55 protein-coding genes (2 of these 55 running past the window's edge) are annotated in these 56145 nt (G+C 70.8%); 38 read left to right on the top strand and 17 right to left on the bottom strand.

What is annotated here, in order from left to right:
* Both GAK38_RS03045 and mutY read left to right on the top strand, forming a co-directional pair.
* Window positions 1-1270, top strand: partial view of a dynamin family protein gene (locus GAK38_RS03045; RefSeq protein WP_325341329.1) — the 3' portion only. The gene continues 686 nt to the left of window position 1, outside the view; only the last 1270 of its 1956 coding nucleotides appear in the window; the start codon falls outside the window, past its left edge; it ends in the stop codon at window positions 1268-1270.
* Between the two features lie 8 nt (window positions 1271-1278).
* Complete coding sequence (gene mutY / locus GAK38_RS03050; protein WP_325341500.1) at window positions 1279-2322, top strand: A/G-specific adenine glycosylase; 1044 nt, start codon at window positions 1279-1281, stop codon at window positions 2320-2322.
* A gap of 27 nt (window positions 2323-2349) precedes the next feature.
* On the opposite strand, the gene rapZ is transcribed toward mutY, so the two are convergent.
* The 3 genes from rapZ to GAK38_RS03065 are packed head-to-tail and all read right to left on the bottom strand — an operon-like array spanning window position 2350 to window position 5862.
* The gene (gene rapZ / locus GAK38_RS03055; protein ID WP_325341331.1) at window positions 2350-3240 is read right to left on the bottom strand and encodes an RNase adapter RapZ; all 891 of its coding nucleotides are present in this window, start codon (window positions 3238-3240) and stop codon (window positions 2350-2352) included.
* A gap of 17 nt (window positions 3241-3257) precedes the next feature.
* Window positions 3258-4964: a DNA repair protein RecN gene (gene recN / locus GAK38_RS03060; protein WP_325341333.1), complete on the bottom strand. Its 1707-nt coding sequence runs from the start codon at window positions 4962-4964 to the stop codon at window positions 3258-3260.
* 1 nt (window position 4965) lies between these two features.
* On the bottom strand, window positions 4966-5862 hold the full coding sequence (locus GAK38_RS03065; RefSeq protein WP_325341335.1) for an NAD kinase: 897 nt from the start codon (window positions 5860-5862) through the stop codon (window positions 4966-4968).
* 528 nt (window positions 5863-6390) lie between these two features.
* Between GAK38_RS03065 and hrcA the strand changes: the two genes are divergently transcribed.
* Window positions 6391-7395, top strand: a complete 1005-nt coding sequence (gene hrcA, locus GAK38_RS03070; RefSeq protein WP_325341337.1) for a heat-inducible transcriptional repressor HrcA — start codon at window positions 6391-6393, stop codon at window positions 7393-7395.
* 9 nt (window positions 7396-7404) lie between these two features.
* On the opposite strand, the gene GAK38_RS03075 is transcribed toward hrcA, so the two are convergent.
* Window positions 7405-8082 carry a histidine phosphatase family protein gene (locus tag GAK38_RS03075; protein WP_325341339.1) on the bottom strand — a complete coding sequence of 226 codons (678 nt, stop codon included), beginning with the start codon at window positions 8080-8082 and terminating at the stop codon, window positions 7405-7407.
* A 103-nt stretch (window positions 8083-8185) separates the two neighbouring features.
* Between GAK38_RS03075 and GAK38_RS03080 the strand changes: the two genes are divergently transcribed.
* The 10 genes from GAK38_RS03080 (at window position 8186) to ntrC (ending at window position 18890) form a co-directional block, all read left to right on the top strand.
* Window positions 8186-8932, top strand: coding sequence for a 16S rRNA pseudouridine(516) synthase (locus tag GAK38_RS03080; RefSeq protein ID WP_325341341.1), 747 nt, complete (start codon window positions 8186-8188; stop codon window positions 8930-8932).
* 379 nt (window positions 8933-9311) lie between these two features.
* Window positions 9312-10307, top strand: a complete 996-nt coding sequence (locus tag GAK38_RS03085) for a YncE family protein (RefSeq protein WP_325341343.1) — start codon at window positions 9312-9314, stop codon at window positions 10305-10307.
* The gene (locus GAK38_RS03090) at window positions 10294-11193 is read left to right on the top strand and encodes a polysaccharide deacetylase family protein (RefSeq protein ID WP_443089147.1); all 900 of its coding nucleotides are present in this window, start codon (window positions 10294-10296) and stop codon (window positions 11191-11193) included. Before GAK38_RS03085 ends, GAK38_RS03090 begins: the two co-directional genes overlap by 14 nt.
* 19 nt (window positions 11194-11212) lie before the next feature.
* Window positions 11213-12202, top strand: coding sequence for a sterol desaturase family protein (locus tag GAK38_RS03095; protein ID WP_325341502.1), 990 nt, complete (start codon window positions 11213-11215; stop codon window positions 12200-12202).
* 36 nt (window positions 12203-12238) lie between these two features.
* Window positions 12239-13108: an EI24 domain-containing protein gene (locus GAK38_RS03100; protein WP_325341346.1), complete on the top strand. Its 870-nt coding sequence runs from the start codon at window positions 12239-12241 to the stop codon at window positions 13106-13108.
* 12 nt (window positions 13109-13120) lie between these two features.
* Entirely contained in the window at window positions 13121-13942 is an 822-nt protein-coding gene (locus tag GAK38_RS03105) for a competence/damage-inducible protein A (RefSeq protein ID WP_325341348.1), read from the top strand.
* A gap of 227 nt (window positions 13943-14169) precedes the next feature.
* A complete protein-coding gene (glnA, locus tag GAK38_RS03110) occupies window positions 14170-15585 on the top strand; it encodes a type I glutamate--ammonia ligase (protein WP_325341350.1) in 1416 nt (471 codons plus the stop codon).
* Between the two features lie 167 nt (window positions 15586-15752).
* Entirely contained in the window at window positions 15753-16256 is a 504-nt protein-coding gene (locus GAK38_RS03115) for a hypothetical protein (RefSeq protein ID WP_325341351.1), read from the top strand.
* Window positions 16253-17329, top strand: a complete 1077-nt coding sequence (glnL, locus tag GAK38_RS03120) for a nitrogen regulation protein NR(II) (protein WP_443089148.1) — start codon at window positions 16253-16255, stop codon at window positions 17327-17329. Before GAK38_RS03115 ends, glnL begins: the two co-directional genes overlap by 4 nt.
* 43 nt (window positions 17330-17372) lie before the next feature.
* Window positions 17373-18890 (top strand): nitrogen regulation protein NR(I), encoded by a 1518-nt coding sequence (gene ntrC / locus GAK38_RS03125; RefSeq protein WP_325341353.1) that lies wholly within the window; start codon window positions 17373-17375, stop codon window positions 18888-18890.
* 2 nt (window positions 18891-18892) lie between these two features.
* Here ntrC and xth read toward each other — a convergent pair whose 3' ends face one another.
* The 4 genes from xth to GAK38_RS03145 all read right to left on the bottom strand — a co-directional run bounded on the left by xth (window position 18893) and on the right by GAK38_RS03145 (window position 22101).
* Window positions 18893-19669, bottom strand: a complete 777-nt coding sequence (gene xth, locus GAK38_RS03130; RefSeq protein WP_325341354.1) for an exodeoxyribonuclease III — start codon at window positions 19667-19669, stop codon at window positions 18893-18895.
* Between the two features lie 76 nt (window positions 19670-19745).
* Window positions 19746-20720 carry an aliphatic sulfonate ABC transporter substrate-binding protein gene (locus GAK38_RS03135; protein ID WP_325341356.1) on the bottom strand — a complete coding sequence of 325 codons (975 nt, stop codon included), beginning with the start codon at window positions 20718-20720 and terminating at the stop codon, window positions 19746-19748.
* A 105-nt stretch (window positions 20721-20825) separates the two neighbouring features.
* Window positions 20826-21896 (bottom strand): HPP family protein, encoded by a 1071-nt coding sequence (locus GAK38_RS03140; RefSeq protein ID WP_325341506.1) that lies wholly within the window; start codon window positions 21894-21896, stop codon window positions 20826-20828.
* Window positions 21897-21957: 61 nt separating this feature from the next.
* Window positions 21958-22101 carry a hypothetical protein gene (locus tag GAK38_RS03145; RefSeq protein ID WP_325341358.1) on the bottom strand — a complete coding sequence of 48 codons (144 nt, stop codon included), beginning with the start codon at window positions 22099-22101 and terminating at the stop codon, window positions 21958-21960.
* A gap of 390 nt (window positions 22102-22491) precedes the next feature.
* On the opposite strand from GAK38_RS03145, the gene GAK38_RS03150 reads away from it, so the two are divergent.
* The 4 genes from GAK38_RS03150 (at window position 22492) to GAK38_RS03165 (ending at window position 27731) form a co-directional block, all read left to right on the top strand.
* Window positions 22492-22884, top strand: coding sequence for a hypothetical protein (locus GAK38_RS03150; protein WP_325341359.1), 393 nt, complete (start codon window positions 22492-22494; stop codon window positions 22882-22884).
* A gap of 512 nt (window positions 22885-23396) precedes the next feature.
* Window positions 23397-23756, top strand: a complete 360-nt coding sequence (locus GAK38_RS03155) for a hypothetical protein (protein WP_325341361.1) — start codon at window positions 23397-23399, stop codon at window positions 23754-23756.
* Entirely contained in the window at window positions 23753-26011 is a 2259-nt protein-coding gene (locus GAK38_RS03160; RefSeq protein ID WP_325341362.1) for a GAF domain-containing protein, read from the top strand. Before GAK38_RS03155 ends, GAK38_RS03160 begins: the two co-directional genes overlap by 4 nt.
* Before the next feature lie 205 nt (window positions 26012-26216).
* Complete coding sequence (locus tag GAK38_RS03165; RefSeq protein ID WP_325341364.1) at window positions 26217-27731, top strand: aldehyde dehydrogenase family protein; 1515 nt, start codon at window positions 26217-26219, stop codon at window positions 27729-27731.
* Between the two features lie 65 nt (window positions 27732-27796).
* Here GAK38_RS03165 and GAK38_RS03170 read toward each other — a convergent pair whose 3' ends face one another.
* From GAK38_RS03170 to GAK38_RS03185, 4 genes are all read right to left on the bottom strand, one after another.
* Window positions 27797-28654 (bottom strand): class I SAM-dependent methyltransferase, encoded by an 858-nt coding sequence (locus GAK38_RS03170; protein ID WP_443089150.1) that lies wholly within the window; start codon window positions 28652-28654, stop codon window positions 27797-27799.
* 2 nt (window positions 28655-28656) lie between these two features.
* Window positions 28657-29010, bottom strand: coding sequence for a VOC family protein (locus GAK38_RS03175; protein WP_325341368.1), 354 nt, complete (start codon window positions 29008-29010; stop codon window positions 28657-28659).
* Entirely contained in the window at window positions 29007-29201 is a 195-nt protein-coding gene (locus GAK38_RS03180; protein ID WP_325341370.1) for a CopG family transcriptional regulator, read from the bottom strand. Before GAK38_RS03180 ends, GAK38_RS03175 begins: the two co-directional genes overlap by 4 nt.
* A gap of 66 nt (window positions 29202-29267) precedes the next feature.
* Entirely contained in the window at window positions 29268-31229 is a 1962-nt protein-coding gene (locus GAK38_RS03185; protein ID WP_325341372.1) for a sigma-54-dependent Fis family transcriptional regulator, read from the bottom strand.
* 630 nt (window positions 31230-31859) lie between these two features.
* Here GAK38_RS03185 and GAK38_RS03190 point away from each other — a divergent pair.
* From GAK38_RS03190 to GAK38_RS03225, 7 genes are all read left to right on the top strand, one after another.
* On the top strand, window positions 31860-32231 hold the full coding sequence (locus GAK38_RS03190; RefSeq protein ID WP_325341374.1) for an ASCH domain-containing protein: 372 nt from the start codon (window positions 31860-31862) through the stop codon (window positions 32229-32231).
* A 579-nt stretch (window positions 32232-32810) separates the two neighbouring features.
* Complete coding sequence (gene pyrC / locus GAK38_RS03195; RefSeq protein WP_325341376.1) at window positions 32811-33863, top strand: dihydroorotase; 1053 nt, start codon at window positions 32811-32813, stop codon at window positions 33861-33863.
* A 303-nt stretch (window positions 33864-34166) separates the two neighbouring features.
* Window positions 34167-35159: an aliphatic sulfonate ABC transporter substrate-binding protein gene (locus GAK38_RS03205; RefSeq protein WP_325341378.1), complete on the top strand. Its 993-nt coding sequence runs from the start codon at window positions 34167-34169 to the stop codon at window positions 35157-35159.
* 5 nt (window positions 35160-35164) lie between these two features.
* Window positions 35165-36007 carry an ABC transporter permease gene (locus GAK38_RS03210; RefSeq protein ID WP_443089149.1) on the top strand — a complete coding sequence of 281 codons (843 nt, stop codon included), beginning with the start codon at window positions 35165-35167 and terminating at the stop codon, window positions 36005-36007.
* Complete coding sequence (locus GAK38_RS03215; protein WP_325341382.1) at window positions 36004-36759, top strand: ABC transporter ATP-binding protein; 756 nt, start codon at window positions 36004-36006, stop codon at window positions 36757-36759. The genes GAK38_RS03210 and GAK38_RS03215 overlap by 4 nt, the downstream gene beginning before the upstream one ends.
* A 278-nt stretch (window positions 36760-37037) precedes the next feature.
* On the top strand, window positions 37038-37910 hold the full coding sequence (gene htpX, locus GAK38_RS03220) for a protease HtpX (protein WP_325341384.1): 873 nt from the start codon (window positions 37038-37040) through the stop codon (window positions 37908-37910).
* Between the two features lie 161 nt (window positions 37911-38071).
* The gene (locus GAK38_RS03225; protein ID WP_325341386.1) at window positions 38072-38428 is read left to right on the top strand and encodes a hypothetical protein; all 357 of its coding nucleotides are present in this window, start codon (window positions 38072-38074) and stop codon (window positions 38426-38428) included.
* A gap of 17 nt (window positions 38429-38445) precedes the next feature.
* Here GAK38_RS03225 and GAK38_RS03230 read toward each other — a convergent pair whose 3' ends face one another.
* Window positions 38446-39198 (bottom strand): TetR/AcrR family transcriptional regulator, encoded by a 753-nt coding sequence (locus GAK38_RS03230; protein WP_325341388.1) that lies wholly within the window; start codon window positions 39196-39198, stop codon window positions 38446-38448.
* 211 nt (window positions 39199-39409) lie between these two features.
* Between GAK38_RS03230 and mhpA the strand changes: the two genes are divergently transcribed.
* From mhpA to GAK38_RS03280, 10 genes are all read left to right on the top strand, one after another.
* A complete protein-coding gene (gene mhpA / locus GAK38_RS03235; protein WP_325341390.1) occupies window positions 39410-41047 on the top strand; it encodes a bifunctional 3-(3-hydroxy-phenyl)propionate/3-hydroxycinnamic acid hydroxylase MhpA in 1638 nt (545 codons plus the stop codon).
* Between the two features lie 99 nt (window positions 41048-41146).
* The gene (locus tag GAK38_RS03240) at window positions 41147-42094 is read left to right on the top strand and encodes a SphA family protein (RefSeq protein ID WP_325341392.1); all 948 of its coding nucleotides are present in this window, start codon (window positions 41147-41149) and stop codon (window positions 42092-42094) included.
* Between the two features lie 16 nt (window positions 42095-42110).
* Entirely contained in the window at window positions 42111-43169 is a 1059-nt protein-coding gene (locus GAK38_RS03245; RefSeq protein WP_325341394.1) for a maleylacetate reductase, read from the top strand.
* Between the two features lie 44 nt (window positions 43170-43213).
* Window positions 43214-44467, top strand: a complete 1254-nt coding sequence (locus tag GAK38_RS03250) for an ABC transporter substrate-binding protein (protein ID WP_325341396.1) — start codon at window positions 43214-43216, stop codon at window positions 44465-44467.
* A 65-nt stretch (window positions 44468-44532) separates the two neighbouring features.
* Window positions 44533-45267: an ABC transporter ATP-binding protein gene (locus GAK38_RS03255; protein ID WP_325341398.1), complete on the top strand. Its 735-nt coding sequence runs from the start codon at window positions 44533-44535 to the stop codon at window positions 45265-45267.
* Window positions 45268-45326: 59 nt separating this feature from the next.
* Entirely contained in the window at window positions 45327-46046 is a 720-nt protein-coding gene (locus GAK38_RS03260) for an ABC transporter ATP-binding protein (RefSeq protein WP_325341400.1), read from the top strand.
* A complete protein-coding gene (locus tag GAK38_RS03265; protein ID WP_325341402.1) occupies window positions 46043-46906 on the top strand; it encodes a branched-chain amino acid ABC transporter permease in 864 nt (287 codons plus the stop codon). The genes GAK38_RS03260 and GAK38_RS03265 overlap by 4 nt, the downstream gene beginning before the upstream one ends.
* 10 nt (window positions 46907-46916) lie before the next feature.
* Window positions 46917-48017, top strand: a complete 1101-nt coding sequence (locus GAK38_RS03270) for a branched-chain amino acid ABC transporter permease (protein WP_325341404.1) — start codon at window positions 46917-46919, stop codon at window positions 48015-48017.
* Window positions 47998-48849, top strand: coding sequence for an intradiol ring-cleavage dioxygenase (locus GAK38_RS03275; RefSeq protein ID WP_325341406.1), 852 nt, complete (start codon window positions 47998-48000; stop codon window positions 48847-48849). Before GAK38_RS03270 ends, GAK38_RS03275 begins: the two co-directional genes overlap by 20 nt.
* A gap of 31 nt (window positions 48850-48880) precedes the next feature.
* Entirely contained in the window at window positions 48881-49186 is a 306-nt protein-coding gene (locus GAK38_RS03280) for a YciI family protein (protein WP_325341408.1), read from the top strand.
* Window positions 49187-49193: 7 nt separating this feature from the next.
* Here GAK38_RS03280 and GAK38_RS03285 read toward each other — a convergent pair whose 3' ends face one another.
* The gene (locus GAK38_RS03285) at window positions 49194-49820 is read right to left on the bottom strand and encodes a flavin reductase family protein (RefSeq protein WP_325341409.1); all 627 of its coding nucleotides are present in this window, start codon (window positions 49818-49820) and stop codon (window positions 49194-49196) included.
* A gap of 169 nt (window positions 49821-49989) precedes the next feature.
* On the opposite strand from GAK38_RS03285, the gene GAK38_RS03290 reads away from it, so the two are divergent.
* Together GAK38_RS03290 and GAK38_RS03295 are read left to right on the top strand one after the other, a co-directional pair.
* Window positions 49990-50589, top strand: coding sequence for an MCP four helix bundle domain-containing protein (locus GAK38_RS03290; protein ID WP_325341411.1), 600 nt, complete (start codon window positions 49990-49992; stop codon window positions 50587-50589).
* A 62-nt stretch (window positions 50590-50651) separates the two neighbouring features.
* Complete coding sequence (locus tag GAK38_RS03295; RefSeq protein WP_325341413.1) at window positions 50652-51512, top strand: methyl-accepting chemotaxis protein; 861 nt, start codon at window positions 50652-50654, stop codon at window positions 51510-51512.
* Window positions 51513-51573: 61 nt separating this feature from the next.
* Here the strand turns inward: GAK38_RS03295 and GAK38_RS03300 are convergent, their stop codons facing one another.
* Both GAK38_RS03300 and GAK38_RS03305 read right to left on the bottom strand, forming a co-directional pair.
* The gene (locus GAK38_RS03300) at window positions 51574-53250 is read right to left on the bottom strand and encodes an NAD(P)/FAD-dependent oxidoreductase (protein WP_325341415.1); all 1677 of its coding nucleotides are present in this window, start codon (window positions 53248-53250) and stop codon (window positions 51574-51576) included.
* Window positions 53251-53301: 51 nt separating this feature from the next.
* Window positions 53302-54198, bottom strand: a complete 897-nt coding sequence (locus GAK38_RS03305) for a DMT family transporter (protein WP_325341417.1) — start codon at window positions 54196-54198, stop codon at window positions 53302-53304.
* A 110-nt stretch (window positions 54199-54308) separates the two neighbouring features.
* Here GAK38_RS03305 and GAK38_RS03310 point away from each other — a divergent pair, with 110 nt between their 5' ends.
* Together GAK38_RS03310 and GAK38_RS03315 are read left to right on the top strand one after the other, a co-directional pair.
* Complete coding sequence (locus GAK38_RS03310; RefSeq protein WP_325341418.1) at window positions 54309-55136, top strand: AraC family transcriptional regulator; 828 nt, start codon at window positions 54309-54311, stop codon at window positions 55134-55136.
* Window positions 55137-55255: 119 nt separating this feature from the next.
* Window positions 55256-55753 (top strand): YbhB/YbcL family Raf kinase inhibitor-like protein, encoded by a 498-nt coding sequence (locus tag GAK38_RS03315; protein ID WP_325341420.1) that lies wholly within the window; start codon window positions 55256-55258, stop codon window positions 55751-55753.
* Between the two features lie 44 nt (window positions 55754-55797).
* Here GAK38_RS03315 and GAK38_RS03320 read toward each other — a convergent pair whose 3' ends face one another.
* Window positions 55798-56145 carry the 3' portion of a molecular chaperone DnaJ gene (locus GAK38_RS03320; protein WP_325341422.1) on the bottom strand. It continues 837 nt past the right edge of the window, so the window shows 348 of its 1185 coding nt (coding positions 838-1185); its start codon lies beyond the right edge, outside the window; its stop codon occupies window positions 55798-55800.

Genomic DNA, 56145 nt, shown 5'->3' on the forward strand with positions numbered 1-56145 from the left:
CCTGATCCCGCAGGCCCATGCGGTGGTCTTCATCCTGGGGGCGGACACCGGCGTGACCCGCTCCGACCTGGCGATCTGGCGCGAACACCTTGTGGTGCCGCCCGGCCACACCGAGGCGCGCCTCGTGGTACTCAACAAGATCGATACGCTCTGGGATGTGCTCAGCTCCGGCGCCCAAGTGCAGGCCCAGGTGGAGCGCCAGCGCAGGACATCGGCCGAAATGCTCGGCGTGCCTCCAGCCCAGGTGCTGCCGGTGTCGGCCCAGAAGGGCCTGGCCGCCAAGATCGCCGGCAACGCGGCGCTGCTCGACGCCAGCCGCCTGCCGCAGCTGGAGGAGGTGCTGGGCCGCGGCATCCTCGGCCAGCGCCAGGCCATCCTGCGCGCGGCCGTGGCCACAGGCATCGCCAGCCTGCGCACCGAGACCACGCGCCTGCTCAACATCCGCCGGCGCGACCTCGACGAGCAGATGCTGGAGCTGCGCAGCCTGCGCGGCAAGAACACCGCGGTGATCGAATCGATGCGCGGGCGCATCGAGCAGGAGCAGCGCGAGTTCGACCAGAGCACTTCCAAGATCCAGGCCGTGCGTGCGGTGCACCTCAAGCTGCTGCGCGAGGCCTTCCAGCAGCTCGGCGGCACGGCGCTCAAGGCCGAGATGGGCGAGCTGACCGGCCGGCTGCAGGAGCGCGGCCTCATCAAGCTCGGTGTGCGCCAGGTCTACCAGGACACCTTCGTGCGGCTGCGTGCCACGCTGGGCCGCACCCGCACCGCGGCCGACGAGCTGTACGAGATGCTCTCGGGCACCTTCCGCCAGCTCAATGCCGAATACGGCTTCTCGCTGCAGGCGCCCAGCGCGCCCGACCTGTCGCGCTTCGGCAAGGAGCTCGACGGCATCGAGCAGGGCCATCTGCAGTACCTGGGCGTGTCCAACGCGCTCAAGCTGGCGCAGCCCGAGTTCGCCGCGCGTCTGGTGCGCGCACTGGCCACGCGGCTGCGCACGGTGTTCGAGTCGGCCGCCAACGAACTGGAGCTGTGGAGCAAGTCGGCCACGGCCCAGCTCGACGCGCAGCTGCGCGAGCGGCGCCGCAGCTTCGTGCGCCGCATCGAGGCGGTGGACCGCATCCAGCAGGCGGCCGACGGGCTGGAGGAGCGCATCCGCGAGATCGAGGCCAGCGAAGACGTGATCGCGCTGCTCGACGCGCGCCTGCAGGAGCTGACCGGCCATCTGCTGGAGGAGCCTGCCGCGCCCGCCAGGACGGCGGCCGCGGCGTGAGCGCCGTGGTGCAGGACAAGCCGGCGGACGTGGCCGGCCGGGTAGTGCGCTGGCAGGCCGCGCACGGCCGCAACCACCTGCCGTGGCAGAACACCCACGACCCGTACCGCGTCTGGCTGTCGGAGATCATGCTCCAGCAGACCCAGGTCGCGACCGTGCTGGGCTACTACGACCGCTTCCTCGCGCGCTTCCCCGACGTGGCCGCGCTGGCCGCGGCTACAACCGACGAGGTGCTGGCGCTCTGGGCCGGGCTCGGCTACTACAGCCGCGCGCGCAACCTGCACCGCTGCGCGCAGCAGGTCGTGGCGCTGCACGGCGGCGCCTTTCCGCACACCGCGGCCGAGCTGGAGACGCTGCCGGGCATCGGCCGGTCCACGGCGGCGGCGATCGCCTCGTTCTGTTTCGGCGAGCGGGTCGCGATCCTCGATGCCAACGTGCGGCGCGTGCTCACGCGGGTGCTCGGCTTCGATGCCGACCTGGCGCAGGCGGCCAGCGAGCGCCGGCTCTGGGAGCGTGCCACCGCGCTGCTGCCGCAGGACGATCCGGCGAACGCGATGCCGCGCTACACCCAGGGCCTGATGGACCTGGGCGCCACCATCTGCCTGCCGCGCAAGCCGTCGTGCCTGCTGTGCCCGCTGCAGGAGGTCTGCGTCGCCGCGCGCCACGGCGACCCCGAACGCTATCCGGTGAAGACCCGCACGCTGCGCCGCACCAGCGAGTCCTGGTGGCTGCTCGTGGCGCGCGACGGCGCCGGGCGCCTCTGGCTGGAGCGCCGGCCCGACAGCGGCATCTGGGCCGGGCTCCACAGCCTGCCGGTGTTCGCCGACCGCGCGGCGCTGTCGGCGGCCGCAGGCGGCGGGGAGGGCGGCGACCTGCCGGTGTTCCTGCATGTGCTCACCCACAAGGACCTGCACCTGCATCCGGTGGTGGTTGATCTGCCGGCCGGTGCCGCGCCGGCGGGCGGGGGTGGCTGGTTCGGCGCTGCGGACTGGAAGGCGCTCGGCCTGCCGGCGCCGATCAAGAAGCTGCTGACAGCAATACCGGGAGTATAGGCCGCTGGCGCACAGATGGCGCCCGCATCACGTGTGTAGGGCGGGGGGTATGCGATCGCGGCCATCGAGCTCGCGGTGCCGCCGCAGTGTCACCCAGTCGCGCGCGAACGCTGCGGCCAGCCGCTCGACCAGGTAGACCGAGCGGTGCTGCCCGCCGGTGCAGCCGATGCCCACGGTGACGTAGCTGCGGTGGTCGCGCGCCAGCCGCTGCAGCCAGTGCGCAAGGAACTGCTCGATGTGCGCGGCCATCTGGCCGACTTCCTCGCTGCGCTGCAGGTAGTCGATCACCGGCGCGTCGCGGCCATCGAGCGTGCGCAGCGCCGGCTCGTAGTGCGGGTTGGGCAGCATGCGCACGTCGAACACGTAGTCGGCGTCGAGCGGGATACCGCGCTTGAAGGCGAAGGATTCGAACACCAGCGTGAGCGGGCCCGCGGGCGCCGCGATCAGGTCCTTGACCTGGCCCTGAAGCTGGGCCGCGCGGATCAGGCTGGTGTCGAGCACGTGCGCATGCTCGCGCAGGTCGGCCAGCAGTTCGCGCTCCAGCTCGATGGCCTGCACCAGCGCGCGCTGGTGGTCCGGCCCGTCCTCGCGCGACAGCGGATGGCGCCGCCGCGTTTCGGAAAAGCGCCGCACCAGCGCGTCGGTGGCCGCGTCGAGGAACAGCACCCGCACCGCGACGCCCTGGCCGCGCAGCGTGCGCAGCTGCTGCGGCATCAGCGGCAGCGCGGTGGCGCTGCGCACGTCCACCGCAATGCCCACGTGCCGGGCCGCCTGCTTGCTCTGCAGCTCCACGAAGGGCAGCAGCAGCTCGGGCGGCAGGTTGTCCACGCAGTAGTAGCCCGAGTCCTCCAGCGCATGCAGGGCGACCGACTTGCCGGAGCCCGACATGCCGGTGATGAGGACGATTTCCAGTGCCATGGCCGCTGTTCCTTTTCTCAACCTCTGGCGGTGCGGCGCCGCGGCGCGGGCACTGGCGGCTGCGCCCCGCCATCGAGCAGTTCGCGCGCATGGGCCAGCGTGGTGGCCGACAGCCGTTCGCCGCCCAGCATGCGGGCCAGCTCGGCCACGCGCAGCTCGCCCTCGACCGGCGCCACGCCGCTGGTCGTGCCGGCGGCGCTGCGCTGCTTGGCCACGACCAGGTGGTGGTCGGCGCAGGCGGCCACCTGCGGCAGGTGGGTCACGGCCAGCACCTGGCGGTCGCGGCCGAGCTGCTTCATCAGGCGACCCACGGTCTCGGCCACGGCGCCGCCGACGCCCGAGTCGACCTCGTCGAAGATCAGCGTCTGCGCCGGGCCCAGCGCGCTCGTCGTGACCGCGATGGCCAGCGCGATGCGCGAGAGCTCGCCGCCCGAGGCCACCTTGCCCACCGGCCGCGGCGTCGCGCCCGGATGGCCGGCCACGAGGAAGGCCACGTCCTCGGCGCCGTGCGAGGCCGGCTCGGCCGATTTCTGCAGCGCCACCTCGAACACGCCGCCCTGCATGCCCAGCCCTTGCATCGCCTGGGTGACCGCGCGCGCCAGCCGCGGCGCGGCCTGGGCGCGGGCCTGCGACAGCAGGCGCGCCGCCTGGGCATAGGCCTGGACGGCGGCCTGCTCGGCCGCTTCGAGCGCGCCGAGGTCGGCAGCCGCGTCGAGCGTGCGCAGCTCGGCGCGCCAGCCGGCCAGCAAAGCCGGCAGCTCGGCCGGCTGGCGCTTGTAGCGCCGCGACAGCGACAGCCATTGGCCGATGCGCTCGTCGAGCGTGGCGAGCCGCTCCGGGTCGGGATCGGCGCGGCGCAGCCAGGCGTGCAGCGAATGGGCCGCGTCCTCGGCCTGGGCCAGCGCACCGGCCAGCACGTCGGCCACGCTGCGAAATTCAGGTTCCAGCGCTTCCTGCGCCTGCAGCAGCTCCAGCGCGCGCGACAGCCGGGCCACGCCGCTGTCGCTGCTGCCGTCGTCCTCGCCGCCTTCGAGCGCGGCCAGCGCGCCGTGGCCGGCGTCCAGCAGCGACTGCGCGTTCGACAGCCGGGTGTGCTGGGCGTTGAGATCGTCCCACTCGTCCTCGGCCGGCGCGAGCTTGTCGACTTCGCCGATCTGCCACTGCAGCCGCTCGCGTTCGCGCTGCAGCGTGGCCTGCGCGCCGCGGGCATCGGCCAGCGCCTTCTGCGCGGCGCGCCAGGCGGCAAAGCGCTCGCGCACCGGCTGGGCCGAGGCGCCGGCATAGGCGTCGAGCAGGTCGCGCACCGCGTCGGCCCGCGTCAGGCTCTGCCAGGCATGCTGGCCGTGGATGTCGAGCAGGTGATCACCGGCCTCGCGCAACTGGCCCGCCGTGGCCGGACTGCCGTTGACCCAGGCGCGGCTCTTGCCCTGGGCATCGACCGTGCGGCGCAGCAGCAGCGTGTCGCCGCGTTCGAAGCCGGCCTCGTCGAGCCAGGGGGCGAGCGCCGCCGGGCTGTCGAACTCGGCGGCGATCTCGCTGCGTGCGGCGCCTTCGCGCACCACGCCCGCATCGGCCCGCGCGCCGAGCGCGAGCTGCAGCGCGTCGATCAGGATGGACTTGCCGGCGCCGGTCTCGCCGGTCAGCACAGTGAAGCCGGCCGACAGGTCCAGCTCCAGCGACTGCACGATCACGAAGTCGCGCAGGGCGATGCGCCGCAGTGCCACGTCAGGAGCCCCCTTCGTTCCAATGGAGTTTTTTCCGAAGCGTGTCGAAGTAGTTCCAGCCGCGCGGATGCAGGAAGCGCGCGCTGTGCTCGGAGCGGCGCACGCTGATGCGGTCGCCGTGCAGCAGCGAGGCCAGCGACTGCATGTCGAAATTGGCGTTCACGTCGCGGCCGCCGACGATCTCCAGCGTGATCTCGGCCGCGTCGGACAGCACGATCGGCCGGTTCGACAGCGTGTGCGGCGCGATCGGCACCAGCACCCAGGCATCCACGCTGGGCGGCAGCATCGGGCCGCCGGCCGACAGGGCATAGGCGGTCGAGCCCGTGGGCGTGGCGACTATCACGCCGTCGGCCCGCTGGTTGGCGACGAAGTGGCCACCGATCTCCACGCGCAGCTCGACCATGCCGGAGGTGCCGCCGCGGTTGACCACCACGTCGTTCATCGCCAGCGCGTCGAACACGCAGCGGCCGCCGCGGTGCACGCGGGCATGCATCAGCGGTCGCCGGTCTTCCTCGTACCCGCCGCGCAGCATGGGCGGCAGCGTGGCCTCGACCTCGGCCAGCGGTATGTCGGTGATGAAGCCGAGCCGGCCCTGGTTGATGCCGATCAGCGGCGTGCGGTGGCGCGCCAGCTGCCGGCCCACGCCAAGCATGGTGCCGTCGCCGCCGACCACCAGCGCCAGATCGCAGGACTGTCCGATGGCCTCCACGCCGAGCACCTCGTAGGAGGCGATGCCGAGCGAGTTGGCGGTCTCGGATTCGATAGAGACGTCGCAGCCCCGCCGGATCAGCAGCTGGGCGATGTCCTCGATGACGCGGCGCGATTCGCGCGCCGCCTCGCCGCTGGCCGGTGCGTTGTACTTGCCGATGAGGCCGACGTGCTGGAACTGCGTGCTCATCCTGCGCTGCCTGCGTGGACGCACCGGCGCGGCGCGCGGCTCGGGTCGCGGGTGGCGTTCATCGGGAAGGGCTCCGGATCGCATGGCAGAGAGGGCCGCATCCGCGGGATTCTATCTGCCGGCCCGGCGTCCGATGTGACGCCGCGGCCCTCTGGAGAAACCCTATTGCCGCACCAGCTCGACCCGCCGACGCTGGGCCTTGCCAGCCTCGCTCTCGTTGGGCGCGAGCGGCTGTGCGGCGCCGAAGCGGCCGATCGCCGAGCAGCTTCTTCACCTCCAGCGGCTTGCCCTCGTCGCCGCCTTAGCAGCAGCCTCGACCTGCCCGCGTGCCCTTGTCGTCGCGGTTGCGGGCCGCGCAGGCGCCATGGCATCCAGGAGAATCTATCGCTCCTGTCCGATCCGCTGGACGAGGCGATGGAACTGCTGCGCCGCACCGGCGCTGCCGAGGCCATCGCCACGCGCCGACGGCGTCCGCAGCGCGGCGGGAAGGGGGCAGGGGGAAGGGCGACACGCCCTAGAATCCCGTCCATGCTCGATGACCGCGCAAAGCTGCTCCTGAAGGCCCTGGTCGAACGCTACATCGCCGACGGCCAGCCGGTCGGCTCGCGCACGCTGTCGCGGGCGTCCGGGCTGGAGCTGTCGCCGGCGACGATCCGCAACGTGATGGCCGACCTGGAAGAACTCGGCCTGATCGCCAGCCCGCACACCTCGGCCGGCCGCATTCCCACGGCACGCGGCTACCGTCTCTTCGTCGACACCATGCTGACGGTGCAGCGCAAGGAACTGGCCGCGCCGCAGCTGGCGCCGGAGCAGCCGCAGAAGGTGATCGCCAATGCGGCCCAGCTGCTGTCGAACCTGTCGCAGTTCGTCGGCGTGGTGATGGCGCCGCGGCGCTCGTCGGTGTTCCGCCACATCGAGTTCCTGCGGCTGTCGGAGCGGCGGCTGCTGGTCATCATCGTCTCGCCCGACGGCGACGTGCAGAACCGCGTGATCTTCACCGAACTGGACTATTCGCAGAGCCAGCTCGCCGAGGTGGCCAACTTCCTCAACGCGCACTATGCCGGCCTCGCGATCGAGCAGGTGCGCGAGCGGCTGAAGACCGAGGTGGAGCAGCTGCGCAGCGAGATCGCAGCGCTGATGCAGGCCGCGGTGCAGGTCAGCTCCGACGTGATGACCGAGGCGCGGGACGAGGTTGTGATTTCGGGCGAGCGCAACCTGTTGGCGGTGAGCGACTTCTCCAGTGACATGGACAACCTGCGCCGCGCCTTCGAGGTGTTCGAGCAGAAGACCCAGATCCTGCGGCTGCTGGACATCTCCAGCCAGGCCGAAGGCGTGCGCATCTTCATCGGCGGCGAGAGCCAGGTCGTGCCGTTCGAGGAACTGTCGGTGGTCAGCGCGCCCTACGAGGTGGACGGCCAGGTGGTCGGCACGCTCGGCGTGATCGGGCCCACGCGCATGGCTTACGACCGGATGATCCAGATCGTTGACATCACCTCGCGGCTCGTGAGCAACGCCTTGAGTCACAAAGCCTGAGCCCGGCGATCAGGCAGTCGCCGCGGGCAGCGCCAGCGTCTGCTGGTCGTAGACCGGCTGCGGTCCCAGCCCTTCGAGATGGCGGGTATCGCCCCAGTCCAGCACGCGGAAGGCGCCGCCGTCCACCTGCACCCGGCTAATGCCGGCATTGGGAATGTGGCTCTGCCGCGGGCCGTCGAGCCCCTGGCCGCTGGCCGTGCGCCAGACCATGTCGAGCACGCCGCCGTGCGTGACCACCACCAGCTTCTGCTTCGGATAGGCTGCGGCGATGCGCTGGAGCGCCGCCGTCACCCGAGCGTGGAACTCGCGCGTGGTCTCGCCGCCGGGCATGCCCGAGTCGGCGCGGAACGCGCGCCAGCGCAGCCAGGCATCGGCATGGTCGCGCTCCACGTCCTGCGTGCGCAGGCCCTCGGCGATGCCGAAGTGCTGCTCGCGCAGCGCCGCGTCGGTCAGCGTGTCGATGGGCAGCTGCGGCAGCAGCGTGGCGAGCACCGGCAGGGCAGTCTGCCGCGTGCGGATCAGGTCGCTGGTGACGAGGTGGTCCGCCGCCTCGCCCGCCAGCCGCTCCGCCACCCGGCGCGCCTGTTCCAGGCCGGTGGCGTTGAGCGGCACGTCGAGCTGGCCCTGGAAGCGCAGTTCGCGGTTCCAGTCGGTTTCGCCGTGGCGGATGAGGATGAGTTCGGTCATCGCCGGATTATCCCGCCGGGCTTATTTCGGAAGCTTCTGAGCTATGGCGCCTTCGGCGTAAGCGAAAATGACGGGTTTTCCCCGCCACGACACCATAGCCGCCATGCTGATCCAGGACCTCCTCTATTCCCAGGGCTTCGGCACGCGCCGCATCTGCGCTGGGCTGGTTCAGCAGGGGCTGGTGGAGGTGTATATGCCGCAAGCTGGCGAGCTGCGCCCACATGTGGCACCTACCTCGGGAGAGTATAAGGTGGTCGATGGCCTGCGCTACCGGGTGCAGGGCGTGGAATGGGAATACCATGCGCTCGCCTACCTGATGCTGCACAAGCCCGCCGGCACCGAATGCTCGCAGAAGCCCTCGACCTGGCCCAGCATCTACACGCTGCTGCCGGCGCCGCTGCGCCAGCGCCCGGCCAAGGGCGCGGTGCAGGGCGTGCAGGCCATCGGCCGGCTCGACCAGGACACGACCGGGCTGCTGCTGCTCAGCGACGACGGCCAGTTCATCCACCGCATGAGCTCGCCGAAGAAGCATGTGCCCAAGGTCTACGACATCACGGCCAGGCATCCGGTGGATGCGAAGCAGGTCGAGCGCCTGCTGGCCGGCGTGGTGCTCGACGACGACCCGAAGCCGGTGCGTGCCGCCGCCTGTGAAATCGTGGACACGCACAGGTTGCGGCTGACGCTGACCGAGGGCAAGTACCACCAAGTCAAGCGCATGGTGGCCGCGGTCGGCAACCGGGTGGAGGCGCTGCGCCGCTCGCGCATCGGCGGCCTGGCGCTGCCGGCCGACCTGGCGCCGGGCCAGTGGCGCTGGCTGCGCGAGGACGACCTGGCGCTGCTGCGCGGCTGAAACGCCCCGGCCGAGGGGGCCGGCATCGAGACGAATATCGTCTCGATCGCGCTGCAAATCGGTATTTCACAGCCACGGGGCGGCACCCCAGAATGCCTGCACAACGCAGGAGACACACCCGTGCAGAGCATGAGAACCGCCACGCAGCGGCTGCTGCCGGCCGCCCGGCCGCAAGGGGGCCGCCGGAGGTGGAGAAGCAGTTTGAACTGTCGCTCGTCTGGCATGTGGAGGACCGCCGCCGGCTGGTCGCCGCCGACGTTGATGCGCTGGCGCAGGGTTCGGATCTCTTCGGCGCCCCGTCGCAGCGCTCGCCCGACGCTTGCCCCAACGCAATAACCCCGTGCGGGAGCGGCGGCTACACTTGCAGGTTCACTTCGAGATGGTGGCAGTTTTCGTGAAGTTCCTGCGCAACTCCTACGGCTTGGCCGTTCTCCTCGCATCCCTGTGGCAGACGGCGGTAGCCGCACCTCCCGCGCCGATCTTCGTGCTCAATTCGCTGGAGGCGAACGTGAGCGTGATCGACCCGGCAACCTGGACGGAGACCTCCCGCATCGCCACCGGCAAGGAACCGCACCATCTGTACCTGACGCCCGATGAGCATTCGCTCATCATTGCCAACGCGCTCGGCGATTCGCTGACCTTCGTGGACCCGCGCACGGCGCAGGTGCAGCGCACGGTGCGCGGCATCGTCGATCCGTACCAGCTGCAGTTCTCGCCGGACATGAAGTGGTTCATCACCGCGGCCAACCGGTTGAACCACGTCGACTTCTACCACTGGGACGGGACCGACCTCACGCTGGTCAAGCGCGTGCCCACGGGCAAGACGCCCAGCCACCTCTGGATCGACAGCAAGAGCAGCACCGTCTATTCGACGATGCAGGACAGCGACGAACTGGTCGCCATCGACATCGCCACCCAGACCATCCAGTGGCGCGTGAAGACCGGCGCGCTGCCGGCCGACATCTACGGCACGCCGGACGACCGGCTGCTGTTCGTCGGCCTGACCGGCGGCGAGGGCGTGGAGGTCTACGACGTGAGCGGCAAGGAAGGCCGACTCGTGCGCCTGATCAAGACCGGCAAGGGCGCCCATGCCTTCCGCAGCGCCGGCGACCGGCGCCACATCTACGTGAGCAACCGCGTGGCCAACACCATCAGCAAGATCGACATGCAGACGCAGGAGGCGGTGGCCCACTACCCGGCACCCGGCGGCCCGGACTGCATGGACGTGTCGGCCGACGGCCGCTTCATCTACGTGGGCTCGCGCTGGGCCCGCAAGCTCACGGTGATCGACACGGTCGAGAAGAAGGTCGTGCGGCAAATTCCGGTGGGCAAGTCGCCGCACGGCGTCTGGACGCTCGATCATGTCCGCAGATAACGGCAACAACCTCCCAAGCCGCTGCGCGGCCCCCCCCTTGCGCTGGCCGAAGGGGGACGGCGCTGGCACGGCGAGGCGGCCCTTGCGCGGCCTCCGCTGGCCTCGGTCCGGGGTGTGCGTAGCGCTCGCCCTTTCTTTGAGCGCACCGGCCAGCGGCTGGGCCGCGGCCGGCTGCACCAAGCCGCTCTACCTGACCTTCGACACCGGCCACATGGAGGTGGCCCCGCTGATCGCCGACGTGTTGAAGCGCGAGCAGGTCCAGGTCACCTTCTTCGCCGCGCAGGAGCGCACGAAGCAGGGCGACGGCTCGCTCGGCGAGCACTGGGCGCCCTGGTGGAAGGCGCGCGCCGCCGAAGGCCATGCGTTCGCGTCCCACACCTACGACCATGCCTACTGGCGGGCCGACCTGCCCGGGACGCCGCAGCGCTTTCGCATCCGTCCCTCGGCCGGCCCCGATGCCGGCAAGGACCAGGTGATGGATGCGGCGGGCTACTGCGAGGAACTTCGGCGCGCCTCCCGGCGTCTGCAGGAGGTGACCGGAGAGAAACCCCTGCCGCTGTTCCGCGCGCCCGGCGGCCGCACCTCGCCCAAGCTGCTGGCCTCGGCCAGGGCCTGCGGCTATGCGCACGTCGGCTGGGCGCCGGCCGGCTTCCTCGGCGACGAACTGCCGAGCGAGTCGTTCAGCAACGATGCGCTGCTGGACAAGGCGCTGCGCAACATCAAGAGCGGCGACATTCTGATGGCCCACCTGGGCATCTGGTCGCGCCGCGACCCGTGGGCCCCTGCCGTGCTGGAGCCGCTGCTCCGGGGGCTCAAGGCCCGCGGCTTCTGCTTCGAGACCCTGCGCGAGCATCCGGACTACCGGGCCTGGATCCAGGCACATTGACCACGGAGAGGAGGTGATGATGTTGTCCTGGTGGGAAAGCGTGTTCGACACCGTCCAGCAGTGGCTCTACGAGGCGGTGCTGCAGCCGGCGATGTTCGCCCTGGGCCTGGGCACCTTCTTCGAGGACGCCTACACGGCCATTGGCTGGCTGCTGGTGGGGCTGGTGCAGATCGCGGTGCTGGTGGCCGTCATCGGGCCGCTCCAGCGCTGGCGCCCGGCCGAGCCGGTGACCGACCGCCCGGCCATCCGCACCGACATCCTCTACACGCTGATCCACCGGCTCGGGCTGTTCCGCGTCGCGCTGTTCTTCTCGCTCGGCCCGCTGTTCGACGAACTGTTCGGCATGCTGCGCGCAGGCGGCCTCCAGACGCTGCACCTCGACGACGCCTGGCCCGGCATCACCGACCAGCCGGTGGTCAGCCTGCTGATCTACCTCGTGGTGTTCGACTTCGTCGACTACTGGATCCACCGCGGCCAGCACACCTGGCGCTGGTGGTGGGCGCTGCATGCGCTGCACCATTCGCAGCGGCAGATGACGATGTGGAGCGACAACCGCAACCACCTGCTCGACGACGTGATCCACGACTGCATCATCGTGGTCGTGGCCCAGCTTGTCGGCGTGGCGCCGGGGCAGTTCATCGCGATCGTCGCGATCACTCAGCTCAGCGAGAACTTCCAGCATGCCAACCTGCGGCTGTGGTTCGGCCGCGTGGGCGAGCGGCTGTGGATCAGCCCGCGCTTCCACCGCCGACACCACAGCATCGGCGTGGGCCATGAAAGCCCGGGCGCCGATGCGTCTGCGCCGAAGCGGCTCGGGGGCTGCAATTTCGGTGTGCTGCTGCCGTGGTGGGACATGCTGTTCGGCACGGCCGACTTCGTGCTGCGCTACGACCCGACAGGCATCCGCGACCAGGTCGAGCCCGGCGGGGACGGCCGCCTGCGCGACTACGGCCGCGGCTTCTGGGCCCAGCAGTGGCTGGGGCTCAAGCGGCTGGTGGGACGCGGCTGAGCGGCTGTCGCGCGGCTTCGCTATCCTCGGCGCCCTATGGGCCTGCTGTTCGATTCCTTCTGGCGCGCCGTCGCCTACTGCCTGCGGCCGCGGGTCGTGGCGCTGTCGTTCCTTCCGCTGCTCGTCATGGTCGCGCTGGCCTGGGGACTGGGCTATTTCTACTGGGACTGGGCGCTCGACCGGGTGCGGGTGCTGCTCGAATCGTCGGAACTGCTCGAGACCTTCTGGGGCTGGCTCCAGGGCGTGGGCGCCGGCGGGCTCAAGACGGTGGCGGCGCCGCTGGTCGTGATCTTCGCCGTCACGCCGGTCATCGTCGTCGTCTCGCTGCTGGTCGTCGCGATCGCGATGGCGCCGGCGCTGGCCGCGCTGGTGGCCGAGCGGCGCTTTCCGGCGCTGGAGAAGAAGCGCGGCGGCTCGCTCGCGGCCAGCCTGGTCTGGTCGCTGGGCTCCACGCTGCTGGCGCTGGTGGCGCTCGTCGTCTCGGTGCCGCTGTGGTTCGTGCCGCCGCTGATCCTGGTGTTGCCGCCGCTGATCTGGGGCTGGCTCACCTACCGCGTGATGGCCTACGACGCGCTGGCCGAGCATGCGAGCAAGGCCGAGCGGCAGGAAATCTTCCGGCGCCACCGCCTCTGGCTGCTGGTGATCGGCGTGGCCAGCGGCTACCTGGGCGCGGCGCCGAGCATCGTCTGGGCCTCGGGCGCGCTGTTCGCCGCAGCCTTCGTCATCCTGGTGCCGCTGGCGATCTGGATCTATACGCTGGTCTTCGCCTTCTCGTCGCTCTGGTTCTCGCACTACTGCCTGGCCGCGCTGGCCCAGCTGCGCGCCGGCCAGACGGTGCAACCGCCGGCCGCGCTGCTGGTGCAGCCGGACATCGTGCTGCCGGCCGATGAGCCATCCCGTTCATAAGGACCAACTCCCATGACCACTCCCACCTTCGGCCTCATCATCGTCGGCGACGAGATCCTCTCGGGCAAGCGGGCCGACAAGCACCTGCCCAAGGTGATCGAGATGCTCGGCGCGCGGGGCCTTTCTCTCGCTTGGGCTGAATACGTAGGCGACCATCCGGTCCGCATCACGGCCACGCTGGCGCGCGCCTTCGCCTCGGGCGACATCGTGTTCTCCACCGGCGGCATCGGCGCCACGCCGGACGACCACACCCGCCAGTGCGCTGCGAAGGCGCTGGGCGTGGAGCTCGCCCTGCATCCCGAGGCCCGCGCGCTGATCGAAGAGCGCATGCAGGACACGGCGCGCGAGCAGGGCGTGCCTTACGAGCCGGACCGCGCAGACAACGTGCACCGGCTCAATATGGGCGTGTTTCCGGTAGGCGCGCGCATCATTCCCAATCCGTACAACAAGATCCCGGGCTTCAGCGTCGATGGCGCCGCCGGTGGCGCCGTGCACTTCGTGCCGGGCTTCCCGGTCATGGCTTGGCCGATGATCGAAAGCGTGCTCGACCGGCAGTACGGCCACCTGTTCACCCGCGGCGCGCACGTGGAAAAGTCGGTGATCGTCTTCGGCGGCATGGAAGCCACACTGACCCCCCTGATGGAACGCATCGAGGCACAGCACCCCGATGTGCGCGTGTTCAGCCTGCCGAGCGTGGACCATCCGGAATATGGCCGCCACATCGAACTCGGCGTGAAGGGTGCGCCCGATGCGGTGCAGGCCGCCTACCCGCAGTTGCTGGCCGGCCTGCACGCCTTCGATCTCACACTGGGACCCGAATTGGTGCGTGATTGAGGCATCCCTTTGGTGCGTCGGTTCAGATTGCACCAAATATGTGCGTTCGATGCGGCTGGTGCATCCCGCCGGTGTCAAAGCGGTGCCAAACGCCGACGCAGGCCCGCCGGACGGCACAATGGCAGGTTGGGCCTCGACGGCCATGCACCAGCTTTGGCACGGAAACTGCATTTCCCTTCCGTCCATTTTTCAACCCACCAACTCTGCGTTCAAACCAGGAGAACCTGATGGCCAAGACCGTCGCCGACGTGCTCCAGCTCGTGAAGGAGAACGAAGTCAAGTTCGTCGACTTCCGCTTCACCGACACCCGCGGCAAGGAGCAGCACGTCACCGTGCCCGTTTCGCACTTCGACGAAGACAAGTTCACCTCGGGCCATGCGTTCGACGGCTCCTCCATCGCCGGCTGGAAGGGCATCGAAGCCTCCGACATGCTGCTGCTGCCGGACCCGAACACGGCCAACATCGACCCGTTCTTCGAAGAGTCGACCCTGATCCTGACCTGCGACGTGCTGGAGCCCAGCGACGGCAAGGCCTACGACCGCGACCCGCGCTCGATCGCCAAGCGCGCCGAGGCCTACCTGAAGGCATCGGGCCTGGGCGACAGCGCCTACTTCGGTCCGGAACCCGAATTCTTCATCTTCGACGGCGTGCGCTGGAACACCGACGCATCCGGCTCGTTCTTCAAGATCGACGAATACGAAGCGCCCTGGAACACCGGCGCCAAGATCGAAGGCGGCAACAAGGGCCACCGCCCGACCACCAAGGGCGGCTATTTCCCGGTGCCCCCGGTCGACAGCACGCAGGACCTGCGCGCCGAGATGGTACTGGTGCTCGAATCGCTGGGCATTCCGGTCGAAGTGTTCCACCACGAAGTCGCCGGTGCCGGCCAGAACGAGATCGGCACCCGCTTCAGCACGCTGGTGCAGCGCGCCGACTGGACCCAGCTGATGAAGTACGTCATCTGGAACGTGGCCCACTCCTACGGCAAGACGGCCACCTTCATGCCCAAGCCCATCGTGGGCGACAACGGCTCGGGCATGCACGTGCACCAGTCGGTCTGGAAGGACGGCAAGAACCTGTTCGCCGGCGACGGCTACGGCGGCCTGTCGGACTATGCCCTGTACTACATCGGCGGCATCATCAAGCATGCCCGCGCCCTGAACGCCATCACCAACCCCGGCACCAACAGCTACAAGCGCCTGGTCCCGGGCTACGAAGCTCCGGTGAAGCTGGCCTACTCGGCCAAGAACCGCTCGGCCTCGATCCGTATTCCGTACGTCGCCAACCCGAAGGGCCGCCGCATCGAAGCGCGCTTCCCCGATCCTTCGGCCAACCCGTATCTGGCCTTCTCGGCTCTGCTGCTGGCAGGCCTGGACGGTGTGGAGAACAAGATCCATCCGGGAGAAGCCGCTACGAAGGATCTGTACCACCTGCCGCCGGAAGAGGACAAGCTGATCCCGACCGTGGCCCACAGCCTCGACCAGGCGCTCGAAGCCCTCGACGCCGACCGCGCCTTCCTGACCAAGGGCGGCGTGTTCACCGACGGTTTCATCGATGCCTACATCGACCTGAAGTTCGGTGAGGTGACCCGCCTGCGCCAGGCGACGCACCCGATCGAGTTCGACATGTACTACTCGCTGTAACCGCCCGCGCGGTTGCGGACCCCAGGGCGGCCTCCAGGGCCGCCTTTTTCTTTTGGAGCAGAACCTGCACGGAGGCCCGGGGGGCTGTTCTTTGGCGAAGGCCGGTGGATGCGGGATACTTGGCCGGCCTTTCATCCATCCGCGCCGCCACGGCGTGGAGACCGGACATGCACCACGTTTCTTTCTCCACCGCGCTGCTGTGCGCTGCGGCGTTGCTGGGCGGCACGCTGTCGGCCGCCGCGCAGGACCGCATCTACCGCTGCGGCAACGAATACACCAACAACGCCAGCCAGGCCCAGGCGCGCGGCTGCAAGCTCGTCGAAGGGGCCAACGTGACAGTGGTGCCTGGCACGCGGCCATCGCCGGGCGACGCGCTGCGGGCTCCGTCCACGCCTGCAGCCGCGTCGCCGTTGGGCGCGCCGCGCGTGGACACGAACGACCAGCGCGCCCGCGACGCCGATGCCCGCGCCATCCTTGAAGCCGAGCTGCGCCGCGCCGAGGCACGCCAGGCCGAGCTGCTCAAGGAATACAACAACGGCGAGCCCGAGCGCCAGGGCGGCGAGCGCAACTACCAGAAGTACCTGGACCGCGTGGCCGCCATGAAGGCCAGCATCGCGCGCAACGAGAGCGACATCGCCGGCATCCGGCGCGAACTCGAGCGGCTGAAGTGACGACGGCGCCAGCCGCCCTGCGCAGTTCGCCCTACCAGGCGCTGGACCTGCTGGCCACGCTGGTGGCCGTGGTCCATGGCGACGGCACGGTGGTCTTCGCCAACGCGGCGCTGGAGGACGCGCTCGGCATCTCGCGCCGCTCCATCGCCGGCACGGCGCTCGGCGGCTTCTTCACCGAGCCCGCCCAGCTGCGCAACGCGCTCGGCGGCGCCGGCACCAACGCCTTCGCTGCGCTGCGCTACGACGCCTGGATCCGCCGTGCCGGCCACGATCCGCTGCCGGTCCACGTGATCGTGGCCCAGGCCGACCGGCCCGGCGAAATCATCGTCGAGCTGCTGCCGCTGGAGCAGCAGGCCCGACAGGAACGCGAGGAGCGCCTGATCGACCAGGCCCGGGCCAACAAGGAACTCGTCCGCAACCTCGCGCACGAGATCAAGAACCCGCTCGGCGGCATCCGCGGCGCCGCCCAGCTGCTGCAGATGGAAGTCGAGTCGCGCGACCTCATCGAGTACACGCAGGTCATCATCCACGAGGCCGACCGGCTGCAGACACTGGTGGACCGGCTGCTCGCGCCGCACCGCCGCCCGCACGTGGTGGGCGACGTCAACATCCACGAGGTCTGCGAGCGCGTGCGCTCGCTGATCCTGGCCGAGTTCCCGCGCGGGCTCGAGATCGTGCGCGACTACGACACCTCGATCCCCGAGTTCCGCGGCGACCGCGAGCAGCTCATCCAGGCTGTGCTCAACATCGCCCACAACGCGGCGCAGGCGCTGGCCGAACGCATCGCCGAGGGCGCCGCCCGCATCGCCTTCCGCACCCGCGTGCTGCGGCAGGTGACCTTCGGCAAGCAGCGCTATCGACTGGCACTGGAATTGCATGTCATCGACAACGGGCCCGGCGTGCCGGACTCGATCAAGGACCGCATCTTCTACCCGCTCGTGTCGGGCAGGGACGGCGGCTCCGGCCTGGGGCTCACGCTGGCGCAGACCTTCGTGCAGCAGCACCACGGCCTGATCGAGTGCGACAGCGTGCCCGGGAGGACGGATTTCAAGCTCCTGATTCCGCTGCCATGAAAAACGCCGGCGACATGCCGCAGACCTGAGGTGCCACAGCAACATGAAGCCGATCTGGATAGTGGATGACGACCAATCCATCCGCTTCGTGCTCGAAAAAGCGCTGGCGCGCGAAGAGTTGCCCACGCGCAGCTTCACCCACCCGCGCGAGGTGATCGCCGCGCTCGACGACCTCGGCGAGGACGATCCCGGCAACTGCGGCCCGCAGGTGCTGGTCAGCGACATCCGCATGCCCGGCGGCTCGGGGCTCGACCTCCTGGAAAAGGTCAAGGCCCGCCATCCCGGCCTGCCGGTCATCATCATGACCGCCTTTTCCGACCTCGACAGCGCTGTCTCGGCCTTTCAGGGCGGGGCGTTCGAATACCTGCCCAAGCCGTTCGACCTGCCCCGCGCGGTGGAGCTGATCCGCCGCGCGGTGGAGGAGAGCCAGCGCGAGGAAGTGGCCGAGGAGCGCATGGCCGCCGCGCCCGAGATGCTGGGCCAGGCACCGGCGATGCAGGACGTGTTCCGCGCCATCGGCCGCCTGTCGCAGAGCCACGTCACCGTGCTCATCACCGGCGAATCGGGCTCGGGCAAGGAACTGGTCGCGCGCGCGCTGCACAAGCATGCGCCGCGCGCCGGCGGCCCGTTCGTCGCGATCAACACGGCCGCGATTCCGAAGGACCTGCTGGAGAGCGAGCTCTTCGGCCACGAGCGCGGCGCATTCACCGGCGCCCAGACCATGCGCCGCGGCCGCTTCGAGCAGGCCGAGGGCGGCACGCTGTTCCTCGACGAGATCGGCGACATGCCGTTCGACCTGCAGACGCGGCTGCTGCGCGTGCTCAGCGACGGCCACTTCTACCGCGTCGGCGGCCACAGCGCGGTCAAGGCCAACGTGCGCGTGATCGCCGCGACCCACCAGGACCTGGAGCAGCGCGTGAAGGACGGCGTGTTCCGCGAGGACCTGTTCCACCGCTTGAACGTCATCCGCCTGCGTCTGCCGCCGCTGCGCGAGCGGCGCGAGGACATTCCCGCGCTCACGCGCCACTTCCTGCAGCAGAGCGCCACCGAGCTCGGCGTGGAGCCCAAGCGCATTGCCGACAGTGCGCTCGCGCGGCTGGCGGCCTTCCATTTCCCCGGCAACGTGCGCCAGCTCGAGAACGTCTGCCACTGGCTCACGGTGATGGCGCCGGCCCAGGTCATCGAGGCCAAGGACCTGCCGCCCGAGCTGCTGCCGCCCGTATCGCCCGTACCGGTGACGGACACCGGCGATGGCGCACCCATATACCCCCCGAGTAGTGTGCCTGCAGCGGGCCATTCCAGCGCGCCACAGACCTATACCCCCCCCGTGCAAGGCACTGCACCGTCGCTGGCCTGGGAGCAGGGCTTGGAGGCCGAGGTACAGCAGCTGCTGTCCACCGGGCGCCGCGACGTGTGGGACGTGCTCATCCGGCGCTTCGAATCGCGGCTGATCCTCACGGCGCTGGCCAACACCCGCGGACGCCGCATCGAGGCCGCGCAGAAGCTCGGCATCGGCCGCAACACCATCACCCGCAAGATCCAGGAACTCGGCCTGGAGTAGCCTCAGCCGATCTCGGCGACCACCGGTGCGTGGTCGCTCGGCTGCGGCTTCTTGCGCGGCGCGCGGTCGATGTAGCAGGCCCTCACGCGGGGCCTGAGCGCCTCGCTCACCAGGATGTGGTCGATGCGCAGACCGCGGTTCTTCTGGAAGCCGAGCTGGCGGTAGTCCCACCACGAGAAGGACTTCTCCGGCTGCTCGAACAGGCGGAACGCATCGGCCAGGCCCAGGTCCAGCAGGGCGCGGAAGTGCTGGCGTTCCTCGCTCGTGTGGTGGATGGTCTCGCGCAGGCCATCGGGGTCGAACGAATCACGGTCCTCGGGCGCGACGTTGAAGTCGCCCACCAGTGCCAGCTGCGGATGTACGGCCAGCTGCGCCCTGACCTGGGCGTTGAGCGCGTCGAGCCAGCGCATCTTGTAGGCGAACTTGTCGGTGTCCGGCGCCTGGCCGTTGACGAAGTAGCCGTTGATCACGCGCAGCGGGCCGTGGGCTGTCTCCACTGTGGCGGCGATCACGCGCGACTGCGGATCGTCGAAACCGGTGATGTTGCGCTCCACCTCGGCCAGCGGCGCCAGGCTCAGGATGGCCACGCCGTTGTAGGTCTTCTGGCCGAAGACGGCCGCGTGGTAGCCGGCCGCGCGCAGCACGTCGAGAGGGAACTTGTCGTCGGTGAGCTTGAGTTCCTGGAGGCAGAGCACGTCGACCGGGTTGGCGGCGAGCCATTCGAGCACCTGCGGCAGGCGCACGGCGAGGGAGTTGACGTTCCACAGCGCGATCTTCATGGCGGCAGGCGGTCAGGTGGTCGTGGTGGTTGCGCAGCCGCCTATTGTCGTGCGCCGCCGTCCGTGCGGCACGTCGTCAACCCAGCAGCGGCAACTCCAGGAAAGCATCCTGCACCTGGATCGGCTTGGGGATGAGCTTGATCTTCTCGAAGGCGTCGGCCAGCTGCTGCTGCTCCTGCGCGATCTCGCGGCTCAGCGGCACCACGCCGTAGGTGCGGCGCTGGGTGGCCAGCGCGAGCACCTTGGGATCGACCTTGAGCTGCGGCGCGAGCGTGTCGACCACCGTGCCCGGGTTGGCCTGGGCCCAGGCGTTGGTCTTGCGCAGCTCGGCGAAGACGGTGCGCAGCGTCTGCTGGTTGGCACGCGCCCAGGCGGGCCGGGCGAAGTGGTAGGTGCGGTTGCCTGTCAAGCCGGTTCCGTCGAACAGCAGGCGCGAATCGGTCGCCACCTGCGCGCCGGCCAGGAACGGGTCCCACAGGCCGATCGCGGCCACACTGCCGGCCTGGTAGGCGGCGACGGTGTCGGAGGCGGTGACGATGTAGACCGGCTCCACGTCCTCGTAGCGCAGCCCGGCGGCTTCGAGCGCGCGGATCAGCAGGTACTGCGTGTTGTAGCCGCGGCCGGTCGCCACCCTTTTGCCCTGGAGGTCGCGCACGCTGCGGATCGGCGAGTCCTTGGGCACGAGGAAGCCAACGCCGCCGGGATACGGGCTTTCGGCTGCGAGGTAGGCCAGGCCCTTGCCGCTGGCCTGCTGGAAGACGCCGATGCCGTCGGAGGCATGGCCGAAGTCGATGGCGCCCGCGGCCAGCGCCTCAGACAGCTGGCCGCCGCCGAGGAACTCGTGCCATTCGACCTGGACGCCGGCCGGCACCAGCGCCTTTTCGAGGCTGCCCGTGCCCTTGAGAATGTTGAGCGTGTTGAACTTCTGGTAGCCGATGCGCAGGGGCCTGGCAGCCTGGGCGCGCGCGGCCGTCCAGGTCAGCAGCGCGGTGCCGGCGGCGGCCAGCAGGGTGGCGCGGCGGGTGGCGGTGCGGGATGCGGATGCGGTCATGGCGGTCGGAATGGTCGTTCGGGGGAGGGCCGAACCTACCCAGCCGGCGCACCGCGGGCCACGAAGAAATCCGCATGTGGATATGCCGCGCCGCCGCGGCGAGGGTCAGCCCGGCGCCGCCGCGCGGTAGAGCGCCCGCACGAAGTCCGACTGGGTGATCACGCCCACCAGGCGCCGGTCTTTGTCGATCACCGGGATGTGGTGGTGGCCGTCGTCCGAGAACACCGGCACGAGCTCGCTCACGCGGCGCCCCGCGCTGGCCACGCGGACCGCGCGGGTCATGATCTGGCCGACCACCTCGGGCTTGTCGGCGTGCGGCAGGCCGCTGGGCCGCAGCAGGGCGCGCAGCCGGTCGGCCAGGCCTTCGCGGCGCGGCAGGCCGGCGTGGCGCAGGAAGTCCGCGCGGGTCACGATGCCGACCACCCGGCGGCTGGGGTCGATCACCGGCAGGGCCTTCACCTGGCGCGCCAGCATCAGGTCCCAGGCCTGTTGCAGCAACGTGCCGGACTGCACGGCCAGCGGCTTGCGCGTCATCACGTCGGCACAGCGCAATTCGCCGAAACGGCGCTCATAGGCTGCGGCCTCGGCATGCTCCAGCAGCTCGCCCAGATCGTCGCGGCTCACGTCGAGCACTTGGTTGTAATGCGCCAGCGCCGCATCCAGGTCGGCTGCGCTGAAGCGCGAACCAGCCGCCGGCGCGGGCGCCGCGCCGGTGTGCGGATAGCGCCGCCCCGCCAGCCGGTTGTAGGCCACGCCGGCCAGCGCCAGCAGCACCGCGTTGAGCGCCACGGGGAACAGCGCGAACTTCAGGCCGACGCCGCCCAGCGCGCAGAGCAGGGCGGCGGCGCCGCCCGGCGGATGCAGGCAGCGTAGCTGGAACATGAGGCCGATGGCCAGTGCCACGGCCGCCGCGCCAGCCCAGGCCGGGTCCGGAATGGCCATCGCGCAGGCCGCGCCGACCAGGGCCGACAGCGTGTTGCCGCCCACCACCGACCACGGCTGGGCGAGCGGGCTGGCCGGCACGGCGAAGACCAGCACCGCGCTGGCACCCATCGGCGCCACCAGCCAGGCCGCGGCGCCGGTGCTGCCGGCACCGCGGCTCACCAGGCCGGTGATCAGGATGCCGATGAAGCCGCCGGCCACGCTGCGTAGGCGTTCGCGGCCATCCACGCGCATCGGCGCCGGCCAGAACGTGGCCAGCCAAGCCCGCAGTCTCACGGCTGCGGCGCGCTGCGGTTCAGTCACGGTCGTCCACGACGTCGAAGCTGAAGCGGAACTGCACAGCCGCGGCTTCCGGCAGCGTCAGGATCACCTTGGTGGTCTGCGAGTGGAAGACGGTCTGCCCGTCGACGTGGACCCGGCCGTGGGACGGGGTCAGCACTTCCTCCTTGGTCGTGATGGTCTAGCGGCTGGCGTCGAAGGTGAACTTGTGCGGCGGCAGGCGCTGCTTGCCGAGCCAGCGCCAGATATCCAGCAGCTCGGCCTCGACGGTCTCCTACTGCGATCGGGGAACCTCGGCCCGGCCGTTGAAGATGTACTGATCGCCTTGCTTGACTCACTTGAACTTGAGATGACTCATCGTGCGCGGAATGGATGGAACCCGCCGATTGTGCCGCGTGGGCGGACGGGGTACGCCCGTGCCCGCAGCCTCCGTAGCGCGGACGCCGTGCGCAAAAGGCCGACAGGCGCTGGCTGGCGCTTCCTACGGGCCGTACCCTCCGGCTCGGCCACAGTCGAGTGACCAACTAACTACTCACCTCAGGAGATGACCATGAAGAAGCAACTGCTCGTACTCGGCCTGCTGTCCGGCTTCCTCGCCATGCAGGGTGCCCAGGCCATGACGCGCGAGGAACACAGCGCGGCCAAGGACAAGATCGAAGCAGACTACAAGGTGGACAAGGCCCGCTGCGATTCGCTCAAGGATAACGCCAAGGACATCTGCGAGAAGGAGGCCAAGGGCAAGGAAGACGTCGCCAAGGCCGAGCTGGAGCAGAGCTACAAGCCCAGCGACAGCAACGCCCGCAAGGTCGAGGAAGCCAAGGCCGACGCCGCCTACGCCGTGGCCAAGGAGAAGTGCGACGACCAAGCCGGTGACGCCAAAAAGGCCTGCCAGAAGGACGCCAAGAACCAGCACGACATGGCCCGCAAGTCGATCAAGCGGTAAGGCGTCGCGCCGGCCCCGGCCCGGGGCGCCGGCCCGTCCGCGGGCAGAGGCACCGTCGAGGTGCCTTTTTCGTCGTTTCGATTGCATATGGATACGCATTGGCCGCGTCATCCCAGCGGGAGTATGTGTTAAGACATTGCGGCCGGCATCTAAAATGGTGTCCACTAGCCGTCGAAAGATTGGTTTCTCCCATCCCGAGGCCCGTGTCGTTGCGGCCTCGCCCGACAGGCCTGCTGCGTGACTTCATTCCCGGTTTCCCCGGTTCCCCCGGTCGACCCTCTCGCGGCATTGCGGGCTGCCACCGGCGCCCTGCATGCCCAGCTCGATAGTTCCCTCCCTCTGGCGCATGCCGAGGCGGCGTTGCCCGACTATGTGCTGCACCTGCGGGTACTGCTGCGCTGGTTTGACGGCATCGCGCCGGCGCTGCGGCATCTGCCGACGTTGTCTTCCGATTCCCTTCCCGACCTGGCCGCCCTGCGAGGCTGGCCGAGGATGACCTGCGCGACGCCGGTGTGGCACCCGCCGGCCCGGTGCCGGCTGTGCCGGGCGCCGGCCTCGATGCCGATGCCATCGCCCCGGGCCGCCCCGCGGCCGTCGGCTGGGGGGCGGCCTATGTGCTGGCAGGCTCGCAGTTGGGCGGGCAGGTGCTGCACCGCCGGTTGAAGGGGCTGTTTGCCCCGCACCCGCTGCGCTACCTCGCCGGCACCGGGCTGGCGGCCGATTCCGGCCTGCGCTGGAAGGCCTTCATGGCCGGCCTGCGGTCGGCGGTGGCCACGCCGCCGGCCGTGGCCGCCGCTGTGGCCGGTGCGGTGGCGGCGTTCGAATTGCTGCTGGCCCTGTTCGCGGCCGAAGGCGTGGAGGTGGCGGCATGACAGCCATTCCGTCTCCCGGCCCCGGCGGTGCGGACGCCGTCACGCTCGAGAACTGCGACCGCGAGCCGATCCACATCCCCGGCGCGATCCAACCGCACGGCGCGCTGCTGGCCTTCGACGGCGAGGGCATCCTCACCCACCGCAGCGAGAATGCGGCCGAACTGCTCGGCGATGCGCTGCCGGTGCTGGGCGAGCGGCTGTCGCCCGCGCACTTCGGCGGCCATGCGCGTATCCATGCTGCGCTGGCGGACGGCCTGGCCTTGGCCGGCCAGGGCGGCGGCGAGGCCGTGCCGCTGGTGTCGGAGGTCCACCACCAGGGCCGCACGCTCGAACTGATCGTCCATACCCATGCGGGCGCCGTCATCGCCGAGTTCGAGACTTGGCCCGAAGGCGCCGACGACCTGGCCGCGTTTGCGTTCAAGGCCCACCGCGGCATGGACCGCCTGCGCCGCCTGCGCACGGTTGACGCATTGCTGGCCGCAGCCGTCGAGGAAGTGCGCCAACTCACCGGGTTCGACCGGGTCATGGCCTACCGCTTCCGCCACGGCGACAGCGGCGACGTGGTGGCCGAATCGCGCATCGATGCGCTGGAGCCGTTCCTGAACCGGCGCTATCCGGCCAGCGACATCCCGGCCCAGGCGCGGCGGCTGTACATCGCCAACACCCTGCGCCTGATCGGTGACGTGGAGGCCGTGCCGGTCGCCGTGCTCGCCGCACCGGACCGTGCCGCGCCGCTGGACATGAGCTACAGCGTGCTGCGCAGCGTGTCGCCGGTGCACATCGAGTACCTGACCAACATGGGCGTGGGCGCATCGATGAGCGTGTCCATCGTCGTCAACGGCCGGCTCTGGGGCATGCTGGCCTGCCACCACATGACGCCGCGCCGCGTGCATTACTCGGTGCGCATGGCCTGCGACGTGCTGGCCCAGTTCCTTGCGGCCAACATCCGTGCGGTGACCGACCGCGAGCGGGCCCGCCGCCTGGACGAGGCGGCCGCGCTGCGCTCGCGCCTGGTGGGCCGCGTGCTGCATGCGGACGACGTGCTGGGCGCCATGTCGGCGGCGGCGCAGGAGATCCAGGACCTGTTCCAGGCCCATGCACTGCTGCTGTCCGACGACGGCCGCCAGGCGGTGCACGGTCCGGTCGATGCCACAGTGGCGCGCAGCCTGCTGCAGTGGCTCAACCGCGAGGTTGCGCCGACGCAGGACCGGCTGATCCAAGCCCATACGCTGGACCTGCTGCCGCCGGCGCTGCGCAGCCAGCTCGGCTCTTGGTGCGGCCTGATGGCGCTGCGCTTCGACCAGGCGGGCGAAAGCTGGATGGTGCTGCTGCGGCGCGAGCAGATCGAGACCATCCAGTGGGGCGGGCGCCCGGAGAAGGTGTACGTCAGCGGCCCACGCGGGCCGCGACTCACGCCGCGCGGCTCGTTCGACGCGTGGAAGGAGACGGTGCGCGACGCCGCCGTGCCGTGGAGTGAGACCGAGGTCGAGATCGCCCACCGCTTCCTCGACGAACTGCTGCGCGCCACGGCGGCGCGCACGGCCGAGATCGCGCGGGCCCGCAGCCACCTGTTCGCCATCCTCAGCCAGAACCTCAGCGATCCGCTGCAGTCGCTGGCTCAGGCCGCTAGCGTGCTTGATGACGGCGGCAGCGTCGGCGACGCCGCCATCAGCGAGCGCATTCAGGCCAGCAGCTCACGCATGCAGCGCCTCGTCGCGCAGGTGCTCGACATCTCGCGCCTGCAAAACGGCGGCGGCCTGGCGCTGCAGCCGCGCGAGGCCGACTGGTCCGCGGTGGTCAACGACGTAGTCAAGGAGGCCCAGGCCGCCTTCCCCGGCACCCGCTTCATCCGCGAGATCCCGCGCGAATTCGGCGCAGTGGTGGACGTGGACCGCATCCGGCAGGTCGTCTCCAGCCTGGTTCAGAACGCCGGCCGCCACGGCGCTGCCGACGAGCCGGTCCTGGTGCAGCTCTACGAGCGCGACGGCCACGCCGTGCTGGACGTGAGCAACGTGGGCGAGCCGATCGCCGCCGAACTGGAGCCGCTGCTGTTCGACCCGGTCCGCCGCCAGTCGGTGCTGTCGAACCAGCGCGGCATGGGGCTGGGCCTGTACATCGCGCACGCCGTCGTCGAGGGGCATGGCGGCAGCCTGCAGTACAACTATGCGGAGCCCTACATCGTGTTCTCGGTGAGCCTGCCGCGCGGCGACCGCGCGCCGGTGGATGTGTCCGGCAGGCCGGCCGAAGTCGGCTGACCGGCCCGGCGGCTGAGCAAGGGCCTGCGCCGCCGCTGTTCCATGACGGAACAGCTGGGCCGGCATGGCGCACCCAGCGTCCCGCCGGCGGACGCTTCGTCCCTGGGAAGTCGCCTGTCCGGGTGCTGGCACGCGGTTTGCCGTGGAGCGATCCGAATGCGGCGCGGGCGCGCCGCATCGAACCACCACCAACGGAGATGAACCCATGCCCGACTTTGCCCAGCTCGGTGTCGAGAATCCCTTCAAGAAGCAGGACGGCAACTACATCGGCGGCCAGTGGGTGCCGCCGGTGGACGGCCAGTACTTCGACAACGTCTCGCCGGTGGACGGCAAGGTGTTCACCTCGATCCCACGCTCCAATGCCAAGGACATCGAACTCGCGCTCGACGCGGCCCACAAGGCCAGGCGCGCCTGGGGCAAGACCTCGGTGCAGGATCGCTCCAACGTGCTGCTCAAAATCGCCGACCGCATCGAGGCCAACCTGAAGCTGCTGGCCGTGGCCGAGACGATCGACAACGGCAAGCCCCTGCGCGAGACGCTCGCGGCCGACCTGCCGCTGGCGATCGACCACTTCCGCTACTTCGCGGGCGTGCTGCGCGCGCAGGAGGGCGGTATCAGCGAGATCGACGAGAACACCGTCGCCTACCACTTCCACGAGCCGATCGGTGTGGTCGGCCAAATCATCCCGTGGAACTTCCCGCTGCTCATGGCCGCCTGGAAGCTCGGGCCCGCGCTCGCGGCCGGCAACGCCGTCGTGCTCAAGCCGGCCGAGCAGACGCCGGCCTCGATCCTCGTGCTGCTGGAACTCATCGGCGACCTGCTGCCGCCGGGCGTGCTCAACGTGGTCAATGGCTACGGCAAGGAGGCCGGCCAGGCGCTGGCCACCAGCCAGCGCATCGGCAAGCTCGCCTTCACCGGCTCGACCGCCACCGGCCGCGGCATCCTGCATGCGGCCGCCGAGAACATCATCCCGTCGACCGTCGAGCTCGGCGGCAAGAGCCCGAACATCTTCTTCGCCGACGTGCTCGACGCCGAGGACGAATACCTCGACAAGGCGCTCGAGGGCTTCGCGCTGTTCGCGCTGAACCAGGGCGAGGTCTGCACCGCGCCGTCGCGCGTGCTGGTGCAGGAATCGATCTACGAGCGCTTCATCGAGAAGGCGATCAAGCGCGTGGAGCAGATCAAGACCGGCAGCCCGTTCGACCTCAGCACGCAGATCGGCGCGCAGGCCTCGCGCCAGCAGCTCGACAAGATCCTCGGCTACGTGGACATCGGCCGCGCCGAGGGCGCCAAGGTGCTGACCGGCGGCGAGCGCTACAGCCCGGCCGAAGGCCTGGGCGAGGGCTACTACGTCCAGCCCACGCTGCTGCTGGGCCATAACAAGCTGCGCGTGTTCCAGGAGGAGATCTTCGGCCCGGTCGCGGCCGTGACCACCTTCAAGACCGAGGAGGACGCCTACGAGATCGCCAACGACACGATCTTCGGCCTGGGCGCGGGCGTGTGGACGCGCAACGGCACGCGCGCCTACCGCGCCGGCCGCGAGATCCAGGCCGGCCGCGTCTGGACCAACAGCTACCACCTCTACCCGGCGCACGCGGCTTTCGGCGGCTACAAGCAGTCGGGCATCGGCCGCGAAACCCACAAGGTCGCGCTCAACGCCTACCAGCAGACCAAGAACCTGTTGGTGAGCTACAGCCCGAAGGCGCTGGGTTTCTTCTGACGTGCAAGTGCGGGGCGCGTGGGTAAGGGCGGCTCGCGGCGCTCTTTTTTCCTTCGCCCGGCCGCTCAGTTCGAAGCGACCAACAGTTCTTCGGCGCTTGATGGCCGCAGGTCGTCCGTCCTGTCGGCGAAGTACCGTTGGTAAAGTTCTTGCGGCCCTACGCACCGCGCTTTCTTGAAGCCTGCTTCGGTGGCCAGCGCCAGCGCTTGTGCCGGTGCGAGCAGGCTGACGAACGGTGTGCCGCGTGCCCGGGCGCCCTTTTCCGCCTGCCGCAGCCCGGCGCGCTCCGAAGGGGCGGCCAAAGCCGGCGGCAGCATGAACGACATGATCAACGTCGTTCCCTGGGCAAGCGAGGCCGCTTCGGCCAAAGTGGCTGCGATTGCCTCGCGGGTGAGGTACATGCTGACGCCCGTGGAGGCGATGACGGCCGGCCGGCCCCCGTCGAAGCCGGCAGCCGCGAGCCCTTCGCGCCAAGAATCGCCGGCATCGAAATCGACCGGCACGAAATGCAGCCATGAGGGGATGCCCAGGCCCTCCTCGATCAGACGGCGGCGTTTCCATGCCTGGTGCTGCGGCCGGTCGAGCTCGAACACCCGCAGGCGCGATGCCATGTCCGGCTTGCGCTGGGCGAAGGTATCCAGACCCGCGCCGAGGATGACGTATTGGACCACTCCACGGCGGTTCTGTGCCTCGGTCACCTCGTCCTCGACGAAGCGTGCGCGAGCGACGACGCTGGCGCGGCTGCGGCGCGTGCGCAGCGGGTGCATGTCGCCCTGCCTGCGCCAGCCTGCCTGCGGGGCCAACAGGCGCAAGCCGAGAGTATCTTCCAGCACGTGGGGCGCAGCGTCGATCTCCACGTGCAGCGCGCGCCACAGAGCAACCCGCGCCGCGGTGCCGTCTGCCGCCGCCCCCGGATCGTACAAGCTCACTTGCCGGTCCTCGCCGGTGCCTGGAGCCGCCAGATGCGTCCATCGGGGTCGCGCACGGTCGCGTCCCGCGAGCCCCAGTGCGTGTCCTCGAACGGCGTGAGCAGTTCGACGCCGGCCGCGGCCTCGAACGCGGCCTCGTCGGGCACCTTGAGCACCGCCTGCACCGCGGGCGGCTCGCTCGCTGGTACTTCGGCGATGAAGAGGTAGGGGCCGTCGCCCCGACTGCGGAACTGGCCCGAGTGGTGGTCAGTCTCGAATTCCAGCGAAAAGCCCAGAGACTGGAAGAACTTCGCCGCCTGACCCCAAGTGTGGGTGGTCAGGAACAGGGATTCGATGCGCTCGGTCGTCATGGCTCTTCTCCTCGGTCGAACGGTGGTTGGGGGGCGGGCTGGTCGGCCGCGCGGGTGTCAAGGTAGGCGCGCAGCGCCTCGGCAACGAGCGCCGAAAGCGACACTTCCGCTTCGATAGCGTAGTGCTTGACCTGCCGGATCAGGCCGATCGGCAGGTACACGTTGAATTGCTTGACATCCTCGTCGGCCATGGAGGCTAGTATGCTAGCAAGCTAATAAAATGGCAAGGCCAAGCTTCGTGAGCGGAGGGCACGCCGCTACCGCCGCAGGTGCCGGTATACGGTGTTGCGCGAGACACCAAGGGCGCGCGCCGCGGCCGACACGTTGCCGCGGTGCGATGCGAGTGCGTCGTCGAGTACGCGCGCCGTGATGTCGCCCAGGCGCAGCGGGCCGGCGCCGGCCTGCCGGGTTGCGGACGGCGCTGCGGCGTCGTGCTGCGCGGCGCCGGCGGTGGGCGCTTGCACGGACAGGCGGACGTCTTCGAGGAAGTCGTCGGGGAGGTGGTCGACGCCGATTTCCGCCGCGCCCTCGGCCATCAGCGCCGCGGTGCGCAGCACGTTGGCGAGCTGGCGGAAGTTGCCGGGCCAGGCATAGCGCGCGAACAGCGCCCGCACTTCCTGGGAGAGCGCCAGCGCCGTGCCGCCGGTGCGCGCCTCGGCGGCCAGCAGCCGCGTGACCACGGCGTCGAGGTCGGTGCGCTCGCGCAGCGGCGGCAGGCGCACGACCAAGCCGTTCAGGCGGTAGTACAGGTCCTCGCGGAAGCTGCCGGCCGCGATCATCGCGCGCAGGTCGCGGTGGGTGGCGCAGACCAGGGCCACGTCCACCTCCACCTGCCGGGCTCCGCCCAGCGGGCTCACGCTGCGGTCCTGCAGCACGCGCAGCAGGCGGGCCTGCAGCGCCAGCGGCATGTCGCCGATCTCGTCGAGGAACAGGGTGCCGCCGTGGGCCTGCACCACGCGGCCCACGCTGCCGCGGCGGCGCGCGCCGGTGAAGGCACCGTCCTCATATCCGAATAGCTCGGACTCGATCAGCGTCTCGGGGATCGACGCGCAGTTCACCGCGACGAAGGGGCCGCCGCGGCGCGGCGAATCCTGATGGATGGCGCGCGCCAGCAGTTCCTTGCCGGTGCCGGTGTCGCCGAGGATCAGCGTGGCGATGTCGCGGCCGAGCACCTTGCGCACGCGCTCGATGGCGCGCGCGAGCTGCGGATCGCCGGTGTCGAGGTAGCGCAGGCTCGACAGGCCGCCGCCCGCGGCCGGCGACGGCGCCCTGGCCGGCCGGGCCGTGGCCGGGGCCTGCGCATCGGACGCGAACAGCACCGGCCGCGCGAGCTGGAAGTCGGCCCGCGCCATCACGGCCACGCCCGAGGGCAGGCGCAGCGTGACCGGCTCGGCCGGCCGGTGGCGCAGGTGGTCGAGCAGCGCCGGCATCTCCATGCCGAACAGCGAGGAGAAGGTGTGCGCCTGCAGCGCCGCCAGCGGCATGCCGAACTGGAACTGTCCGCTGCGGTTGGCCGACAGGAAGCGGCCGTCGGGCGTGAACGCGGCCAGCCCCTCGACCAGCGTGCCCAGGAACTCGTGGCGCGCGTGGAAGCGCACCCGCACGTCGTGCTCGAAGCTCACCGCGAACAGGTGGTTCTCCACCATCTGGGCCGACATGCGCACCAGCGCCATCGTGTGCTTGCTCTGGGTCTGGTGGTCGCCGCTCACGTCGAGCGCGCCGATGGTGCGGCCGGCCGGGTCGAGGATGGGCGCGCAGGAACAGGTCAGGAAGTGGTTGGCCTGCAGGAAGTGTTCCTGCGCATGGATCTGCATCGGCAGGCCCTCGACCAGCGCGGTGCCGATGGCGTTGGTGCCCTTGCTCTGCTCCGACCAAGTCACCCCGGGACGCAGCGCCACGCGGTCGGCCCGCGCGAGGAAGTCGTCGTCGCCCAGCGCGTGCAGGATGGTGCCGCTGCTGTTGGTGAGCACCACCATGCTGCGGGTGTCGGCGATCTGCTGGTGCAGCGTCTCCATGACCGGGCGGACATGGAGGAAGAGCGACTGGTTGCGCTGCCGCAGTTCGTGCAGTTCGTGGCTGGAAGCGGGGCGGACGTCGGCGGTCTCGTGGGCGCGCAGGCCGAAGGCGGTGGAGCGGCGGTGGGCGGTCTCCACCACGTCGGGTGGCTGGGCGAAGCGGCTGGCGGGCAGCAGCGGGTTCAGCGGCAAGGCTGGCGGCATGACTCCTCCTGCACCGCCGGGCCGGCCTGGCCCGGGGCGATGCGGCGCACCTTAGCACGTGCCCCGGGCATGCAGCCAGCGCGTTTGCCCGCGCCGTCCGGGATGGCCGGCCGCTTTAAGATACAAGATGGGGTATACTATTGCAGCGGTTATTTATCGGAAGCTGAAGAGGCATACCCTGCAAATCGCCTCCGATGGCAAGCAGGATTCCACCCACGGTGTTGACGAGGGCATCGCCACAGGCCCGGGAGGCCGTCGAAGATGCGGCGGCCCTTCGTGTCGATGTAGGGCGTGCCCTCGGCCGCGGCGATGATGCGCGGATCGGCCTTGAACTGGCGGTTGTCGGTGAAGGGGCATCCAGTGGATGCCGGGTTCGGCGGCAGTCAGGCCGGCGGGGCTCATGGCGGCGCCGTGGAAGTTTGAAAATGCCATTGTCGGACGCCGCCGACCAGGCGCATGCCTGGGCCGGCGTCCATGCTCCGAGCCCCCTTGTGCCCTGAAAGCCGGCCATGCATGTGTGAGGGGCAGCACCTGCCCCTGCCGAGGCGCCCGGTGATCGTCCAGGGCGCGGCATGGGCTGAAATACACAATGCATGCCTTCGCTCGTCCAGCGTCGGCCCCGGTTTTCACATGCTCGCTCTTTCCATCGTCGCGCCGCACGGCACCAACATCGCTTGCGGCCGCAAAACGCTCGAGATCCGGTCCTGGAAACCGCCGTATTTGCCGCTGCGAAACCTTTTGATCGTCGAGAATCGGATCCTTCTGGTGGAGGAGGGGCAGTCCGACCCGAACGCAACCGCCGTGGCGCTGGTCGATGTCGAGGAGGTTCACGCGTGGCAGCCGTCCGAACGCGCAGCGGCATGTTCCACAAAATGGACTCCGGGCTACTGGGCCTGGAGCTTGAGCAACGTCAGGCCGCTTTCGGGAAGGGTCCGAGTGGCCGCGCGTCGCAAACTGTACGACGTGCAGATCCCCCTCGAATCACTCCCGCAGCTTGGCTGAGAAGGCAAAAGGGCAGGCAGCCGCGCTAGCCGGCCCGGCACAGGTGCGCCCCACTGCAGAGGCTCGCCCAGCCGCATGGCATTTCGCGCCTTCCACGGAGCGCGGGCGTTCCCGGCTCAGAAGAACTCGTCGAGCAGCCGGTAGAAGGCCAGCTTGCGTCCGTCGGGCTCCGGCAGGCCGTAGGCGCCGAAGAACGCCCGCACCCAGACGTGCCCGAGATTGAAGGCGATGCTGCCCGCCGCCAGTGCGAGGTCTTGGCAGGGATCGGCGATGCCGACGCGGCCGCAGTCGACGGGGTGTCGAGCCGGAAGACGGACGCCTCCGACCGGCCGATGGAGATCCGGGCCTGCCGCGCGCCTTAGGTGTAGGCGAGAAAGGCGGCGGGAACGCGCACGGCGAGGGCCTCCGGCGGGCTCGATCGCTGTACGGGGCAGGGCGCAGAGGGCACGGTGGTCGCGTGGAGAAGCCGATGAATCCCGCAGGGGAGGAGGGGAGGGCACGGGCGCCGCATCGGCCGACGATAGCAGACCTCTGTCCGGGCGCGAGGCCGGTCCGACCGCGATGGGACAATCCCGTCCCATGACCACCGCCCCCGACACCCTCACCCTCACCCGCCCCGACGACTGGCACCTGCACCTGCGCGACGGCGCCGCGCTGCAGTCGGTCGTGCCGCATTCGGCTGCGCAGTTCGGTCGCGCGATCGTCATGCCCAACCTGCGCCCGCCGGTCACCACGGCGCAGCAGGCGCTGGCCTACCGGGACCGCATCCTGGCGGCCGTGCCGGCCGGCGCGGCCTTCGAGCCGCTGATGACGCTCTACCTCACCGACAACCTGCCCCCAGCGGAGATCGCCCGCGCGAAAGAGGCCGGCGTGGTCGCGCTCAAGCTCTACCCCGCGGGCGCCACCACCAACAGCGACGCGGGCGTGACCGACATCCGCAGGACCTACGCCACGCTCGAAGCCATGCAGAAGGCCGGCCTCGTGCTGCTGGTGCACGGCGAGGTGACCGACCCGGAGGTGGACCTGTTCGACCGCGAGGCGGTGTTCATCGACCAGAAGCTGATCCCGCTGCGCCGCGACTTCCCCGAGCTCAGGATCGTGATGGAGCACGTTACGACGAAGGAGGCCGCCGAATACGTCGCCGGCGCCGGCGCCTTCACCGCCGCGACCATCACCGCGCACCACCTGCTCTACAACCGCAACGCGATCTTCCTGGGCGGCATCCGCCCGCACTACTACTGCCTGCCGGTGCTCAAGCGCGAGACCCACCGCCTGGCCCTGGTGGCCGCGGCCACCGGCGGCAGCGACCGCTTCTTCCTCGGCACCGACAGCGCGCCGCACCCCGCGCACCTGAAGGAGCACGCCACCGGCTGCGCCGGCTGCTACACGGCGTTCACGGCGCTGGAGCTGTATGCCGAGGCGTTCGACAACGCCGGCGCGCTCGACCGGCTCGAAGGCTTCGCCAGCTTCCACGGCCCCGACTTCTACGGCCTGCCGCGCAATCGGGGCACGGTCACGCTGCGCCGCGCGCCGCTCGACGTGCCCGAGACTGTGCCGTTCGGCGAGACCACGCTCAAGCCGCTGCGCGGCGGCGAGACGCTGTCCTGGCGGCTGGACTCCGTCACGGCCTGATGGCCCGTGTGCCAGGCGTACCCTGGCCGGCGCTCCACTGGACCACGCCGCTGGCACCATCGGCGCGCCGGTCGCCGCCTTGCAGCCGCAGGTGCTCGCGGCCAGGCCTTTCTTGCCGCTGCCGGTGCTGGGCATTCCGGGCTGTGGCCGGCCAGCGAGGACAGGGCCTTCTACGACGACAGCCGCGTGTTCCGGCCGCCGCGGAACCGTACATAAGCAAGCGCGAAACCCTTTTTTGCGCCTGCAGTCGACGCCGCGAGACTGCGCGTTTTTGCCTGCCTCCCGCAGGCTCGGGAGCCTTCGATGAAACGCCGCACCCTGCTGTCCTCCGCCGCCGCCCTGGCCGCACCGCTCGCACCCCTGGCCGCCCGCGCGGCCGAGCCGTTGAAGGAGCTGCGGCTCGACTACGCGACCTATTCGCCGTCGAGCCTGGTGCTGCGCCGCTTCGGCTGGCTCGAAGAGGACTTCAAGAAGGATGGCACGGCGGTCAAGTGGGTGTTCAGCGCCGGCAGCAACCGTGCGCTCGAATACCTCAACGCCAGCAGCATCGACATCGGCTCCTCGGCCGGCCTGGCCGCGCTGCTGTCCCGTGCCAACGGCAACCCGATCAAGGCACCCTACATCTACTCGCGCCCCGAATGGACCGCGCTGGCGGTGCGCAAGGACTCGCCGATCCAGTCGGTCAAGGACCTCAAGGGCAAGAAGGTCGCCGCCACCAAGGGCACCGACCCGTACCTGTTCCTGCTGCGCGCGCTGCCGGTGTTCGGCCTCAAGCGCTCGGACGTGGAGATCGTCGCGCTCCAGCATGCCGACGGCAAGACGGCGCTCGAGCAGGGCCGCGTCGACGCCTGGGTCGGGCTCGATCCGCTGCTGGCCGCCAGCGAGCTCGATGCCGGCACGCGCCTCATCTACCGCAACGTGGCCTTCAACACCTACGGCTTTCTCGACGTGCGCGAGGACTTCCTGCGCGAGCGCGCGGCCGAGACGCGCCGCGTGATCGCGGGCTACGAGCGCGCCCGCAAATGGATCATCGCCAACACCACCGAGGCGGCGAAGATCCTGTCGGAAGAAGCCAAGGTCAGCCTGCAGGTCGCCCTGCTGCAGCTCAAGCTGCGCACCGACCTGAGCAACCCGCAGCCGTCGCAGGAACATGTGGCCGCGCTCAAGGCCGCGTCACCCATCCTGCTGTCCGAAGGCCTTGTCAAGCCGGGCACGAACCTGGACAAGGTCGTGACCGACCTGGTGGACACGCAGTTCGCGCGGTCGGTGCTGCAGTCCTCCGCCGCCGCAGCCTGATCCCGGTGCACGACGTGGCTGCCGATCCATCGCAACTGCCGGGCTTCGCGGGCGCTGCTGCGCAGGCGGGCCCGGCCGCGCCGCGCCGGGTCCGCGCCGGCTGGGGCCTGCTGCTGCCCGTGGTCGTGCTGGCGGCCTGGGAGGTCGCGGTGCGCCTGGGCTGGGTCAACGGCCACCTGCTGCCCGCGCCCAGCGAGATCGTGCAGACCATCGCCTCGTTCGGCGCCCAGGCGCTCGCCGGCCACGTGCTGGCCAGCACCGGCCGCGTGGCCGCGGGCTTCGCGATCGGCGCCGGCCTCGCGATCGCGGTCGGCGCGCTCGTCGGCCTGTCGCGCCGCGGCGAGGCGCTGCTGGACCCGAGCTTCCAGGCGCTGCGCGCCATCCCCTCGCTGGCCTGGGTGCCGCTCCTGCTGCTGTGGCTCGGCATCGACGAGGCGCCGAAGGTGGTGCTGATCGCCATCGGCGCATTCTTTCCGGTCTATATGGGCGTGGCCTCGGGCTTCCGCGACGTGGACCGCAAGCTGGTCGAGGTCGCGCGCATGTACCGCCTGAGTTCGGTCGAACTGGTGCGCCGGGTGCTGCTGCCGGCCGCGCTGCCGGCGGTGCTGACCGGCCTGCGCAACGGGTTGAGCCTGGCCTGGATGTTCATGGTGGCGGCCGAGCTCATCGCGGCCATCAACGGCCTGGGCTACCTGCTGACCGACGGCCGCGAGATGGGCCGCGCCGACATCGTGCTCGCGGCCATCGTGCTGCTGGCGCTGCTGGGCAAGGTGACCGACACCGGCGTGGCCTGGATCGAGCGCCGGCTGCTGGCCTGGCGCGACACCTACGACAGGGCCGCACGATGAGCGCGCACCTCCCATCCCGCCAGCCCTTGCTCGAAGCGGTCGTGCGCCGCAAGGCCTTCGGCGGCCGCGCCGTGCTGCAGGACCTGCAGCTGGCGCTCGCCCCCGGCGAGATCGTGAGCCTGGTCGGCGCCAGCGGCTGCGGCAAGAGCACGCTGCTGCGCATCGTCGCCGGGCTCGACACCGACTACGACGGCGCCGTGCGCCTGGCGGGCCGGCCGCAGCACGACATCACGCGCGAGATCGGCTTCATCTTTCAGGAGCTCCGCCTCTTCCCCTGGCTCACCGTGGCCGAGAACGTGGCCTTCGACCTGGGCCGCGCCGGCCGCCACCATCCGCAGGTGCGCGAGCTGCTGGCCGAAGTCGGCCTGGCCGGCTTCGAGGATCGGCTGCCCAAGCAGCTCTCGGGCGGGCAGGCGCAGCGCGTGGCCATCGCGCGCGGGCTCTTCACCTGGCCCCGGGTGCTGCTGCTCGACGAGCCGTTCTCGGCCGTCGATGCCTTCACCCGCATCAAGCTGCAGGACCTGCTGGCCGGCATCGCGCGGCGCCACGGCATCACGCTGCTGCTGGTCACGCACGACGTGGACGAGGCCGTCGTCCTGAGCGACCGGGTGCTGGTGCTGGAGGCGCGCGCCGGCGCGCCGCTGCGCGAGATCGCCGTGCCGCTGCCGCGCCCGCGCGACCGCGAGGGCGACGCGCTGGGCCACCTGCGCGTGCGGATTCTCGAAGCCCTGCGGCACGCGCATGCGGTATAGGGGGTATGTGGCCGCTGCGCTTGACTGACAGGCGCGACAAGGAGTTCCTCCGGGGGGGTATATGATCCTCGCTCGGGTGGGAATGCCCTTCGGAAGCGCCTGGATGCGGCGCGGCGGGTGAACCTTTTGCCCCTATCATCCCTCCCTGCCATACGCCCTCGCAGGGCAGCGCACATACAACGACGAGTCAGCGATTCTGCGAACGCAGCGCGCTTGAAGGGGCCGGAGTCGGCCACCATCTTGGCGCCAGGGGCTTTATTCCATTCCACGGAGAATCCATGAAACGCATCCTGCTGTTCGTCCTCACCAACGTCGCGGTCGTCGCAGTGCTCGGCATCGTCGCCAGCCTGCTCGGCGTCAACCGCTATCTCACCGCCAACGGGCTCAACCTCGGCGCGCTGCTGGGCTTCGCCCTCGTCATGGGCTTCGGCGGCGCGATCATCTCGCTCTTGATCAGCAAGCCGATGGCCAAGTGGACCGCCGGCGTGCAGGTCATCGCGCAGCCGCGCAGCGCCGACGAAGCCTGGATCGTCGACACCGTGCGCCGCCTGTCGGAGAAGGCCGGCATCGGCATGCCCGAGGTCGGCATCTTCGAAGGCGATGCCAACGCCTTCGCCACCGGCGCGTTCAAGAACTCGGCGCTCGTGGCCGTCTCCACCGGCCTGCTCCAGGGCATGACGCGCGACGAGGTCGAGGCGGTGATCGGCCACGAGATCGCCCACGTCGCCAACGGCGACATGGTCACCATGACGCTGATCCAGGGCGTGATGAACACCTTCGTCGTGTTCCTCTCGCGCGTGATCGGCTATGCGGTCGACAGCTTCCTCAACCGCGGCAACGACCAGCGCTCGGGCCCGGGCATCGGCTACTTCGTGACGACCGTGGTGCTCGACATCGTGCTCGGCTTTCTCGCCGCGATCATCGTGGCCTGGTTCTCGCGCCAGCGCGAGTTCCGCGCCGACGCCGGCTCGGCCCAGCTGCTGGGCCGCAAGCAGCCGATGATCAACGCGCTGGCCCGCCTGGGCGGCCTGCATCCGGGCGAGCTGCCGCAGAGCGTGCAGGCGTTCGGCATCACCGGCAGCATCGGCAAGCTGTTCGCCTCGCACCCGCCGATCGAGGAGCGCATCGCCGCGCTGCAGGCGCGCGCCTGAGCCGCCCCTGTCACGCCGAGGCGGCTTTTTCCGACGGGGCGGAATGAACGGTTTCCCGTCTTTACCCGCGCTTCATCGTCGCGCGTCAACAGCGGCCGCAGGCTGGCGTTGATGGAACAGGGCCGGCGCGATGCCGGCCCTTCTTCCTTCGGAGACCCTCCATGCAAGCATCCCATCTCGTCGACGTGGCCCGGCGCATCGCGCCCGCAGCAGCCCTGGCCGCGGCGGCTGTCGCCCTGACCGGCTGCGTCATTGCGCCCCTGCCGCCGCTGGGCGCCCCGGTCGCCTATGAAGGTTATGCCCCCTACGGCCCGCCGGCGCCGCCATACGAAGCCGTGGGCGTGGCCCCGTCGCCATTGGAGGTCTGGATCGGCGGCGGCTACATCTGGGACGGCGGCCGCTACGCCTGGCAGCCGGGCCGCTGGGCCGCCCCGCCGCGCCCGGGCGCCGCCTGGGTGCCCCACCGCTGGCAGCAGGGCCCGCGCGGCTGGCAGCGTCAGGGCGGCCACTGGCGCTGACCGGGGCAGGGGCGTCTTCATTCCCCTTGCGCCGCCGCGGTCGGGGCGGGCCGGGCATGCCTGCGGTGTGCCGGCGTGGCGGCGGCCGCGGGCATGTCGGGCAGCGGCGGCAACGGCAGCGCCGCGAGCGCCGAGGCGGCCTCGGCGCCGATGCCGGTCATGCACAGCAGCTGCGCGATGGCCGCCTCCCTGGCGCCTGCGGGCAGCGCGCCGGTCGTGACCGCGAGCGCCGCGCCGACGATCGCATGGGCGGTGAGCCGCCAGGTCAGCTCCGCATCGGCGACGAAAAAACGTCCGGCCTGCACGGCGTTGCGCAGGTCGCGGATGGCGAAAGGTCCCATGCGGCGGTACAGCGCATCGGCGATCACCTCGCTGCGGTAGAGCATCTGCTTCCAGCGGCCGTCGGTGGTCGCGGTGGCGAGCACGGTGTGGATGCCGAAGGCATAGACCTGCGCCGGATCGTCGAAGGTCACGCGCTCGATGCGCAGGGCGAGCTCCACCATCAATTCCTCCAGCACGGCGACGGCCAGCTCGTCCTTGGACTTGAAGTAGTTGTAGATCGTGCCGGCGCCCAGGTCGGCGCGCTCGGCGATCTCCTGCATCGTGGCCGCATCGATGCCCTTCTCGCCCATCACGGCGGTGGCCGCGTGGATCAGCGCCTCGCGGTTGCGACGCTGCCTGCGCGCCACGCGGCCCTGCGGCTCGGCCGCCGCCGCCCCGTGGGTTGTTTTCTCTGCCGCCACTGTTGTCCGTTGCCCTGTTGCTGTCATGGGGCCAGTCTAACCGGTGCATGGGTGGATAGGGGGTATATAGACAGAGCGCACTATCTAAAATCCCATCCGAGCACTACTGGACGGTGTATATATTCATTGCACGGCGCGCTTATGCACAGGGAACACGAGCCATGTCAAGCAGTATTTATCAGAAATGAACGATATTCATTTTTGAACAAAATTCGTCTCCATCGCCAAGGAGACACGCATGACCTTTCCCACCCCCCCTGACACCGGCGCCTTCGACGCCGACGTCACCATCGTCGGCGGCGGCCCGGTCGGCACGATGCTGGCCATCCTGCTGGGCCAGCGCGGCAAGCGCGTGCTGCTGGTCGAGCGCTGGACCGCGGCCTACGGCCGCCCCCGCGCCGTGACCTACGACCATGAGATTGCGCGCATCCTCGCCACGCTGGGCATCGATTCCGAGAACGACCCGGCCATCGGCTACCACGACGAGCTGTACTACTGGCGCAACGCGCAGGGCGAGAACCTGCAGGTCGTCGACTGGCAGAGCATCTCGGCCTCGGGCTGGCGGGTGCGCTACTGGTTCAACCAGCCGGACCTGGAAGTGCGGCTCACCGGCATCGCCGCCACGCTGCCGGGCGTGACGCAGCTGCGCGGCTGGGAAGGCGTGGAGCCGGCACAGGACGCGCAGGGCGTGACCCTGGAGCTGCGGCGCAATCCGCAGGAGGCCGGCGCGACCGGCGCGACCCGCACCGTGCGCGCCCGCTTCGTCGTCGGCGCCGACGGCGCCAACAGCTTCGTGCGCGAGCGTCTCGGCATCGCCAACGAGGACAGGGGCTACTTCTTCGACTGGCTCATCCTCGACATGATCCCGAAGACGCCCTACGAGACGATCCGGCCGCACCAGCCCGCGCAGTGGCAGCTGTGCGACCCGCGCCGCCCCACGACCATCGTGCCTGGCGGGCCGGGCCGCCGGCGCTGGGAGTTCATGGTGCTGCCCGGCGAATCGGTGGAGGAGATTCAGACCCCCGAGAACGCCTGGAAGCTGCTCGCTCCCTGGGGCCTCACGCCCGACAACGCCGAGCTGGAGCGCAGCGCCGTCTACCGCTTCCAGGCCCGCTGGGCGAAGACGTGGAACCAGGGCCGCTGTGCCATCGCGGGCGATGCCGCGCACCTGATGCCGCCCTTCGCGGGCGAGGGCATGTGCGCCGGGCTGCGCGACGCGCTGGCGCTCGGCTGGCGGTTGAACGGCATCCTCGCAGGCCGGCTCGGCCAGGAGGTGCTGGGCAGCTACACCACCGAACGCCTGGCGCACGCCAGGCACTACATCGACTTCAGCCAGGAGCTGGGCAAGATCATCTGCATCGCCGACGAGCGCGAGGCCGCCGAGCGCGACGCGCGCATGAAAGCCGACCTCGCCGCGCGCGGCCACCGGCCGGTGCCGACCGACGTCTGCCAGCTCGGCCCCGGCATCTGGAGCGCCGACGCGCCGCACGCGGGCGAGCTTTCGGCCCAGGGCATCGTGGAGGCCAACGGCCGGCGCGACCGCTTCGACCAGGCCGTGGGTTACGGCTGGATCGTGCTCGCGCTCGACGCCGACCCGGCCGAGGCGCTCACCGCCGGGCAGCACGCGCAGTTCGCGCGGCTCGAAGGGCGGCTGGTGCGCATCGGCTCGGCGGGGCGGCCGGGTGACGCGATCGACGTGAACGGCACCTATGCCCGCTGGCTCGGCCGCATCGATGCGCGCTACGTGCTGCTGCGCCCCGACTTCTACGTGGCCGCCACGGCCAACAGCCCGCAGGTGTTCCGGCAACGCTTCGACGAGGTGCTGGTGCGGCTGCATCTGCGGCACGACGAAACAGCGCAGGCCCTGGCCGCCTGAACCACCGCGCCGCGCCCGGCAGGCGTCGAAAGCGCACGCGGCTCGCGAGAGGCCGCGCGCAGCCGGGCGAAAGCCAACAAAACCAAGGAGACAAGCGAAATGGATTTCGAGGAGTATAGCTATCAGCCATTTGAAAAACAATGGCTATGGACGATTACCCAAAGGGGTATAGGTAGGGCGACGGCTTTCTGCGCCGCGCTCGCGGCATCCGCCGCCTTCGCCGACGGCCACTATGCGCCGGGCGTCGAAGGCGTGCAGGCGGCCAGCGTGCCGCCGCCGGGGCTTTATTACGTGGGCTACGTCGTCAACTACGGCATCGACAGCTTCCGCGCGCCGGGCTCGCGCGACAAGCTGCCCGGCAACAACAGCGGCACCGTCTCGGTGCTGGCCAACCGCTTCGTCTGGATCTCGCAGACGAAGCTGCTGGGCGCGGACTACGGCGCCGAAGCCATCGTGCCCCTGCAGCGCACCTCGCTCACCGTCCAGGCCGCGAATGTGGCCGACAGCCGCTCGGGCGTGGCCGACATCTATCTTGGCCCGCTCGTGCTCGGCTGGCACGGCCCGCAGTGGGACGCGGTGGCGGGCGCGGGCGTGTGGCTCGACAACGGCAGCACGAACGATTCGGCCTCGCCGGGCAAGGGCTACAAGTCGCTCATGCTCACGGGCGGGGGCACGTGGCACTTCGACGCCGCGAAGACGCTTTCGCTCTCGGCCCTGCTGCGCTGGGAGCGCCACGGCCGCAACGACGCGGGCGTGCGGCCGGGCAGCCAGGCGAGCCTTGAATGGGGCCTGGGCAAGGCCATCGGCGGCATGCCGCTCGTGGCCGGCCTCGTGGGCTACAGCCAGTGGCAGACCAGCAGCGACAGCGGCGCGGGCGCGGCGCTGCAGAAGGCGTTCAAGCACGCCGTCGGCGGCGAACTGACCTGGCCCGCCGCGCCGGGCCTCGTGTTCAAGGGCGCGCTGTACCGCGAGTGGCGCGCGCAGGGCGGTTCGAGCGCGCAGCCGCAGGGCACCCTCGCGCGGCTCACGCTCATCAAGGCGTTCTAGAGAAAGCACACACACCATGACGGCATCGTTCATCTACGGCATTTCGCCCGCGCGCATCGTGTTCGGGCCGGGCAGTTGGGCGCGCGTGGGCGAGGAGGTGGCGCGGCTCGGCCTGCGCCGCGCGCTCGTGCTTTCCACGCCGTACCAGCAGGCCGATGCCGAGGCGCTGGCCGCGCGTTTGGGTGAGCGCGCCGCGGGTGTGTTCGCGCGGGCCGCCATGCACACGCCGACGGAGGTGACGCAGCAAGCGCTGGCCGCCTACGAAGCGGCGGGCGCGGACGGCGTGGTCGCGCTCGGCGGCGGCTCCGCCATCGGCCTGGGCAAGGCCATCGCCTGGCGCAACGACGCGCCGCAGGTCGTCATTCCCATCACCTACGCAGGTTCGGAAGTCACGCCCATCCTGGGGCAGACCGAGGACGGCGTGAAGACCACCGTGCGCGACCCGAAGATCCTCCCCGAGGTGGTGATCTACGACCCCGAACTCACGCTCGGCCTGCCGGTGGCGATGAGCGTGACCAGCGGGCTCAACGCGATGGCGCACGCGGTGGAGGCCGTCTACGCGCAGGACCGCAACCCGGTCTCCTCGCTGCTGGCCGTGGAGGGCGTGCGCGCGTTGCGCGACGCGCTGCCGGCCATCACGGCCGCGCCGCGCAACGCGCAGGTGCGCGGGCAGGCGCTCTACGGCTCCTGGCTCTGCGGCACGGTGCTCGGCACGGTCGGCATGGCGCTGCACCACAAGCTCTGCCACACGCTCGGCGGCAGCTTCGACCTGCCGCATGCCGAGACCCACGCCGTGGTGCTGCCGCACGCGGCGGCCTACAACGCGCAGGCCGCAGCCGCGCAACTGCGGCCGCTGGCCGGCCTGTTCGGCGGCGACCTCGGCGGCGGCCTTTACGACTTCGCCCGGTCGCTGGGCGCGCCGCAGTCGCTGCGCGAACTCGGCCTGAATGGGGCACAACTCGACCGCGCGGCCAACCTCGCCGTGCGCAACCCCTACTGGAACCCGCGCCCCGTTGAGCGCGGCGCCGTGCGCGCGCTGCTCCAGCGCGCGTGGGAGGGCGCCCGCCCGCAGTAGCGCCTACCGGCCACGATCCGACAACGACGCAAGGAGACAAGACCATGATCGACAGACGGCAACTGCTCGGCACCGCCGCGGGCACGCTCGCCCTTCCTGCATTCGCCCAGAAGCGCCCGGTGCGCATCGGCTACGTGAGCCCGCAGTCTGGGCCGCTTTCTGCCTTCTCCGAGGCCGACAAGTACGTCACCGCCCAGTTCCGCAAGGCGGCAGCCGCCAAGGGCCTGTCGGTGGACGTGGTCGTGAAGGACAGCCAGTCCAGCCCCAACCGCGCCGCCGACGTGGCGCGCGAGCTGATCGTGCGCGACAAAGTGCACCTGATCCTCGTGGCCTCCACGCCCGAGACGACCAACCCCGTCTGCACCATCGCCGAGGCCGAGGAGGTGCCCGTCATCTCCTCCGTCGCGCCCTGGCAGCCCTGGTTCGTCGGCCAGCAGGGCAACCCCGGCAACCCGGCATCGTGGGCGCCGTTCGACTGGGTCTACCACTTCTTCTGGGGGCTGGAGGACAACGTGGCCGTGTTCCTCAACCTCTGGAAGAACGTGGCCGGCAACAAGAGCGTGGGCGCGCTCTGGCCCAACGACGGCGACGGCAACGCCTGGGCCGGCAGCGCCGGCCTGCCCGGCCCGGCCAAGACCGCGGGCTACCGGCTGACCGACCCGGGGCGCTACCAGAACCTGTCGGACGACTTCTCGGCGCAGATCAACGCCTTCAAGAAAAACGACGTCGAGATCATCACCGGCATCCCGATCCCGCCCGACTTCACCACCTTCTGGACGCAGGCGAGCCAGCAGGGCCTGCGGCCGAAGCTCGTGTCCATCGCCAAGGCGCTGCTGTTCCCCGAGAGCGTGGCGGCGCTCGGCAGGCTCGGCCACAACCTCACCTGCGAGGTGTACTGGGCGCCGCAGTTTCCCTTCACCTCCTCGCTCACGGGCGAAAGCTGCGCCGAACTGGCCGCCGACTTCACCCGGGCGGCCGGGCGCGCGTGGACGCAGCCCGTGGGCTTCACGCATGCCCTGTTCGAGGTGGCGGCGGACGTGGTCCGGCGCGCGAGCGACCCGACCCGGCGCCCCGCGCTGGCCGAAGCCATCGCCGCGACGAAGCTCGACACGGTGGTCGGCAACATTCGCTGGGGCCGGGACAACGTGCCGCCCTTCGCCCGCAAGAACGTGGCCAAGACGCCGCTCGTGGGCGGCCAGTGGCGGCGCAAGGCCGACGGCAGGTTCGACCTCGTGATCGTCGAGAACGGCAACTCGCCGAACATCCCGCTGGGCGGCACGCTGGAGTTGCTGCGGTGATGGTGCAGGGGTATATACCAAAAGCGGCCGTAAACGGCGCACAACAAGATTGTAAGGCGGGGGGTATGCTCGCCGCGCCAGAACCCCTGCTGAGCTTGCGCGCCGTCTCGCGCTCCTTCGGCGCCCTCAAGGTCACCGACGGCGTGAGCTTCGACCTGGCCCCTGGCGAGGCGCTGGGCATCATCGGGCCGAACGGCGCAGGCAAGTCCACGCTGTTCAGCCTGATCGCGGGCAACCTGCGCCCCGACGCGGGCGCCGTGCGCTTCGCCGGCGGGGACGTGACAGCCGACTCGCCCATGCGGCGCTGTGCGGCGGGCATCGGCCGCTCGTTCCAGATACCGCAGCCCTTCGGCGGCCTGAGCGTGTACGAGAACCTGCTCGTGGCCGCGCAGTTCGGCGGCGGCCTGCGCGGGCCGCAGGCCGCCGTCCACTGTCTGGACATCCTGGAGCGCACCGGCCTGGCCGGCGTGCGCGACCAGGCCGCGGGCGCGCTGCCGCTGCTGCGGCGCAAGCGGCTCGAACTCGCGCGGGCGCTGGCGACCTCGCCGCGCCTCCTGCTGCTCGACGAGATCGCCGGCGGCCTGACCGAGGCCGAATGCGGCGAGCTCGTGGAGACCATCCGCGCGATCCACGCGGGCGGAGTGGCCATCGTCTGGATCGAGCACGTGCTGCACGCGCTCAACGCGGTGGTGCAGCGGCTCATCGTGCTCAGCTTCGGCCGCGTGCTCATGGACGGCCACCCCGACGACGTGATGGCCTCGCCCGCGGTGCGCGAGGTGTATCTGGGGATCGAGGCATGAGCGCCGCCCGGCCGCCCGAAGGCGCTCGCACCGCAGCGAGTGAGCGCGTAGGTATTCCAATGACCGGCGGACCCGTCCTGCTCGAAACCTGCGGCCTGGTCGCGCGCTACGGCGACTTCCAGGCGCTCTTTGGCATCGACCTGCGGCTCGCGCGCGGCGAGACGCTGGCCATCATCGGCGCCAACGGCGCGGGCAAGAGCACGCTGCTGCGCGCGATCGCGGGCGTGGTGCCGGTGGCCGCTGCCTCGGTCGTGCTGCGCGGCGAGCCCATCGGGGGCCTCGGCGCGCCCGACGTGCTCGCGCGCGGCGTCGCGCTGGTGCCCGAGGGGCGCCGGCTGTTTCCCTCGCTCTCCGTGGAGGAGAACCTGCTCGTGGGCGCCTATGCGCGCGGCGCGGGAGGGCACTGGAACCTCGACACGGTGTACGCGCTCTTTCCCGCGCTGCGCGAGCGCCGCCACGCGCCGGGCACGGCGCTCTCGGGCGGGCAGCAGCAGATGGTCGCCATCGGCCGCGCGCTCATGTCTAACCCGACCGTGCTGCTGTGCGACGAGATCAGCCTGGGCCTCGCGCCGCGCGTGATCCGCGACATCTATGCCGCCGTGCCGCAGATCCAGGCCGCGGGTGCCTCGCTCGTCGTGGTGGAACAGGACATCGGCCAGGCGCTGCGCGTGGCCGACCGCGTGGTGTGCCTGATGGAGGGCCGCCTCACGCTCGAAGGCACGCCGGCGCAGCTGTCGCGCGGCGCGATCCACGACGCCTACTTCGGAGTGCGCGCATGAACCTGCTCGACACCCTGGCCCAGGGCATCCTGCTCGGCGGGCTCTACACGCTGTTCGCCGCGGGGCTGAGCCTCGTCTTCAGCGTGATGCGGCTGGTCAACCTCGCACACGGCGACCTGATCGTGCTGGCGGCCTACCTGATCCTGGGTCTCTCATCGGGGCTCGGACTGCACCCGTTCGCGGCCGTGCTGCTGGCCGCGCCGCTGATGTTCGGCGCGGGCTGGCTGCTGCAGACCCACGTGTTCAACCGCGTGCTCGGAGCCGACCTGCTGCCGCCGCTGCTGGTGAGCTTCGGCCTGTCCATCGTGATCCAGAACGCGCTGCTCGAAGGCTTCTCGGCCGACAGCCGCAAGCTCGCCGCCGGGCAGGTGGAGGCCGCGTCGATTCCGCTGGGCGGCCTCGCGGTCGGCGTCGTGCCGCTGCTCACCCTGGCGACGGCGGTGGCGGTGATCCTCGCGCTCAACGCGCTCTTCTACCGCACCGCGCTGGGCCGCGCGCTGCGCGCCACTTTCGACGACCCGGTCACGGCCGGCCTCATGGGCATCCGCCCGCGCCGCGTGTTCGCCATCGCCACCGGGCTCGCGCTCGCCGTGGCCGCGATCGCCGCGCTCTACCTTGGCGTGCGGGCCAATTTCGACCCGTCGATCGACCCGGCTCGGCTGCTCTACGCCTTCGAGGCCGTGATCATCGGCGGGCTCGGCAGCCTCTGGGGCACGCTGGCCGGCGGCATCGTGATCGGCCTGGCCCAGGCGGCGGGCGCCGCCGTCAATCCCGAGTGGCAAGTGCTGGCCGGGCACTTGGCCTTCGTCGCCGTCCTGCTGGTGCGCCCGCGCGGCCTGTTCCCCCGTGCCCACGACTGAGGCAGCATCCATGGCTTTTTTCACCGACACGCAATCGAAAAAGAAGGCGCGCCGCACGGCCGCCGCCCTGGCACCGGCCGCCGCGCTAGTGCTGCTGCTGGCCGTGCCGGCTATCGGCCCGCGCGCGCTGGTGCAGGACCTGTTCATGGTGCTGACGCTGCTGGTGCTCGCGCTCAACTGGAACCTGCTCGCCGGCTTCGCCGGGCTGGTCTCGGTCGGCCAGCAGGCGTTCGTGGGCGTGGGCGCCTACACGCTGTTCGCGGCCGTGATCCTCGGCGGCTGGGACCCGCTGGCCGGCATCCTCGCGGCCGGCGCGGCGGCCATGCTGTGCGCGGTGCCGATGGCGTTCTTCGCCTTCCGGCTGCACGGGGCGTACTTCGCCATCGGCACCTGGGTCGCCGCCGAGATCGCGCGGCTGGCGCTGGCGCAGTGGAAGGCGCTCGGCGGCGGCACCGGCACCTCGCTGCCCAAGGGCGCGGTGAACGCGATGGCCGGCGTGCAGGCCGTCAAGGGCTGGCTCGGCATCGGCAGCGCTGCCGCCGCCGACGCGCTGGCCTACTGGCTCGCGCTGCTGCTGGCCGCGGCCACGCTGGCGGCGAGCTACGCCTTCCTGCGCTCGCGCCCCGGCCTGGGCCTGCAGGCGGTGCGCGACAACCCGGAGGCCGCGCGCTCGGTGGGCGTGGACCCGCTGCGGCTGAAGGCCCAGGTGTTCCTGCTCACGGCCTTCGGCACCGGCGTGTGCGGCGCACTGCTGTTCCTCCAGATCACCCGGGTGACGCCGGAGACGGCCTTCTCGGTGGTCCACTGGACGGCCTTCGTCATCTTCGTCGTGGTGATCGGCGGCATCGGCACGCTGCCTGGCCCGATCGTCGGCGTGGCCGTCTTCTATGCGCTGCAGCGGCTGCTGTCGGACTACGGCACGGCCTATCTCATCGTGCTGGGCGCGGTCGGCATCGCCACCATGCTGTTCGCGCGGCGGGGGCTCTGGGGCCTGCTGTGCGACCGCACTGGTATCGAGCTACTGCCGCTGCGCCAGCGCCCGCCCGCCCCGCCCGCGGCGCGTACCCCTTTGCCCAAGGAGAACACCACCCATGACCCGATTCTTCACTGAGGCCGATTCGGCCGACGTCGTCAACGCCCGCATGGGGCCGGACGTAGAGCCGCGCCTGCGCGACGTCATGTCCGCCCTCGTGCGGCACCTGCATGCGTTCGCCAAGGAAGTCCAGCCGACGCAGCGCGAGTGGGAGTCCGCCATCGACTTCCTCACGCGCACTGGCCAGATCTGCGGCCCGGAGCGCCAGGAGTTCATCCTGCTGAGCGACACGCTGGGCTTGTCGATGCTGGTGGACGCGATCAACAACCGCCGCCCGCCGGGGGCGACCGAGAACACGGTGCTCGGGCCCTTCCACGTCGAGGGCGCGCCCGAGCGCGCGCACGGCGCCAACATCTCGCTCGACGGCAAGGGCGAGAGCTGCCTGTTCGAGGGCCGGGTGCTCGGCCTGGACGGCGCGCCCATCGCCGGCGCGCGCGTGGACGTGTGGTCCGACAACGCCGAGGGCTTCTACGACGTGCAGCAACCCGGCGTGCAGCCGAAGTGGAACAACCGCGGCATCTTCGTCACCGGCGAGGACGGCGCCTACCGCTTCGTGGGCATCAAGCCGGTTAGCTACCCGATCCCCGACGACGGCCCAGTCGGCCAGCTGCTCGCGCGCCTGGGCCGCCATCCCTGGCGGCCGGCGCACATGCATTTCCTGGTCACGGCGCCGGGCTGGCAGACGCTGGTGACGCACACCTTCGTCGGCGGCGACCCGTACCTCGAATCGGACACGGTGTTCGGCGTCAAGCAGACGCTGGTGGCGCCGTTCGAGCGGGTGGAGGGCGGCGAGACGATCTGGCGCTCGCCGTTCGACTTCGTGCTGGTGCCGGCGGCGGCCGGCCAGTGACACCCCGGGGCAGAAAGAAAGGAAGAGAAAGATGCTCTTCGCGTTCATTCTCATCGACAAGCCCGGCCGGGGCGAACTGCGCCAGCGCCTGCGGCCGCAGCACAGGGCCTATCTCGAAGCCGTGGCCGACCGGCTGGCCTTCGCCGGCCCGCTCACCCACGACGACGGGCAGACCATGCTCGGCAGCCTGCTGGCGATCGACTTTCCCTCGCGCGACGCTGCCCATGCCTGGCTGGCCAGGGAGCCTTTCACGCAGGCCGGCCTCTATGCCAGCACCACGGTCCACGCCTTCGTCAACCTCTGGCCGCAGAAGGCCGGCTTTGCGCCGGCCGCCTGAGCCGCAGCTACCCCGGCCGGCGCATGCGGAACAGCGCCTCGGGCGTGATCTCGAAGTAGTCGGCCGGCCCGCCGCCGCGCAGGATGGGATGGGCCGCGCCGGTGTCGTAGATGCCGTCCTTGAGCAGCGCCGTGCCGATGTGCACGCCGACCACTTCGCCCAGCACCAGCCAGGTCGGCACCTTCTGGCCGTCTGCGCCCTGGAGCTGCACCAGCTGGGTCAGCCGGCATTCGAAACTGACCGGGCTCGCGGCGACGCGGGGCGCCTTCACGAGGCGCGAGGGCGCGGCCGCCAGGCCGGCGAGGTCGAATTCGTCGACCTCCGGCCCCACGGCGGCGCAGGACGCGTTCATTGGCCCGGCCAGCACGCGCGTGACCAGGTTCCAGACGAATTCGCCGGTCGCCTCCACGTTGCGAACGCTGTCCTTCCAGCCGATGCTGGCGAAGCCGACGATCGGCGGCGTGTAGTTGAACGCGTTGAAGAAGCTGTAGGGCGCGAGGTTGCGGCGACCCCGGGCATCGACCGTGGCGACCCAGCCGATCGGCCGCGGCCCGACGATGGCGTTGAACGGGTCGTGCGGCAGGCCGTGGCCCTGGCGGGGTTCGTAGAAGTGGCGGGCGGCGTCGGCGGTCACGGCAGGCTCCTCGAAGGCAAGAAAGCGGCAAGGCTATCGCAAACCCGGCGCCGGCGTTCAAGTCGCGCCCACGGCGGCCGATAACCGCAAGAGCGTGCCGGCCCGTGCCGGCAGCGCGCCACATTCCCGCCGCATCCTCCGCGCTTTCCATTCCACGCCGTCCATCCGTATGTCGCTCTCCCATTCCCGCCTTTCGCTGCGCCTGGCCCTGGCTTTCGGCGTCGTGCTGCTCGTGACCTCGGCGGCCGCCGCCATCGGGGTGTGGCGGCTGGCCGGGCTGCGCGGCATTGCCGACGACCTGGGCGGCGCATCGGCCGCACGGGCGCTGCTGGCGCAGGAGCTGCATGCCATCGTCGTGCTCAGCTCCGCCCGGGCCGAGGCGCTGCTGGTGGCCGACGAGCCGGGCTTCGTGGCCCGCGTCGAGGCCGACCGCAAGGCCACCTCGGCCCGCTCGACCGAGGTGCGCAAGCGGCTCGACGCGCTGGCCACCGACGCCGAATCGCAGCGCCTGTTCGGCGCCATCGACGCGGCCGGCAACGCCTTCCGCGGCGTGCGCGACGACCTGGTCCGGCGCCGCAAGGCCGGCGAGGCGATTGCGCCCGGGGCCATCGCCACCGGCCTGCGCCCGGCCGCGCGCAGCTACGAGGATGCGGTGAACGCCCTGGCCGCCCACCAGCGCGGGCGCGTGGCTGCCACGCGCGCGGCGGCGGACGACAGCGCCCGCCAGGGCATCGCGCTGCTGCTGGCGGGCTCGCTGCTCGGGCGCTGAGCCTGGCCTGCGCCTGGTGGCTGGCGCGCTCCATCCTGCGGCCGCTCGGCGAAGCCTCGCGCGTGGCCGGCCGCATCGCCGAGGGCGACCTGACCGATACGGTCGCGCCGCCACCCGCGGGCAGCCGCGACGAGGTGCATGCGCTGCTGGCCGGCCAGGGCGCGATGCAGCAGCGGCTGGCCGCGCTGGTGGCCGGGCTGCGGCAGGCCAGCGTGTCGGTCGCCGGCGCCAGCAGCGAGATCGCGGCCGGCAACAACGACCTGTCGGCCCGCACCGAGCAGACCGCGTCCAACCTGCAGCAGGTGGCCGCGAGCATGGAGGAACTGCTGGCCGCCGTGCGCCAGAGCGCCGATGCGGCGCGCGAGGCCGATGCGCTCGCCGGCACCGCCCGCGGCGTGGCGGCCCGCGGCCAGGAGGCCGTGGCGCAGGTGACCGGCACGATGCAGGGCATCGCGGCCAGCTCGCGCCGCATCGCCGACATCACCGGCGTGATCGACGGCATCGCGTTCCAGACCAACATCCTGGCGCTCAACGCGGCCGTGGAGGCGGCGCGCGCCGGCGAGCAGGGCCGCGGCTTCGCGGTGGTCGCCAGCGAGGTGCGCAGCCTCGCGCAGCGCAGCGCCACGGCCGCGCGCGAGATCGGCGCGCTGATCGGCGAGAGCGTGCGCCAGATCGACAGCGGCGCGGGCCTGGCCGAGGTGGTGGCGGCGGTCGAGAAGGTGTCGGCCGTGGTCGCCGGCATCCGCACCGCGGCGGCCGAGCAGAGCACCGGCCTGGGCCAGGTCGGCGAGGCGGTGTCGCAGCTGGACCAGGCCACGCAGCAGAACGCCGCGCTGGTGGAGGAATCGGCGGCGGCGGCGCAGGGGCTGCAGTCGCAGGCGCAGCAACTGGCGGAACTGGTCGGAACCTTCCGCATGAGGTAGCTGGGGTATGGTCCTGCAGCGACCGTGTTTTGCCCGCTCTGGAGTCTATGAAAAGGGAGTATCAGCCGGCCGCCACCGCGCGCGCCACGGCCTCGGCCACCTTCACGCCGTCCACGCCGGCCGACAGGATGCCGCCCGCATAGCTCGCGCCTTCGCCGGCCGGGAACAGGCCGCGCACGTTGAGGCTCTGGAAGTCCTCGCCGCGCGTGATCCGGATCGGCGACGAGGTGCGCGTCTCCACGCCGGTCAGCACCGCGTCGGGCAGGTCGAAGCCGCGGATCTTGCGCGCGAACGCCGGGAAGGCCTCGCGCATCGCCGCGATCGCATAGCCCGGCAGCGCGCCCTGCAGGTCGCCGAGCGCCACGCCGGGCTGGTAGCTCGGCAGCACGCTGCCGAATTCCTTCGACGGCCGGCCCGCGATGAAGTCGCCCACGAGCTGGCCCGGCGCGCTGTAGTCGCCGCCGCCGAGCGCGAAGGCGTTCGATTCGAGCCGGCGCTGCAGCTCGATGCCGGCGAGCGGGTGCGGGCGGCCCTGCGCGCCGTCGGCCACGTCGATGTGGCGGTAGTCGCTCGGATAGTCGGCCGGGTCGATGCCGACGACGATGCCGGCGTTGGCATTGCGCTCGGCCCGCGAATACTGGCTCATGCCGTTGGTCACCACGCGGCCCGGCTCGCTGGTGGCCGCGACCACGGTGCCGCCCGGGCACATGCAGAAGCTGTAGACCGCGCGGCCGTTCGACGCGTGGTGCACCAGCTTGTAGTCGGCCGCGCCCAGCAGCGGGTGGCCGGCGTGCCTGCCCCAGCGCGCGCGGTCGATCAGGCCCTGCGGATGCTCCACGCGAAAGCCCACCGAGAACGGCTTGGCCTCGATGTGCACGCCGCGGCGGTGGAGCATCTCGAACGTGTCGCGCGCGCTGTGGCCCAGGGCCATCACGACATGGTCGGTGCGCAGCTCGGTCGTGGCGCCGCTGGCCTGGTCGAGCACGGTCAGGCCGCGCAGGGCGCCGTCCTCGATGTGCACGTCCACCACCTTCTGCTGGAAGCGGATCTCGCCGCCCAGCGCCACGATCTGCGCGCGGATGTTCTCCACCACCTTCACCAGCTTGAAGGTGCCGATGTGCGGGCGCGCGACATAGAGGATCTCCGGCGGTGCGCCGGCCCGGACGAACTCCTCCATCACCTTGCGGCCGAGGAAGCGCGGGTCCTTGATCTGGCTGTAGAGCTTGCCGTCGGAAAACGTGCCGGCGCCGCCTTCGCCGAACTGCACGTTCGACTCGGGCGTCAGCTCGCGCCTGCGCCACAGGCGCCAGGTGTCCCTGGTGCGTTCGCGCACCGTCTTGCCGCGCTCCAGCACGATCGGCTTGAAGCCCAGCTGCGCCAGCACCAGCGCCGCGAAGATGCCGCAGGGCCCGAAGCCCACGACCACCGGCCGCTCGGGCGCCGAGAACGGCGCGCCGGCCGGCGGGCGCCAGGCCATGTCGGGCGTGGGCGCGATGTGCGGATGGCCCGCATGGCGCGCGAGCAGCGCGGGCTCGGCGGCCGCATCGGCCAGCGCGACGTCGGCGATGTAGACGGCCCGCAGCTCGGCCTTGCGCGCATCGAAGCTGCGCTTGTGCACGTCCACGCGGACGATGGCTCCGGGGTCGATGCCGAGCAGGCGGGCGGCGGCCGCGCGCAGCGGCTCGTCGGGGGAATGCGCTGCCTCCAGCGGCAGCTTGATTTCGGAGAGGCGGATCATCGTGGGGCGGCCCGTGGCGATCGGGCATGCATGCGGGCGGAGAGCCCGCGATTATCCCGCCGCGGCGCGCCGCTGGCCGAGCGGCCGTGTCCACAGCTCGGCCAGCAGCACGCCGGCCACCGTCAGCCCGCCGCCGACGGCGTGGTACGGCTCCAGCCGCTCGCCGGCCATGAACCAGGCCGCCACGGCCGTCAGCAGCGGGATCAGGTTGAAGAACATCGCGGAGCGCCCGGGTCCGAGCCGGGCCACCGCGCCCATCCAGGCGACCACCGCGACGATCGACGGCATGACCCCTGCGAAGGCCACCAGCGGCAGGTTGGCCGCCGTCAGCCCGGTGCGCGGCGACAGCAGGAAGAGCGGCAGCAGCGCCACCACGGCCACGACCACCTGCAGGTACAGCAGCTGCATGCGCGGCACCTGCGGCATGTGCCAGCGCTTGAGCAGGATGCCGTAGACCGCGTACGACAGCATGGCCAGCAGCATCAGCAGGTCGCCGCAGTTCACGCCGTGGTCCAGCAGCGACGCGGGACGGCCCGAGGACACCACCAACAGCACGCCCGCGATCGACACCACGGCGCCGACCAGCGCGCCGGCCGTCGGCCGCTGGCCCAGCAGGCCGATCGACAGCCCCAGCACCATCAGCGGCGTGAGCGAGCCCACGATGCCCATGTGCGTGGCCGTGGTGGAGTAGGCGGCGTAGTAGGCCAGGCTCTGGTAGATCACCATGCCCAGCAGGCCGAGCGCCGCGATGCGACCCAGCTGCGGCCGCACCGCCGCGCGGTTGCGCAGCACCGGCCCGAGCAGGAACGGCGTGAGCAGCACGCCGGCGAGCAGCCAGCGGTAGAAGGCGATCTCGGCCGCGCCGATCGCGCCGGCGGCCAGCTTGCTCACGACGGTGTTGACCGCCCAGATGGCGACGGCGAGCAGGGGAAGGGTGTAGGCACCCATGGAAGGCAGCTCCGGAACTCCGAGTAAGGATGCGCCTATCATCCACCTGTCGGTCCTGGAAGATATAGCGAATTCCGGACAGACCATCCCTGCATTCGGACGAATCGCCCATGCCCCAGATGCCGCCGGCCGCGGCCACCGTGCCCATCCAGAACGTGGAAGACCTGCGCGGTCCGTTCTACTGCCGCGACGAGGAGTTCGCCGCCGGCTCCGCCTCGCCGCCGCACAGCCACAGCTGGGGCCACCTGAACTACGCGGCGCACGGCACCATGCAGCTCGACTGCGCCGGCGCGCGCATGCTGTCGCCGCCGCAGTACGGCATCTGGATCCCGCCCGGCGTGGTGCACAGCGCCTGGCAGCGCCAGGCCGTGCGCTACCGCTCGCTCTACGTCGCGCCGGCGCGCTGCCGGCGGCTGCCGGCGCAGGCCTGTTCGCTGCGCATCGGGCCCATCATCCGCAGCATCCTGGTCGACTTCGCCGCGCGCGGCGTGCGCGAGCCGCAGACCGTGGCCGACCGGCGACTGGCCCAGGTGGTGGTCGACCAGCTGGCCGGCACGCCGCCCGAGCACAGCTACCTGCCGGCCGCGGGCACGCCGGCGCTCGCCGCCGTGCTCGATGCCCTGGCCGCCCGGCCCGGCGACGCACGCACGCTCGCGCAATGGGCCGAGGCGGTCCACACCACCGAGCGCACGCTGGCGCGCCGCTGCCGGGAGGAGCTGGGCATGACGCTGGGCGAATGGCGCCAGCGCCTGCGCTACCTGCGCGCGGTCGATGCGCTGGAGGCCGGCCGCGGCGTGCAGGAGATCGCCTTCGACCTCGGCTACGGCACGGCGTCGGCCTTCATCGCCATGTTCCAGCGCGTGGCCGGCATGCCGCCGGAGCAGTTCCGGCGCACGCTGCTGGCCGGCAGCGGCACGGGCATGGATGCCATCCCGTAGGCGGGGCACGAAGACGCGGCCGGGGTCGTCCGGGCGCGTCCGGGCGCGCGGCCCGGCGGCCTTCTTGCTGCTACCGTGGCCCTTCGCGTCCCTTTCACCCCTCTTTCCAGGAGCAACGCATGGCCGACACCCCTTCCAGCTTCACCCTGACCAGCCCTGCCTTCCACGACGGCGACACCCTGCCGCAGGCCCATGTCCACGACAGCGCCGGCGGCGCCAACCGCTCGCCCGCGCTGCGGTGGAGCGGCGCGCCGGCCGGCACCCAGGCCTTCGCGGTCACCGCCTACGATCCGGACGCGCCGACCGGCTCGGGCTGGTGGCACTGGGTGGTCTACAACCTGCCGGCCGATGCGACCGGCCTGCCCGAAGGCGCCGGTAGCGCCGACGGCGGCGCGCTGCCCGCGGGCGCGAAGCAGGGCCGCACCGACTTCGGCTCCGAAGGCTACGGCGGCGCCGCGCCGCCGCCCGGCGACAAGCCGCACCGCTACGTCTTCACGGTGCATGCGCTGAAATCAAGGATCGACGTGCCGGCCGACGCGACGGCCGCCTTCGTCGGCTTCAACCTCCACTTCGCCACGCTGGCCAAGGCGTCGGTCACGGCGCGCTACGGCCGCTGAACTGAACGGAACGCGCGCGGCCGGCCGCACCGGCCCCGCTGTCGCTACCGGCCGCGCAGCAGTTCGTCCAGGAAGTCCTCGTCGAACGGCAGGCCGTCCGCGCCGGCGCGCCGCCGCAGGGCGACCTCCTGGCGCAGCCAGCGCTTGAGATAGGCAGGGTGCTCGCGCAGCGCCTGCAGTTCGACGCGCAGCTGGCCGATGTCGTCCTGCAGGTCCCGCACCTGCGCGCGCAGCAGGGCGGGCAGCCTGGCGGGCTTGAGCGGGGCGAAGGCGTCGTAGCCGAACTCCATGCAGAACGCGCCATGCGCGCCCAGCGTCTCGCGCTGGAGTTCGGCGAGCTGCTCGGCCAGCACGCGGTTGTAGTGCCGCAGCCGCTCCTCGCCGAGGCGGGC

It is taken from the genome of Xylophilus sp., from assembly GCA_009914555.1.
Classification (GTDB): Bacteria; Pseudomonadota; Gammaproteobacteria; order Burkholderiales; family Burkholderiaceae_C; genus WNDY01.

Bases quoted from the DNA above. Each gene is read 5' to 3' on its own strand.
- rapZ (WP_325341331.1), bottom strand. From the start codon at position 3,240: ATGGCACTGGAAATCGTCCTCATCACCGGCATGTCGGGCTCCGGCAAG.
- GAK38_RS03065 (WP_325341335.1), bottom strand. From the start codon at position 5,862: ATGAGCACGCAGTTCCAGCACGTCGGCCTCATCGGCAAGTACAACGCA.
- hrcA (WP_325341337.1), top strand. From the start codon at position 6,391: ATGCTCGATGACCGCGCAAAGCTGCTCCTGAAGGCCCTGGTCGAACGC.
- GAK38_RS03075 (WP_325341339.1), bottom strand. From the start codon at position 8,082: ATGACCGAACTCATCCTCATCCGCCACGGCGAAACCGACTGGAACCGC.
- GAK38_RS03080 (WP_325341341.1), top strand. From the start codon at position 8,186: ATGCTGATCCAGGACCTCCTCTATTCCCAGGGCTTCGGCACGCGCCGC.
- GAK38_RS03085 (WP_325341343.1), top strand. From the start codon at position 9,312: ATGGTGGCAGTTTTCGTGAAGTTCCTGCGCAACTCCTACGGCTTGGCC.
- GAK38_RS03090 (WP_443089147.1), top strand. From the start codon at position 10,294: ATGTCCGCAGATAACGGCAACAACCTCCCAAGCCGCTGCGCGGCCCCC.
- GAK38_RS03095 (WP_325341502.1), top strand. From the start codon at position 11,213: ATGTTGTCCTGGTGGGAAAGCGTGTTCGACACCGTCCAGCAGTGGCTC.
- GAK38_RS03100 (WP_325341346.1), top strand. From the start codon at position 12,239: ATGGGCCTGCTGTTCGATTCCTTCTGGCGCGCCGTCGCCTACTGCCTG.
- GAK38_RS03105 (WP_325341348.1), top strand. From the start codon at position 13,121: ATGACCACTCCCACCTTCGGCCTCATCATCGTCGGCGACGAGATCCTC.
- glnA (WP_325341350.1), top strand. From the start codon at position 14,170: ATGGCCAAGACCGTCGCCGACGTGCTCCAGCTCGTGAAGGAGAACGAA.
- GAK38_RS03115 (WP_325341351.1), top strand. From the start codon at position 15,753: ATGCACCACGTTTCTTTCTCCACCGCGCTGCTGTGCGCTGCGGCGTTG.
- ntrC (WP_325341353.1), top strand. From the start codon at position 17,373: ATGAAGCCGATCTGGATAGTGGATGACGACCAATCCATCCGCTTCGTG.
- xth (WP_325341354.1), bottom strand. From the start codon at position 19,669: ATGAAGATCGCGCTGTGGAACGTCAACTCCCTCGCCGTGCGCCTGCCG.
- GAK38_RS03135 (WP_325341356.1), bottom strand. From the start codon at position 20,720: ATGACCGCATCCGCATCCCGCACCGCCACCCGCCGCGCCACCCTGCTG.
- GAK38_RS03140 (WP_325341506.1), bottom strand. From the start codon at position 21,896: ATGCGCGTGGATGGCCGCGAACGCCTACGCAGCGTGGCCGGCGGCTTC.
- GAK38_RS03150 (WP_325341359.1), top strand. From the start codon at position 22,492: ATGAAGAAGCAACTGCTCGTACTCGGCCTGCTGTCCGGCTTCCTCGCC.
- GAK38_RS03160 (WP_325341362.1), top strand. From the start codon at position 23,753: ATGACAGCCATTCCGTCTCCCGGCCCCGGCGGTGCGGACGCCGTCACG.
- GAK38_RS03165 (WP_325341364.1), top strand. From the start codon at position 26,217: ATGCCCGACTTTGCCCAGCTCGGTGTCGAGAATCCCTTCAAGAAGCAG.
- GAK38_RS03175 (WP_325341368.1), bottom strand. From the start codon at position 29,010: ATGACGACCGAGCGCATCGAATCCCTGTTCCTGACCACCCACACTTGG.
- GAK38_RS03180 (WP_325341370.1), bottom strand. From the start codon at position 29,201: ATGGCCGACGAGGATGTCAAGCAATTCAACGTGTACCTGCCGATCGGC.
- GAK38_RS03185 (WP_325341372.1), bottom strand. From the start codon at position 31,229: ATGCCGCCAGCCTTGCCGCTGAACCCGCTGCTGCCCGCCAGCCGCTTC.
- GAK38_RS03190 (WP_325341374.1), top strand. From the start codon at position 31,860: ATGCTCGCTCTTTCCATCGTCGCGCCGCACGGCACCAACATCGCTTGC.
- pyrC (WP_325341376.1), top strand. From the start codon at position 32,811: ATGACCACCGCCCCCGACACCCTCACCCTCACCCGCCCCGACGACTGG.
- GAK38_RS03205 (WP_325341378.1), top strand. From the start codon at position 34,167: ATGAAACGCCGCACCCTGCTGTCCTCCGCCGCCGCCCTGGCCGCACCG.
- GAK38_RS03215 (WP_325341382.1), top strand. From the start codon at position 36,004: ATGAGCGCGCACCTCCCATCCCGCCAGCCCTTGCTCGAAGCGGTCGTG.
- htpX (WP_325341384.1), top strand. From the start codon at position 37,038: ATGAAACGCATCCTGCTGTTCGTCCTCACCAACGTCGCGGTCGTCGCA.
- GAK38_RS03225 (WP_325341386.1), top strand. From the start codon at position 38,072: ATGCAAGCATCCCATCTCGTCGACGTGGCCCGGCGCATCGCGCCCGCA.
- GAK38_RS03230 (WP_325341388.1), bottom strand. From the start codon at position 39,198: ATGACAGCAACAGGGCAACGGACAACAGTGGCGGCAGAGAAAACAACC.
- mhpA (WP_325341390.1), top strand. From the start codon at position 39,410: ATGACCTTTCCCACCCCCCCTGACACCGGCGCCTTCGACGCCGACGTC.
- GAK38_RS03240 (WP_325341392.1), top strand. From the start codon at position 41,147: ATGGATTTCGAGGAGTATAGCTATCAGCCATTTGAAAAACAATGGCTA.
- GAK38_RS03245 (WP_325341394.1), top strand. From the start codon at position 42,111: ATGACGGCATCGTTCATCTACGGCATTTCGCCCGCGCGCATCGTGTTC.
- GAK38_RS03250 (WP_325341396.1), top strand. From the start codon at position 43,214: ATGATCGACAGACGGCAACTGCTCGGCACCGCCGCGGGCACGCTCGCC.
- GAK38_RS03255 (WP_325341398.1), top strand. From the start codon at position 44,533: ATGCTCGCCGCGCCAGAACCCCTGCTGAGCTTGCGCGCCGTCTCGCGC.
- GAK38_RS03260 (WP_325341400.1), top strand. From the start codon at position 45,327: ATGACCGGCGGACCCGTCCTGCTCGAAACCTGCGGCCTGGTCGCGCGC.
- GAK38_RS03265 (WP_325341402.1), top strand. From the start codon at position 46,043: ATGAACCTGCTCGACACCCTGGCCCAGGGCATCCTGCTCGGCGGGCTC.
- GAK38_RS03270 (WP_325341404.1), top strand. From the start codon at position 46,917: ATGGCTTTTTTCACCGACACGCAATCGAAAAAGAAGGCGCGCCGCACG.
- GAK38_RS03275 (WP_325341406.1), top strand. From the start codon at position 47,998: ATGACCCGATTCTTCACTGAGGCCGATTCGGCCGACGTCGTCAACGCC.
- GAK38_RS03280 (WP_325341408.1), top strand. From the start codon at position 48,881: ATGCTCTTCGCGTTCATTCTCATCGACAAGCCCGGCCGGGGCGAACTG.
- GAK38_RS03290 (WP_325341411.1), top strand. From the start codon at position 49,990: ATGTCGCTCTCCCATTCCCGCCTTTCGCTGCGCCTGGCCCTGGCTTTC.
- GAK38_RS03300 (WP_325341415.1), bottom strand. From the start codon at position 53,250: ATGATCCGCCTCTCCGAAATCAAGCTGCCGCTGGAGGCAGCGCATTCC.
- GAK38_RS03305 (WP_325341417.1), bottom strand. From the start codon at position 54,198: ATGGGTGCCTACACCCTTCCCCTGCTCGCCGTCGCCATCTGGGCGGTC.
- GAK38_RS03310 (WP_325341418.1), top strand. From the start codon at position 54,309: ATGCCCCAGATGCCGCCGGCCGCGGCCACCGTGCCCATCCAGAACGTG.
- GAK38_RS03315 (WP_325341420.1), top strand. From the start codon at position 55,256: ATGGCCGACACCCCTTCCAGCTTCACCCTGACCAGCCCTGCCTTCCAC.